Annotated in this window: 44 protein-coding genes and 4 pseudogenes (2 of these 48 cut by a window edge); 24 read left to right on the top strand and 24 right to left on the bottom strand. The window is 71.0% G+C overall.

The window, feature by feature from the left end; all coding sequences use genetic code 11:
• Positions 1-759, bottom strand: the 5' portion of a protein-coding gene (locus tag ABFY03_RS01375) for an NADP-dependent oxidoreductase (RefSeq protein WP_346168879.1). The gene continues 168 nt to the left of window position 1, outside the view; 759 of the gene's 927 nt are visible here — the first part of the coding sequence; the start codon lies at positions 757-759; the stop codon falls past the left edge of the window.
• 365 nt (positions 760-1124) lie between these two features.
• On the opposite strand from ABFY03_RS01375, the gene ABFY03_RS01370 reads away from it, so the two are divergent.
• The gene (locus ABFY03_RS01370; protein ID WP_346168878.1) at positions 1125-1919 is read left to right on the top strand and encodes an ABC transporter ATP-binding protein; all 795 of its coding nucleotides are present in this window, start codon (positions 1125-1127) and stop codon (positions 1917-1919) included.
• Positions 1919-4342: an ABC transporter permease gene (locus ABFY03_RS01365; protein ID WP_346168877.1), complete on the top strand. Its 2424-nt coding sequence runs from the start codon at positions 1919-1921 to the stop codon at positions 4340-4342. Before ABFY03_RS01370 ends, ABFY03_RS01365 begins: the two co-directional genes overlap by 1 nt.
• A gap of 278 nt (positions 4343-4620) precedes the next feature.
• On the opposite strand, the gene ABFY03_RS01360 is transcribed toward ABFY03_RS01365, so the two are convergent.
• Positions 4621-5118, bottom strand: coding sequence for an allene oxide cyclase barrel-like domain-containing protein (locus ABFY03_RS01360; RefSeq protein ID WP_319007513.1), 498 nt, complete (start codon positions 5116-5118; stop codon positions 4621-4623).
• A gap of 295 nt (positions 5119-5413) precedes the next feature.
• On the opposite strand from ABFY03_RS01360, the gene ABFY03_RS01355 reads away from it, so the two are divergent.
• Positions 5414-5947, top strand: a complete 534-nt coding sequence (locus ABFY03_RS01355) for a GNAT family N-acetyltransferase (RefSeq protein WP_346168876.1) — start codon at positions 5414-5416, stop codon at positions 5945-5947.
• A gap of 45 nt (positions 5948-5992) precedes the next feature.
• On the opposite strand, the gene ABFY03_RS01350 is transcribed toward ABFY03_RS01355, so the two are convergent.
• The gene (locus tag ABFY03_RS01350; RefSeq protein ID WP_346168875.1) at positions 5993-6958 is read right to left on the bottom strand and encodes a LysR family transcriptional regulator; all 966 of its coding nucleotides are present in this window, start codon (positions 6956-6958) and stop codon (positions 5993-5995) included.
• A gap of 132 nt (positions 6959-7090) precedes the next feature.
• Here ABFY03_RS01350 and rarD point away from each other — a divergent pair, with 132 nt between their 5' ends.
• Both rarD and ABFY03_RS01340 read left to right on the top strand, forming a co-directional pair.
• A complete protein-coding gene (rarD, locus tag ABFY03_RS01345; protein ID WP_346168874.1) occupies positions 7091-8047 on the top strand; it encodes an EamA family transporter RarD in 957 nt (318 codons plus the stop codon).
• A gap of 175 nt (positions 8048-8222) precedes the next feature.
• Entirely contained in the window at positions 8223-10565 is a 2343-nt protein-coding gene (locus ABFY03_RS01340) for an Orn/Lys/Arg family decarboxylase (RefSeq protein ID WP_346168873.1), read from the top strand.
• A gap of 178 nt (positions 10566-10743) precedes the next feature.
• On the opposite strand, the gene ABFY03_RS01335 is transcribed toward ABFY03_RS01340, so the two are convergent.
• Both ABFY03_RS01335 and ABFY03_RS01330 read right to left on the bottom strand, forming a co-directional pair.
• Positions 10744-11070: a hypothetical protein gene (locus tag ABFY03_RS01335; protein WP_346168872.1), complete on the bottom strand. Its 327-nt coding sequence runs from the start codon at positions 11068-11070 to the stop codon at positions 10744-10746.
• A gap of 126 nt (positions 11071-11196) precedes the next feature.
• Positions 11197-11622 (bottom strand): contact-dependent growth inhibition system immunity protein, encoded by a 426-nt coding sequence (locus tag ABFY03_RS01330; RefSeq protein ID WP_346168871.1) that lies wholly within the window; start codon positions 11620-11622, stop codon positions 11197-11199.
• Positions 11623-11896: 274 nt separating this feature from the next.
• On the opposite strand from ABFY03_RS01330, the gene ABFY03_RS01325 reads away from it, so the two are divergent.
• Positions 11897-12484 carry a hypothetical protein gene (locus ABFY03_RS01325; RefSeq protein WP_346168870.1) on the top strand — a complete coding sequence of 196 codons (588 nt, stop codon included), beginning with the start codon at positions 11897-11899 and terminating at the stop codon, positions 12482-12484.
• Between the two features lie 18 nt (positions 12485-12502).
• Positions 12503-13069 (top strand): WD40 repeat domain-containing protein, encoded by a 567-nt coding sequence (locus ABFY03_RS01320; protein ID WP_346168869.1) that lies wholly within the window; start codon positions 12503-12505, stop codon positions 13067-13069.
• Between the two features lie 115 nt (positions 13070-13184).
• Here the strand turns inward: ABFY03_RS01320 and ABFY03_RS01315 are convergent, their stop codons facing one another.
• The gene (locus ABFY03_RS01315) at positions 13185-13349 is read right to left on the bottom strand and encodes a hypothetical protein (protein ID WP_346168868.1); all 165 of its coding nucleotides are present in this window, start codon (positions 13347-13349) and stop codon (positions 13185-13187) included.
• A gap of 26 nt (positions 13350-13375) precedes the next feature.
• Positions 13376-13546 (bottom strand): hypothetical protein, encoded by a 171-nt coding sequence (locus ABFY03_RS01310; RefSeq protein ID WP_346168867.1) that lies wholly within the window; start codon positions 13544-13546, stop codon positions 13376-13378.
• Between the two features lie 367 nt (positions 13547-13913).
• Here ABFY03_RS01310 and ABFY03_RS01305 point away from each other — a divergent pair, with 367 nt between their 5' ends.
• Complete coding sequence (locus tag ABFY03_RS01305) at positions 13914-15026, top strand: glutamate--cysteine ligase (protein ID WP_319007503.1); 1113 nt, start codon at positions 13914-13916, stop codon at positions 15024-15026.
• Between the two features lie 265 nt (positions 15027-15291).
• On the top strand, positions 15292-15747 hold the full coding sequence (locus ABFY03_RS01300) for a hypothetical protein (protein ID WP_346168866.1): 456 nt from the start codon (positions 15292-15294) through the stop codon (positions 15745-15747).
• 582 nt (positions 15748-16329) lie between these two features.
• Here ABFY03_RS01300 and ABFY03_RS01295 read toward each other — a convergent pair.
• Both ABFY03_RS01295 and ABFY03_RS01290 read right to left on the bottom strand, forming a co-directional pair.
• Positions 16330-16746 carry an STAS domain-containing protein gene (locus ABFY03_RS01295; protein WP_346168865.1) on the bottom strand — a complete coding sequence of 139 codons (417 nt, stop codon included), beginning with the start codon at positions 16744-16746 and terminating at the stop codon, positions 16330-16332.
• Positions 16747-16860: 114 nt separating this feature from the next.
• On the bottom strand, positions 16861-17244 hold the full coding sequence (locus ABFY03_RS01290) for a hypothetical protein (protein ID WP_346168864.1): 384 nt from the start codon (positions 17242-17244) through the stop codon (positions 16861-16863).
• Between the two features lie 247 nt (positions 17245-17491).
• Here ABFY03_RS01290 and ABFY03_RS01285 point away from each other — a divergent pair, with 247 nt between their 5' ends.
• From ABFY03_RS01285 to trxA, 3 genes are all read left to right on the top strand, one after another.
• On the top strand, positions 17492-18700 hold the full coding sequence (locus ABFY03_RS01285; RefSeq protein ID WP_319007498.1) for a M20 family metallopeptidase: 1209 nt from the start codon (positions 17492-17494) through the stop codon (positions 18698-18700).
• A 542-nt stretch (positions 18701-19242) separates the two neighbouring features.
• Positions 19243-19635 carry a MerR family transcriptional regulator gene (locus ABFY03_RS01280; protein ID WP_319007497.1) on the top strand — a complete coding sequence of 131 codons (393 nt, stop codon included), beginning with the start codon at positions 19243-19245 and terminating at the stop codon, positions 19633-19635.
• 3 nt (positions 19636-19638) lie between these two features.
• Positions 19639-19980 (top strand): thioredoxin, encoded by a 342-nt coding sequence (trxA, locus tag ABFY03_RS01275; protein WP_319007496.1) that lies wholly within the window; start codon positions 19639-19641, stop codon positions 19978-19980.
• A 350-nt stretch (positions 19981-20330) separates the two neighbouring features.
• On the opposite strand, the gene ABFY03_RS01270 is transcribed toward trxA, so the two are convergent.
• On the bottom strand, positions 20331-22016 hold the full coding sequence (locus ABFY03_RS01270) for an ATP-binding protein (RefSeq protein ID WP_346168863.1): 1686 nt from the start codon (positions 22014-22016) through the stop codon (positions 20331-20333).
• 655 nt (positions 22017-22671) lie between these two features.
• Between ABFY03_RS01270 and ABFY03_RS01265 the strand changes: the two genes are divergently transcribed.
• The 4 genes and pseudogenes from ABFY03_RS01265 to ABFY03_RS37860 form a co-directional block, all read left to right on the top strand.
• The gene (locus ABFY03_RS01265) at positions 22672-26871 is read left to right on the top strand and encodes a LamG-like jellyroll fold domain-containing protein (RefSeq protein ID WP_346168862.1); all 4200 of its coding nucleotides are present in this window, start codon (positions 22672-22674) and stop codon (positions 26869-26871) included.
• A 220-nt stretch (positions 26872-27091) separates the two neighbouring features.
• Positions 27092-33958 carry a polymorphic toxin-type HINT domain-containing protein gene (locus tag ABFY03_RS01260; protein WP_346168861.1) on the top strand — a complete coding sequence of 2289 codons (6867 nt, stop codon included), beginning with the start codon at positions 27092-27094 and terminating at the stop codon, positions 33956-33958.
• A 5-nt stretch (positions 33959-33963) separates the two neighbouring features.
• Positions 33964-34386 (top strand): hypothetical protein, encoded by a 423-nt coding sequence (locus ABFY03_RS01255; RefSeq protein ID WP_346168860.1) that lies wholly within the window; start codon positions 33964-33966, stop codon positions 34384-34386.
• Positions 34387-34563: 177 nt separating this feature from the next.
• Positions 34564-34830, top strand: a pseudogene (locus ABFY03_RS37860) (IS5/IS1182 family transposase); the annotation flags it as partial.
• A 90-nt stretch (positions 34831-34920) separates the two neighbouring features.
• On the opposite strand, the gene ABFY03_RS01245 reads toward ABFY03_RS37860, so the two are convergent.
• A complete protein-coding gene (locus tag ABFY03_RS01245) occupies positions 34921-35466 on the bottom strand; it encodes a ferredoxin (RefSeq protein ID WP_346168859.1) in 546 nt (181 codons plus the stop codon).
• 451 nt (positions 35467-35917) lie between these two features.
• Here ABFY03_RS01245 and ABFY03_RS37855 point away from each other — a divergent pair, with 451 nt between their 5' ends.
• On the top strand, positions 35918-36229 hold the full coding sequence (locus ABFY03_RS37855; RefSeq protein ID WP_386723756.1) for a GNAT family N-acetyltransferase: 312 nt from the start codon (positions 35918-35920) through the stop codon (positions 36227-36229).
• A 368-nt stretch (positions 36230-36597) separates the two neighbouring features.
• Here the strand turns inward: ABFY03_RS37855 and ABFY03_RS01240 are convergent, their stop codons facing one another.
• Positions 36598-37377 (bottom strand): MmyB family transcriptional regulator, encoded by a 780-nt coding sequence (locus ABFY03_RS01240; RefSeq protein ID WP_346168858.1) that lies wholly within the window; start codon positions 37375-37377, stop codon positions 36598-36600.
• 85 nt (positions 37378-37462) lie between these two features.
• On the opposite strand from ABFY03_RS01240, the gene ABFY03_RS01235 reads away from it, so the two are divergent.
• The 3 genes from ABFY03_RS01235 to ABFY03_RS01220 all read left to right on the top strand — a co-directional run bounded on the left by ABFY03_RS01235 (position 37463) and on the right by ABFY03_RS01220 (position 41114).
• Positions 37463-38473 (top strand): LLM class flavin-dependent oxidoreductase, encoded by a 1011-nt coding sequence (locus ABFY03_RS01235; RefSeq protein WP_346168857.1) that lies wholly within the window; start codon positions 37463-37465, stop codon positions 38471-38473.
• 2057 nt (positions 38474-40530) lie between these two features.
• On the top strand, positions 40531-40815 hold the full coding sequence (locus ABFY03_RS01225; RefSeq protein WP_346168856.1) for a S1 RNA-binding domain-containing protein: 285 nt from the start codon (positions 40531-40533) through the stop codon (positions 40813-40815).
• A complete protein-coding gene (locus tag ABFY03_RS01220; protein ID WP_346168855.1) occupies positions 40812-41114 on the top strand; it encodes a S1 RNA-binding domain-containing protein in 303 nt (100 codons plus the stop codon). Before ABFY03_RS01225 ends, ABFY03_RS01220 begins: the two co-directional genes overlap by 4 nt.
• A gap of 928 nt (positions 41115-42042) precedes the next feature.
• Here ABFY03_RS01220 and ABFY03_RS01215 read toward each other — a convergent pair.
• The 7 genes and pseudogenes from ABFY03_RS01215 to ABFY03_RS01185 all read right to left on the bottom strand — a co-directional run bounded on the left by ABFY03_RS01215 (position 42043) and on the right by ABFY03_RS01185 (position 49546).
• Positions 42043-43187, bottom strand: a pseudogene (locus ABFY03_RS01215) (erythromycin esterase family protein).
• Positions 43188-44107: 920 nt separating this feature from the next.
• Positions 44108-44704, bottom strand: coding sequence for an RICIN domain-containing protein (locus ABFY03_RS01210; protein WP_346168854.1), 597 nt, complete (start codon positions 44702-44704; stop codon positions 44108-44110).
• A gap of 1227 nt (positions 44705-45931) precedes the next feature.
• Positions 45932-46603: a DUF2238 domain-containing protein gene (locus ABFY03_RS01205; protein WP_346168853.1), complete on the bottom strand. Its 672-nt coding sequence runs from the start codon at positions 46601-46603 to the stop codon at positions 45932-45934.
• A gap of 287 nt (positions 46604-46890) precedes the next feature.
• Positions 46891-47241, bottom strand: a pseudogene (locus tag ABFY03_RS37850) (MarR family winged helix-turn-helix transcriptional regulator); the annotation flags it as partial.
• A 49-nt stretch (positions 47242-47290) separates the two neighbouring features.
• Positions 47291-47710 (bottom strand): SRPBCC family protein, encoded by a 420-nt coding sequence (locus ABFY03_RS01195; RefSeq protein ID WP_319007482.1) that lies wholly within the window; start codon positions 47708-47710, stop codon positions 47291-47293.
• A gap of 34 nt (positions 47711-47744) precedes the next feature.
• Entirely contained in the window at positions 47745-48755 is a 1011-nt protein-coding gene (locus ABFY03_RS01190; RefSeq protein WP_346168852.1) for an aldo/keto reductase, read from the bottom strand.
• Positions 48756-49405: 650 nt separating this feature from the next.
• Positions 49406-49546, bottom strand: a complete 141-nt coding sequence (locus ABFY03_RS01185; RefSeq protein WP_346168851.1) for a hypothetical protein — start codon at positions 49544-49546, stop codon at positions 49406-49408.
• 397 nt (positions 49547-49943) lie between these two features.
• Here ABFY03_RS01185 and ABFY03_RS01180 point away from each other — a divergent pair, with 397 nt between their 5' ends.
• Entirely contained in the window at positions 49944-50336 is a 393-nt protein-coding gene (locus ABFY03_RS01180) for a hypothetical protein (protein WP_346168850.1), read from the top strand.
• A 747-nt stretch (positions 50337-51083) separates the two neighbouring features.
• On the opposite strand, the gene ABFY03_RS01175 is transcribed toward ABFY03_RS01180, so the two are convergent.
• The 4 genes and pseudogenes from ABFY03_RS01175 to ABFY03_RS01160 all read right to left on the bottom strand — a co-directional run bounded on the left by ABFY03_RS01175 (position 51084) and on the right by ABFY03_RS01160 (position 53922).
• On the bottom strand, positions 51084-51467 hold the full coding sequence (locus ABFY03_RS01175) for a barstar family protein (RefSeq protein ID WP_319007478.1): 384 nt from the start codon (positions 51465-51467) through the stop codon (positions 51084-51086).
• 130 nt (positions 51468-51597) lie between these two features.
• Positions 51598-52155, bottom strand: coding sequence for a GNAT family N-acetyltransferase (locus tag ABFY03_RS01170; RefSeq protein WP_346172180.1), 558 nt, complete (start codon positions 52153-52155; stop codon positions 51598-51600).
• Positions 52156-52223: 68 nt separating this feature from the next.
• Positions 52224-53375, bottom strand: a pseudogene (locus ABFY03_RS01165) (IS256 family transposase).
• Between the two features lie 238 nt (positions 53376-53613).
• Positions 53614-53922, bottom strand: coding sequence for a hypothetical protein (locus ABFY03_RS01160; RefSeq protein WP_346168849.1), 309 nt, complete (start codon positions 53920-53922; stop codon positions 53614-53616).
• Positions 53923-53996: 74 nt separating this feature from the next.
• Here ABFY03_RS01160 and ABFY03_RS37845 point away from each other — a divergent pair, with 74 nt between their 5' ends.
• Positions 53997-54254, top strand: a complete 258-nt coding sequence (locus ABFY03_RS37845; protein ID WP_386723755.1) for a LexA family protein — start codon at positions 53997-53999, stop codon at positions 54252-54254.
• A gap of 29 nt (positions 54255-54283) precedes the next feature.
• Here ABFY03_RS37845 and ABFY03_RS01150 read toward each other — a convergent pair whose 3' ends face one another.
• A complete protein-coding gene (locus ABFY03_RS01150; RefSeq protein ID WP_346168848.1) occupies positions 54284-54736 on the bottom strand; it encodes a hypothetical protein in 453 nt (150 codons plus the stop codon).
• 898 nt (positions 54737-55634) lie between these two features.
• On the opposite strand from ABFY03_RS01150, the gene ABFY03_RS01145 reads away from it, so the two are divergent.
• Both ABFY03_RS01145 and ABFY03_RS01140 read left to right on the top strand, forming a co-directional pair.
• On the top strand, positions 55635-56138 hold the full coding sequence (locus tag ABFY03_RS01145) for a hypothetical protein (RefSeq protein ID WP_346168847.1): 504 nt from the start codon (positions 55635-55637) through the stop codon (positions 56136-56138).
• Between the two features lie 629 nt (positions 56139-56767).
• A protein-coding gene (locus ABFY03_RS01140) for a poly-gamma-glutamate hydrolase family protein (RefSeq protein WP_346168846.1) crosses the window boundary here: on the top strand, positions 56768-57671 show its 5' portion. 14 nt of this gene lie beyond the right edge of the window; the window shows 904 of its 918 coding nt (coding positions 1-904); the start codon lies at positions 56768-56770; the stop codon falls past the right edge of the window.

Here is a 57671-nt window from a genome sequence, read left to right as displayed (position 1 = left end):
GATTCCGGCGAAGCGGCGGCCCTCGTTCTCGATGCGGGCGGCCAGCTCGGTGTTCCAGTGCTCCATGATGCTGACCAGGGTGCCGCCGGGCTTCAGGACGTGCAGCGCGCGCTCGCCCTCGGAGCTGGAGTCGAAGACGACGTCGACGTCCGTGACCGCTTCGGTGTAGTCGGTGGTGCGGTAGTCGATGACCTCGTCCGCGCCGAGCGCGGTGACGAACTCGTGGTTGGCGGCGCTCGTCAGGGCGGTGACGTGCGCGCCGTGTGCCTTGGCCACCTGGACCGCGAAGTGGCCGACGCCGCCGGCCGCGCGGTGGATCAGGACCCGCTGGCCTTCGGTGACCCGGGCCGCGTCGACCAGGCCCTGCCAGGCGGTGAGGGCGGCGAGCGGCACGGCGGCGGCCCGCACGTGGTCGAGTGAGGCGGGCTTGCGGGCCACCTGCCGCGAGGGCACCGCGATGTAGTCGGCGTAGCCGGTGGCGGCGCGCGGGAAGAAGGGCATGCCGAAGACCTCGTCGCCGGGCTTGAAGCGGGCGCCGGGGCCGGCTTCCTCGACGACACCGGAGATGTCCCAGCCGACACCGAACGGCGGCTCGCCCAGGAGCGGGTAGGCGCCGGAGCGCACGGCCACGTCGACCGGGTTGACGCCGCTGGCGTGCACGCGGACCAGGACCTCGCCGCCGAGCGGGGCCGGCTTGTCCCTCTCGGCGAGCTCGAGGACCTCGGGACCGCCGAAGGACTTCTGGATGACAGCACGCACGATGAACTCCCTTTAGCCGTAGTCGTCTTGGGGCGCCTGCCCCGTTGACCTCCACACTAGGAAGATCGAACGAGATGCTGAATATCCTTCGATCTTCGAAAGATGTCCGAGCGTCTACATGTCGCTGATGAGAGCGGCGCGCGGTGCCGTGATCGCACGGGCGGAGGAGGAGGGGGAGGCAAGAGACCGCGGGGGTGGGACCGCGGGGGCGGACGACGGGGGCGGGACGACCGCGGCCGCACGACGGGGGCGCGACCGCGGGGGTGGGGACAACCCCACCCATGATCCACCGGCGGCCGTCATGGTCCCTGACCTGCTCCGTTCCGTACGTTCGACAGGACGAAACCGAACGTACGGAGGAACCCATGGCACGGGAAGCCGCCCCCTTCACGGCAGCCGTCGAACTCGCCGGAGTGCGGCGCCAGTACGGCAAGGGAGACCGCGCCGTGCACGCCCTGCGCGGCATCGACCTGAGCCTTCCGCACGGCAGCTTCACCGCCGTCATGGGACCGTCCGGATCCGGCAAGTCGACCTTCCTGCAGTGCGCCGCCGGACTCGACCGGCCCACCGCCGGGTCGGTCCGCCTCGGCGGCACCGAGATCACCCGCCTCGGCGAGAACAAGCTCACCGAGCTGCGCCGCAGCCGCCTCGGCTTCGTCTTCCAGGCATTCAACCTGCTGCCCTCGCTCACCGTCGAGCAGAACGTGCTGCTCCCGCTGCGGCTCGCCGGCCGCCGCCCCGACCGGGACCGCGCCGCCGAGGTCCTCGGGCAGGTCGGTCTCGCCGACAAGGGCGCCCGGCGGCCGTCCGAGCTGTCCGGCGGACAGCAGCAGCGGGTCGCCATCGCCCGCGCCCTCGTCACCCGGCCGGACGTGATCTTCGGCGACGAGCCCACCGGCGCCCTCGACACCACCACCGCCGCCGAGATCCTCACCCTCCTCCGCGACGCCGTGGACCGGCTCGGAGCGACCGTCGTCATGGTCACCCACGACCCGGTCGCCGCCGCCTACGCCGACCACGTGCTCTTCCTCGCGGACGGCTCCCTCGCCGACCGCCTTCCCCGGTCCACCCCGGCCCGGATCGCCGCCCTGATGACGGACCTCACCCCCACCGCGACGGCCGCGGCCGCGTTCTCCGCCCGGGCCGGGGCGGTCGCCTGATGCCGCTCCGACCCAACGGCCTCGCCCGGGCCGCCGTCCGCTTCAAGCCCTCCTCCTTCGCCGGCACCTTCATCGCGCTGCTGCTCGCCGCCGCCGTCGTCTCCGGATGCGGGCTGCTGCTCCAGACCGGCCTCACCGCGTCCGTGCCGCCCACCCGTTACGCCGCTGCCCCCGTCGTCGCCGCGGCTGACCAGCAGGTGCACACCACCGTCGGACGGGGCCCGGAACGCCAGACCTTCTCCGCCACCCTGCCCGACCGCGCGCGCCTCGACGCCTCCCTCGTCCACGCCGCAGCCCACGCCCAGGGCGCCGCCCGAGCCATCGGCGACGTCACCTACCCCGTACGCGGCGTCGCCGGCAACCCGCTCACCGCCTCCGGCTGGGGCTCCACCGCCTTCACCGGCACCCGGCTCGCCTCCGGCACCGCGCCGGAACCCGGGGGAGTCGTGCTCGGCGGCGGCCACGCGCGCGTGGGGGAGCGCGTCACCCTCGACACCCCGATCGGCCGACAGAGCTTCACCGTCTCCGGAACGACCCACACGCCCGGCGTCTGGTTCACCGACGCCCAGGCCCTCGCGCTCTCCGGCCATCCCCGCACCGTCGACGCCATCGCCGTGCTCCCGACTCCCGGTACCGACCCCGGCACGCTCGCCGCCGAGGTCGACCGAGCCCTGCACGGCAAGGCGGAGGTGCGCACCGGCGACGACCGCAGCCTCGCCGAGGGTGCCGCGCTTCCGGCCGCCAAGGAGCTCCTGGTCGCGCTCGGCGGCTCGTTCGGCGGCATCGCCACCCTGGTCGCCGTGTTCACCGCGGCCGGAACCGTCGCGCTCGGCGTCGGCCAGCGCTCCCGCGAGTTCGCGCTGCTGCGGGCCATCGGCGCCACCCCCCGCCAGCTGCGCCGCTCCATCGCGACCGAGGCCCTGCTGCTCGCCCCGCTCGCCGGCGCTCTCGGCTGCCTGCCCGGACTCGCCCTCGCGAGCTGGTGGTTCGGACAGCTCCAGGACAAGGGCGCGGTTCCGCAGGGCGTACGACTCGACACCGGGCCCCTGCCGTACGCCGCCGCCGTCCTCGTCGTCGTCCTGGCCGCCCTGGGCGCCGGACACGCCGCCGCCCGCCGCCCCTCCCGCGTCGCGCCCGGCCTCGCCCTCGCCGAGGCGCAGACCGAACGACGCGCGATCGGCCGGGTCCGCACCGTCCTCGGAGTGACCGCCGCCGCGGGCGGCGCCGCGCTCGCCGGAGTCGCCGCCGCCGGTTCCGGTGAGGACGCCGCCAACGCAGCCCTCGGCGTCGTCATGCTCTTCATGCTGGCCGTGGCGCTGCTGGGCCCGCTGCTCGCCCGGCTCAGCGCCACCGTCCTCAGCCTGCCGCTCCACGCCGCCGGCGCCCCGGGACACCTCGCCGCCGCCAACTCCCGTACCAACGCCCGCCGGCTCGCCTCCGCGCTCACGCCCATCGTGCTCGCGACGTCCTTCGCCTCCACCCTCGTCCTGCTGCACGCCAGCACCGACCGCGCCACCGAGCACCAGCAGCGCGCCGGCGTCGTCGCCGACCACGTCGTGACCGCACCGGGTGGGCTGCCCGTCGACGCCGCCGCCCGCGCCGCCCGCCTCCCGGGCGTCACCGCCGCGGTGGCCGTCCAGCACACCGGCGTCCTGCTCCCCGACCGCGACACGGGTTTCCGCAGCGCCACCGCGCTGGCCGTCTCCGCCGACCCCCGCCCCGTGCTCGACCCCGACGTACGCACCGGCTCCCTCGCCGACCTGCGCCCCGGTACCGTCGCCGTCGACGCCAACCTCGCCGACGCCATGGACGTCCGCCCCGGCGAACGCCTCCCTCTGCGGCTCCCCGACGGCCGCACCGCCTCGCCCCGCGTCGTCGCCACCTACGGGCGCGGCCTCGGCCTCGCCGAGGTCACCCTCCCCGCCGCCGACCTGGCCGGCCACCGCAGCGTCCCCTACGCCGACGAACTCCTGGTCCGCGGCGGCACGCCGGACCGCCTCGCGGCGCTCGGCACGGTCACCGACGCCGAGGGCCGGGCCGCCGCGCGCAGCCGTGACCGCGAGGTCAACGCCTGGGCCAACACCACCATGGCCGCCGTCCTGGGCGCCTTCGCGTCCGTCGCCGCCGCCAACACCCTGGTCATGACCGTCCTCGCCCGCCGCCGCGAGCTGCGCACCCTCCGCCTCGTCGGCACGACCCGCCGCCAGGTCCTGCGCATGATCCGCTGGGAAAGCCTGGTGGTCGGCGTCGCCGGAACCGTCCTGGGCGGAGCGATCGCACTGGCCACCCTCGTGCCCATGACACACGGCCTCACGGGCGAAGGCCCCTACCTGCCCCCGCTTCTCGTCGCCTCCTTCGCCGCCGCGGCGCTGCTGCTCGCTCTCCTCTCGACGACCCTCCCGGCCCGGGCGCTGCTGCGCTGAGCCAGTACGCCACGACGGACGGCCACCCCCGGCAGCCCGCGGCCCGCCCGACACCGGCAGCGGCCGCCGGGGCCCCAGCCCATTCCGCGTCCGTCCTGTCCGAGCGGGAACTCCCGTTCAAAGCCCGCCCCCGAGATTTACACGACAGCAGCCACTGAAGGGTGAGACGCCCCGGACGTCCCCTGACCCGCGGCTCCTCTCGCACGACCTGCGTCTCCCATGGTGCGACGCGAGAGGGAGACGGCCGGGTGCCGGGGCCAGGTGGACGTCGGGGTCCGTCAGGCGAGGTGGATCGTCAAGCGCCGTACGACCTTCGGGTCCGTGTCGATCGTCTCGGAGTGGACCGAGCCGCGCGCCTTCTCGTACTTGCCGGTGCCGCCGTTGATCGCGGCGTCGAAGGGACCCTGGTCGACGTAGTTGAAGTACACCCCCTGGGTGGTGAGCTGGCCGTCCGGGAGGACGTAGGTCACGAGGCACTGCTCCGCTTCATCGGCGCCGCCCCGGGTGGTGGTGCAGGTGCCGTGGGTCTCGCCGACCTTGTTGTGCGCCTCGTCGAAGAGGTCCGAGCGGACGACGACCCGATCACCCTGCGACACCGCGCCGGGGGTGACGGGGAAGCGGGTCAGCTGCTGCGCCTCGGCCAGATAGACAAGGGTCCGGGTCTTACCCGTGGCCTGGGCGGAGCCCGGGTCCGTCGCGCCGGCCGTGACGGGGGTGAGGGCGAGGAGGGTGACCAGCGTGGCCGTGCCGAGGCCGGCCGCTCTGATGGGGCGCATCGTGCGACTCCTGAGGTTGATGTGCGGGAATGACCGGATGGCGAACTTCCATCCGATTCCGTTCGATTCCCTTCATAACCTCGACTCCGCCGCCGTGCGGAGCACCCAGGCGCGAACCACCGGCACATCCAGCCGGTCGGACGACAGCCGGAGGTGACGTGGCGCTCACTCAGACGCGCCTCGGGAGACGGGGCCCGCCGGCTGTCGGTCCAGGTGCGGGGGACGAGTGTCCAGACGCAGGAGAAGCGTCGGATCCCCCAGCCCCAGCTCGTTCGACCATGAGAGGGTTGCTGCCATGACTGTGGACGCGCCGGGCAGCGAGGTTCTCCTCGAGACGAGTCGGCTACTGCTCAGACCGTGGCGGGTGGACGAGGCTGCCGTCCAGCGCGAACTCTGGACCGAACGCGATCCACGAGTGCCGCCGCACCGCCGCATCGACGCGGACGGACACCCCACGGTCGAGGAGCTCGAGGCTGCGATCCGTACCCACAAGGTGTGGTCGACCGGCCTGCTGGCGGTCGAACGGAAGGCAGTCGGTGACGTCATCGGCTATTGCGGGCTGGTCGACAGCGGGCGAGGAGCGGCGGGAGAGCCGGAACTGGCCTTCGAACTGCTACGCCGAGTGTGGTGCCAGGGATACGCGACCGAGGCCTCGCGGGCGGTTCTGGAATGGGCGCGCTCGTCTGGGTACGAACGCCTGTGGGCCACCGTCTGGGACTGGAACACCGCCTCTCGCAGAGTGCTGGCCAAGGTCGGGTTCACCGAGACCGACCGGAAGGAAGTGGACGCGGTACACGGGACCACCTTGTTCACCACGAAACGGCTCTGACGCACGCGACGTTCGACCGCGGGGACGGCCACGCGCAACGCCACCTCACGACCGCGAGCGGAAGCGGAGGGGCCCCAGTGACCCGGGCTCAGGAGCAGAGGCAGGGTCGGCGTGCCGGTGCAGGGCCTCGACGTAGGCGTGGAGCGCCGGTGAGGCGAGGGCCTGGTGGCGGGTCACGGCGTACAGCTGTCGGGTGAGGCTGGTGCCGGCGATGTCGCGGACGGCCAGGCGCGGGTCCGCGGCCGGCAGGGTCAGGTCGGGCAGCAGGGTGACCGCGCCTGCGCTGCGCACGAGTTCGAGCTGGACGTCGGCATCGTTGGACCGGTGCCGCAGGTCGGGGTCGAATCCTCCGTGTGCCCGGCAGGTGCCGATGATCATTGCGTGATGGCCGGTACCGCTGCTCGATGAGGTCCACACCTCGTGGCGCAGCGAGGAAAGGGCAACGGGCCCGGGGTGGGCGGCGAGTGGGTGCCCTGCCGGCAGAACGAGGCGTGTCCCTTCGCGCAGGAGCAGGTGATGGTCCACGCCGTCGGGACGCGGGCGGGGATGGCCTGCGTACTCGTCGCTGATGACGAGGTCGACGGTGCCCAGGCGCAGCTCGGGCAGGGCCACTTCGAGTTCGAGCTCGGTGATCTCGACCTCGACGAGCGGGTGCAGGCGTGCCACGTCGACCAGCGCGGGGATGAGGAGCCGGCGGGCTGCCGATTGCAGGCCCACGGCTCGGATCCTGCCGCGGACCTCGTGGGTCAGGTTCGCCAGTTCGGTCTCGGCGGTTGCGGCGGCGTTCAGCAGCACGACGGCGTGACGGGCGAGCACCTTCCCGGCGTCGGTGAGCCGCACCCCCCGTCCGGCCGGCTCGACCAGGCGGGCCCCCGCCTCTCTCTCCAGCACCGCCAGCTGCTGGGAGACCGCGGAGGGGCTGTAGCCGATCGCGGCGGCCACGGCGGCGAGGGTCCCTCGCTCGGCGAGTTCGCGCAGCATCCTCAGACGGTGGAGGTCAGACAGGGCCATCCATGAATTCTAATGAATCAGCTCCACGATTCGTCGCTGGTCCTTACCGGTGAAGTGGGGGACGCTGGAGGCCGCCGCAGGCCGGTGCCGCGGCCCCTCCCTCTCCCGCCTCCCGGAAGGCACTCACGCCCCATGAACGCGCGCACCCCCTCCGTCCCCACGTCCGGGATCGCGTCCTCGGTCGGAGCGTCGGTCATCTTCGGCACCATCTTCATGATCCCGCCGCACCTGCTGCCGCTGGATCCGGAGCAGATCCTGGGATACCGCATCGTCGCGATGGTCGTCCTGCTGGCCGCCTTCTTCTGCGTGGGGCGGATGTGGGACCAGGCGGCGGCGCTGGCCGGCCGCCTCCGCGCGACACCGCACCTGGCCGGCGCTCTGGTCCTGAACGCCGCTCTGCTGGGTCTGCAACTGTGGCTGTTCGGGTGGGCGCCCCAGAGCGGGCACGGCCTCGATCTCTCGCTGGGCTATCTCATCCTGCCGCTGGTCATGGTGGTGGTCGGTGTGGTGGTCTACCGCGAAAGGCTCTCCCGTCGGCGGATCGCGGCCGTACTCTGCGCTGCCGCGGGAGTCACGGCGGCCGTGGTCTTCGCCGGAGGGCTGCGCTGGCCCACCCTGCTGGTGGCCGTGGGGCTTCCGCTCTACTTCGTCAGCCGACGCGCCTTCGCCCTCGACTCCGCCGCGGCCCAGCTCTTCGAGCTCAGCGCGATGCTCCCCTTCTCGGTCCTCGTCCTGGCGGCCAAGCCCTCGCTGGGAACGGTCATCCACCGCCCCCGGCTGGTCGCCGGACTCGTCCTCCTGGGCCTTCTCAGCGCCGCCGGGTTCGCGCTGTACCTGACCGCCAGCCGCGTCCTGCCGTTCTCTCTGTTCGGGGTGCTCAGTTACGTCGAGCCGGTCCTGATGGTGCTGGTCTCCCTGACGTTCCTGGGCGAACCGTGGCAGCCGGCCGACACCTTCGTCCACCTCCCGATCTGCGCCGGACTCGTCCTCCTCGCGGTCGAGTCGGCGGCAAGGGAACCCGCCGCGCCGCAGCGGCCCGCCGCCAGGTCGACGGCGCATGCCCGTACCCCCGCCGACCGGCCCGTGTAGGGGCGGGTCGTGGGGTGCCGGCATGCGCGCCAGGCGCAGCCAGTCGCGGACGGGTCCCGAACCGGAGCGGTACCCCTTCAGGTGAATGTCATCCGATCGCCGGTGTCGCCGGACTCCTCGAACCGTTTATCCGCGCGGCATATGTCCTTGCTCGGGAAGGAGTGGGAAGCCAGTCATGAGTACGGGAACGGTTCTGTTGGCGACGCGGGAGCTGGGTGCGCGCGTCGGAGCGGTCGGCGAGCAACTGCGGCGCATCGGCAAGGAGCTGGAAGGCCAGGGCTTACAGGTACGGAGCGCCGGCGAGGCCCGGGACGCGCAGGCCGTGCTGCGGACGGAGGCCGGTCTCGTCGGGGCGGTCGTGGCCTGGGACCTGGACCCGCAGGCCGACCCCGGCGGTGCGGCGGGCGGTGGGGCGGAGGTCCTCGCGGCGATCGGGCAGCGGTTCAAGGACCTGCCCGTGTTCCTGATGATGCCGCAGGACTCGGAAGGCGAGTTCGAGCAGCTCCCGCTCTGGGTCGCCGAAGTGGTGACCGGCTACGTCTGGGCTCTGGAGGACACGCCCGTCTTCATCGCGGGGCGCGTGGCCGCCGCGGCACGCGCGTACCGGGACGGGGTGCTGCCCCCGTTCTTCAAGGCGCTGCGCCGTTTCGAGGACGCGCACCAGTACTCGTGGCACACCCCGGCGCACGCCGGTGGCGTGGCGTTCCTGAAGTCGGCGGCGGGGCGGGCCTTCTTCGACTACTACGGCGAGCGGCTGTTCCGTACGGACCTGTCGATCTCGGTCGGCGAACTGGGCTCGCTGTTCGAGCACAGCGGCCCGATCGGCGAGGCCGAGCGCAACGCCGCCCGCGTCTTCGGGGCCGACCGCACGTACTTCGTGCTGCACGGGGACTCGACGGCCGACCGCATGGTCGGCCACTTCAGCGTGATGCGCGACGAGATCGCGCTGGTGGACCGCAACTGCCACAAGTCCGTGCTGCACGGACTGGTGATCTCCGGCGCCCGCCCCGTCTACCTGGTCCCCACCCGCAACGGATACGGACTCGCGGGCCCCTTGCCCCCCGCCCGCATCGACGCGGACGCGGTGCGGGCGCGCATCGCCGACCACCCGCTCGCGGCGGACGCCCTCCCTCCGCGCGCGCAGTACGCCGTGCTCACCAACTCCACCTACGACGGGCTGTGTTACGACACCGTCCAGGTCGCGCGGACGCTGGCGCCCAGCACGCCACGGGTGCACTTCGACGAGGCGTGGTTCGCGTACGCCCGGTTCCACCCCCTGTACGAGGGCCGGTACGGGATGGCGGTCGGCGCCGACACCTTCGACGACCCGATGCGACCGACCGTCTTCGCCACCCAGTCGACGCACAAGCTGCTCGCGGCCCTGTCGCAGACCGCGATGGTGCACGTGAAGCCCTCGCCCCGCGCCCCGGTCCAGCACGAGCGGTTCAACGAGGCGTTCATGATGCACGGCACGACCTCGCCGCTGTATCCCGCGATCGCCTCGCTGGACGTGGCCACGGCCATGATGGACGGACCGCAGGGGACGTCCCTCATCGGCGAGGCCGTCACCGAGGCGGTGCGTTTCCGCAAGGCCGTCGTCCGCACAGGGCGGCGCATCGAGGCCGCGGGCGACCGTCCCGGCTGGTTCTTCGGCGTATGGCAGCCCGACACCGTGACCGATCCCGCCACCGGCGAGCGCGTGGACTTCGTCGACGCGCCGCCCGCTCTGCTCGCGGCGGATCCGCGCTGCTGGCAGCTGGAGCCCGGTGCCGAGTGGCACGGCTTCGAGGGACTGACCGAGGGCTACTGCCTGCTCGACCCGGTGAAGGTGACCCTGACCTGCCCCGGCGTCACCGCCACCGGAAACAGGGGGGAGTGGGGCATCCCGGCCCGAGTCCTGACCGCCTACCTCGCCACCCGCGGCATCGTCGTGGAGAAGACCGACAGCTACAGCACGCTGATCCTCTTCTCCATGGGCATCACCAAGGGCAAGTGGGGCACCCTCATGGACGCCCTGATGGACTTCAAGGCGCTCTACGACGGCGCCGCTCCGCTCGAACGGGTGCTGCCCGCCCTGGTGGACGCACACCCGCACCGCTACACCGGCCTCACCCTGAAGCGGTTGTGCCAGGACATGCACGAGCACCTCACCGAGGCCGAGTTGATCGACGCCCTCGACACGGCCTTCCGCGACCTTCCCGAGCCCGTCGCACCGCCGCAGCACTGCTACCAGCGGCTGATCCGCGGCGGAACCGAGCGCCTGCCCCTGGCCGAGGCAGCCGGCCGCATCTCCGCGGCGATGGTCACCGTCACCCCGCCCGGCATCCCCGTCCTGATGCCGGGCGAGGCCGTCGGTACCCCGGACGGCCCGCTGCTGCGCTACCTCGGCGCCCTGGAAGCCTTCGACCGTGCCTTCCCCGGCTTTCACAGCGAGACCCACGGAGTCACCATGGACCCCGCCACCGGCGCCTATCTCATCGAATGCGTACGCCCGGAGCCGGAGGACGTCCCCAGCTGAGCACGTGACGTCCCCGTCCGCCGCCGCGGGCTCCAGCCTTCTGTTGCCGGAAGCCCGCGGCGGAACGCCGCGCCCGCCCGCCCGGCGATCCGCACCGGCGCTGCCGGAACCACCTGACCGTCGGAGACACGCGGGCGGCGGGGTGGCGAAGGCGGTCTCCTGCCCTTGCGAGCTGCCCTCAGGTGAGGTCGAAGGTGACGTTCGCGGAGCCGTCCCAGTCCGGTGCCTCCGTGAGGGTGAGGGTTCCGTCCTCCGCCTCGACGACCCGCACCATGAACCCTCCGCGTTCCTCGCCGGGAAACGTCACGGAGAAGTGGGGATCCATCTCCATGAGGAAGTCCCAGCCCTCGCGCTGCATCGAGTCGAGGGCGGGGGCATGCCGACCGGTTGCCCGCCACCGGCCGATCGGGTCGACAGCCACAGTGATGTCGATGTCGTACATCTCAAGGCACATCGAGTGATTGGCCCACCATGCGAGGCGGCCCTGACCCGCGAATCGATCCATGGGCACACTATGCCCGGTGCCCAGGCCGGCCGGGGCACCCACAGGGCTGCCCCGCGTGCGGGCGTGGCAGGCGCCACCCGCTGCCGACGATTCCCCGTGGTGGATCGCCGGCTTGCTGGGGGTCGGTCAGCGACGTGGTCCCGTCGGGGCGGTGAAGCGGGTGAGTTCTTCGGTGGCGCCGCGCGGCAGGCCGGCAAGTGCCGTGTCCGGCAGGGTCGTGATCACGGTGCGCAAGCGTGTTCCGAGGTCGGGGAAGGTGTCCCAGGCCGAAGCCGGGAGGTTCACTGTGGCGAGCAACAGGTCGCCCTCGTGGAAAGAGGCGTCGAGCATCGGTTCATCGAGCAGCAAGCGCACGGCGAGCGGCAGCACGTAGGGCAGTGCCACCTGCTGGGAGACGAGGGTGCGGAGATCCGCCGGCCCGAGTTCGCCCAGCGGAACCCGCCGCAGAGCATGCACCTTGCGTACCAAAGAGGTCGCGTCGGAGCCGGGAGGCGGCCAGCGAGGCGGGTCCAGCTCATCGAGCGTGCGAGCGAGGTGCAGCAGACGGTCCATGGCGCTCATTGTCGCGGGAACAGCAAGGGAGGCTCCGGCTCAGGTCGCAGAAACCGCCTGTCCGCTCCCTGCGTGCGCGGGGACGGTTCCGGCTTTCCCGCACAGCGGGCTCCGGGCTGCGTCAGTCTCGGTGGGGCGTGTTCGGGCGGCGTGAAACCGTCTTGTCTGCGGGGGCTGGTGCCGGTTGAGTGCGTGATCGGCGGGTTGACCGACGGGTGGACCGGCGGGTAAGTGGCCCGCCGGGCCGGATCCGTACGACGAGCGGGACGGGCCGTTGCTCCTGAACCTGCCGCTGTCCCCGCAGGACAAGCCGTACAACGTACGGATCGACACCGCCGCCGGTGTCATCCGCTATCTGGGCATGGGCGGACGCGCCGTCCGCTCCGTGAACGCACGCGACATCCTCGCCGCGCACTGGAACGACAGGAAGGGCCCCGCTGCCGCACCCAGCCCCACCGGACACGTCACGGCCTTGCCGAGGATCAAGGAGGGCGCGCTCTCCTACGAGCTCCGGCACACGACAGCCGGCCGGCTCCTGGGCACGACTCCCGGAGCACGCCACCTCCCCGGCCGGACTCCCCATCCCCTGGCGTCATTCAGCCCGGACGGCAGGTTCTTCGCCTTCACCCCTGCCTCCGCTCTCGCGGACGTCCGCCCCAGCCCGCTCACGTACACCCGGCACATCGTGGTCTGGGACGTGGAGGCCCGCCGCCCGGCGGCGGACGTCACCATGCGCCGGGGCAGTGAGCCGCCGGCATCCCTCGCCGTGGCGAACGCGGGCGGTGAACCCGTCGTGTACGGCATCGTCTCCGGACAGGTCTGGGACCTCTCGCACTCCAAGCCGCTGACAGAGTTCCGGTAAGGGATCTCCCCGACCCGGATGGCGCTCCACCCCCGTGCGTCGCGGATGACCCTCAACGACGGAACGGTCCTGGAACTTCCCACGGGCCGGCTGCTGCACGACCGTACGGAGCGCGACGTCGGGGACGCCATGGCGTACAACGGCGACGGCGACCTGCTCGCCGTCGCCGACGGCTCCGGCCGCATCCTGCTGTACGACGGCACCATGAGGTCCCCGCGGGGTGTCCTCGCCGGCGGCGAACCGGAAGGCGCGGACGGCACTCCCGCTCCCGTCACGGCTCTCACGTTCTCCCCGGACGGCCGTACGCTCGCCGCCGGAACCCAGGCGGGCGGCATCCGCCTCTGGGACATTCCCTCCCGCACCATGATCGGCGCACCGCTGCCCACCAGCGGGGACAGAGTGAGAACCCTCGCGTTCTCCGCGGACGGCGACTCCCTCCACATCCAGGGCTCCCACACCCGCCCGCGCACCCGATCACTCGCCCCCGAGCAGCTGGTCGCCGAGCTGTGCACCCGCGTCGGTCCCCTCACCCCCGGCGAATGGGCGGCCTACATCCCGGACGAGGACCACCGCGCCACCTGCTGAGCCCCAGCTCACGAGACAGGCCGCAGACTCCTTCGGACGCGCGTTCCGCGAGAGGGCGGAGCACCCCCCCCGTGAAGGTGCTCCGCCCGATGCGCCCGTCAGCCGTCCGCGCCCGTCAGCCGTCTCTGTCGTGGCTGCCCGCCCGGACCTGGGACGTCCCGGCCGCCGCGGACGCGGGCACCGAGCCGCACCACGTGACGGCCAGGACGGCCGCCCCCGCGACGATCAGCCGCGCCAGACTCCCCACCGGCACGGCGAGACGCCTCCGCCCCGTCGTCACGAGCCCTCCTTCCGCAGAGCCCGCCGCTACCACGTGGGCCCCGAGTGCGGGCGCTCCTCCGCCCGCCGCCGGGCCTCCTCCTCGGCGTACCTCGCCTGCCGCTCCGCCTCCTGCCGGGCCAGGAACTCCGCGTGCTCCCGCTCGCTGCGCCGGCGGTTCTCTTCGATGTCCCGCACCTCGTCGTCGCTCAAAGGCATGATGTGGTCCTCTCGTCCAGGGCCCCGTCGGCCCTCTCACCTCAAGAATTCGCACGTGAGGGTTGTTGCGCAGCCCCGTGCGGACGATGAATCAATCGCCCGCCCATGCGTGCCGCGCCCTGCGCCAGGCAGGAGGTAACCGGACCGGGACATCGCGGCCGCCGGCCGTCTGCCGCCCCCGCGCCCGTGGGAATGGCCCCTCGGTCCGGTGATACCGGGATCGCCTGCCCTCGTGCGCGGCCTGCTGCCCGCTCTTCGAAGGACGAGAGGCGTCATTCTCGATCTGCCGGGCATACGCATGACCTGCGGACTCGCCACTCGGGTCCGGGTAGGTCGGGCGTCGCCCGTGTCGGAACAGGAGCCATGCATGCGCACCGTAGGAGTCGAGGAAGAGCTGCTGCTCATCAGCGCCACGACGGGCGAGCCGCTCGCGGTGTCGCCGGCGGTGCTGGCGGCCCAGGCGGTCAGCGGGGGCGGGGACGGGGAGGAACACGGTGCGTTCGAGAAGGAGCTCCATCAAGAGCAGCTGGAGTTCGCCACCCGCCCCCTGAGCGACATGCGCGTCCTGCGCGACGAGATCGTGCAGCTGCGCGGGGAGGCGGCGCGTCACGCCGCCAAGGCGGGCGCCCGGGTGGCGGCCCTGGCGACCTCGCCGTTGCCGGTGGAACCGTCACGCAACCTCGGCCCCCGCTACCGGTGGATGGCGGAGCAGTTCGCCCTCACCACGCAGGAGCAGCTCACCTGCGGGTGCCACGTCCACGTCTCGGTGGAGTCCGACGAGGAGGGCGTCGCCGTCCTGGACCGGATCAGGCCCTGGCTGTACCTCCTGAACGCGATCAGCGGCAATTCGCCCTTCTGGGACGGACAGGACAGCGGGTACAGCAGCTACCGCAGCCGAGTCTGGAACCGGTGGCCGTCCGCCGGTCCGTACGAGCCGTTCGGCAGCGCCGAGGGCTACCACCAGCGGGTGAGCGACATGCTGGCGACCGGCGTCCTCCGCGACACAGGCATGATCTACTTCGACGCCCGGCTCTCCCACAGCTACCCGACCGTGGAGATCCGCGTCGCCGACGTCTGCCTGGAGGCGGACACCACCGTGCTGGTGGCGACCCTCGCCCGAGGGCTCGTGGAGACCGCAGCCCGCGCCTGGCGCGACGGCGAGCCGCCCGCCCGCGTCCCGGCCGCACTGCTGCGCCTGGCGTCCTGGCGGGCCGCCCGCTCCGGCCTCCAGGGCCCGCTCCTGGACCCCCGCACGCTGCGCGAGACGCCCGCCGAAGCGGCCCTGGACGCCCTGCTGGAGCACACCGACGCGGCCCTGCGCGACAGCGGGGACCGCGACGACGCGCACCGAGCCCTTACGGCCCTGCTCGCCCACGGAGGCGGGGCCCAGCGTCAGCGCGAGCTCCACCAGGGAGGATGCGACCTGGGAGAGGTCGTACGGGAGTGCGCACGGATCACGGTCGGCGAAACCACCACCTGAACGCCACACGGCATCCTGCATGCCAGCACCCACCGTCCAGGGAGCCGTGCGAGGACATCGCAGGAGGGATCACAGATAGTCGAAGAACCGGGTCCACCACGTCGGGCGGTGCTCGGGCGGGGAGGAGGAGACGAGGTCGCTGACGCCGTCGTATCTCGACCCCAGCGGGTGCTCTGAGATGCCGTCGTTGCCGAGGGCTTCCAGCTTTTCCTCGCCGCCGAGCCGGCCGGCGGCGTGAAACAGGGCTCGCCGGTAGCCTGCCCGCGTGGCTGAGATCTGGGAAGAAGAGCAGTTGATCGCGGACGGTTTCGAGCGTGTCTACGCCGAGTTGGAGTGGTACGACGGACTGCGCGCCGGCCTGGCCGACATCGACGGGAAGCCGCACTACTTCCAGAACGACGACTACGTGAACGTCGGCCAAGCCGATGAGTACCGGGTCTGGCCCGCGAGCGAGGCAGCGGTGGAGCTGGAGCGCGAGCAGTGGGCGATCTTCGCCCGATGGAACGATCGCCGTGAGGCCGGCGAGGTCGGACCGGAGAGCCATCCGGACGGCGGCGGGGTCGACGTCCGCTATGACGAGCTGCAGTTGCTCTTGGCGCCACACCGCCTGGTACCCGAGGACGCCCCCCGCCGACTCGTGGCCGAGTTGCGGTTCGTGGCCGGCGCTCGCTACCGAGCCGACGGGCTCGGCTACCGGTTGCGGTGGACGCGGAGCAGGTGAGGTCGCCGCTGATCCGCGCGCTGAACGAAAGGCCGAGCCATGCTGTCCACGGGTGAGGCAAGCGTTCCCGCTCCGCCGAACGGCAACGTATGCCCCCGGGCCGTGCTGAGTGGGTCCAGGGTGCGGAGGTGCCTCGTTCCCCGACACGCGTCACCTGTTGGTCTTCCCATGCCTCGGTTCCTCCCCGGAGCGCACGGACGTGTCGGACGCAGCGGTCGTGGCCGGCCCGGTCATGACACCTCACCCACCTCCAGCTGTCCCTCACACCCCTGGCCTGCGTCCCCGATCCGCCACCAGAGGACGACACCGCTGCCCGCTGGCGGTGGATCACCGTCCACGTCGACGGGTGACCGCGCCGCCGGCGACAGAGCCGGCGGGGACGCGCAAGCCACAGCAGGCGTGAGCCAGACGACTGGACGGCATCCGGTTCCGGGGGTGAGTCGGGCGATGGTGTGTCCGCTCGTGGGCGCGCGGTGGCCCTGACCGCCGCGCAGGCCCTCGCGGCAACCCGCCGTGGTGGCTCGGAGCGCGGCTCGGTCACGGAAACGGCGGAGAGTGAGCGGAACGAGGGCGCCGGCTCTGTCAGGTGATGCCGACGCTGTCGCGATCCTCTGCGACCTCCAGGACGCGGTCGGCGCCGGTGAGTTCGAACAGCCTGCGGATCTGACCCGTGAACGGGCCGACGACGACGAGGCGAGCGGCGCGCCGGTGGGTTACGAGGAGTTCGTTGAGGAACGTCGAGTCGCCGAACGTCACGCCCGACAGGTCGAGCAGGACGCGTTCCGGCTGCTCCTTGTCGACGTCGTTGAGAGCGTCCCGCAGGCAGGGCAGCGTGTCCCGGTCGAATTCGCCCGTCACGTCGAGTATCAGCGTCCCGGCGGGCGCGGAGTCGTCGCGTGTCACGTGGGCGACGCCGGTCGGGGACCTGTAGGTGTGAGGGCCGACGGCCAGGAACCCCTGAGGGATGCCCTCTTCCGCGAACCCCTGGCTCTCGCTCATACGAAAAGCGCCTGATCTCCGCCGGTCGGTGAGGCGGCATGCCCTGTCCCCCCAGTCTGCGCTCGCCGGGGACGCCTGTCACGGCAGGGCCCTTTCACGGACCGCCCGACGCCGTCAGCAACCCGGCCCGGCATCGGCGACCTGAACACGGACGGTGGTGACACCGGCAACGGTGTGTGTCCGCACGGTCATGTCCCGCGCGAGGAGCCGCAGCAGACCCCACCACGCGAGGTGCTCGCGCCCGCCGGGCGCGGCCTGCCATGTGCTGCTGACGACGCGGATGTCCATGCCCCCGGCAGTGAGAGCGAGCTCCAGCGCGCAGTCGCCGTCGGTGTGGGCGACGAGCTCGCTGGCGACCAGAGCGGCGTCGCCCTCCACGACCTCGCTGACCGGCAGGCCGGCGAGCAGGGCTTCGTCGGCCAGCCGGTGCACCTCGGCCCGCGCCCTGGCCGCGGCACCCGGCCCCGTCAGCTCGCACCGCCGCACCGGCCCTGTCACACCCTGTCGCCTCCCTCCCGCGACCTGCTGCCGTACCCCGCGTGACTCAGGCGGGTTCCCCGGTGAGCCGATCCGATGCCTACGGAAGAGGAGGGCTTCGACTACGGCATCGTCCTCCACGTCGAAACGGCGGTGATTCCGCTCCGTCACGGGCGGAAGGCGTGCGCGGCGCCGCGGCCGCCGGGCACGATACGAGACGTACGGGAGCCGCCCGCGCGGCGCGGAGGGGGAGCGGGGTGGGAAGGGCATGAGCGGTGACCCTCGGTGGGCCGGGCGGGACGAGACGATCCGGTCGGTGGTGGAGCTCGCGCAGGAGCTCGTGCGTCGGCCGAGCCGTGGCGGGATCGATGACTACGGTCCGGTCCTGGACGTCCTGGAGGAGTGGCTGACCGCTCGCGCGGTGCCGCACCGGCGTCTGCACGACGATGCGGGGGCCCTGGTGGGTCTGCTGGTCGAGGTCGCGGGTGACCGGCCGGGTCCGTGGTGGACGCTGGACGCGTGCGTGGACACGGCCCCGTACGGTGATTCCGCCCGTTGGTCCTTCCCGCCGGCCTGCGGCGAGGTCCGGGACGGCTGGCTCCTGGGCCGGGGGGCGGCCGACTCCAAGCTTGCCGCGGCGATGTACTGCCACATCGCCGCCGGCCTCGCTGCGGGACCGCGGGACTTCGCCGGCGGCCTCGCGGTACTTCTGGACGTGGACGAGCACACCGGAGGCTTCGGTGGCGCCCGTGCCTACCTCGCCGACCCTCGTGCCGCCCGGCCGGCCGGCGTGATCATCGGCTACCCCGGCCTGGACGAAGTCGTCGTCGGTGGCCGTGGCCTCTGGCGTGCCACGCTCACCGTGCACGCCCCGTCCGGTCACTCCGGCTCGAGCCGCACGGTCACCGGTGCCATCACCCGCGCAGCGCGTCTGGTGGGACTGCTCGACGCCGCCGATCTGCCCGGCGCGGACGGCGCCTCCGGCTTCCCGCTCGGGCCGAAGCTGACCGTCACGGCTTTCCACGGCGGTGAGGGGTTCTCCGTCACCCCGGACCGGGTCGACATCAACGTCGACATCCGCACCACCCCTGGCTTCGACGCGGACGACGCCGAGACCCTGGTCCGCAAGGCTGCCGCCGGCCTTGACGCCGAGTTGCCCGCTCCGCTGCCGACCGAAGTGGCCCCGGTCGCGTCCTGGCCCGCGTACCGGCTGGCGGAGGACGAGCAGCCGGCCGCCGCGCTGCTGTCCGCGGCCCGGAAGGCGGGGCTCGACGTGCGGGCGAAGACGGCAGGTCCGTCGAACATCGGCAACCTCCTCTCCGGCAAGGGCATCCCCGCCACGGCCGGTTTCGGTGTCCCCTACGAGGGACTGCACGGCGTAGACGAGCGGGCGTCGCTCGCCGAGCTCCCGGACGTCTACGCCATCCACCAGCGGGCCGTGGAAGAACTGCTGGGCAGGGCCTCCGATGGCCCATGACCACCCCCGCGGCCCGCGCCCGGACCCCTAGGGCGCCCTAGGGGGGGCGAAACGAACCCGCCACGGGCCGCTTCGAGGAACGTCAGGAGTACGCGGACTGGCCGGGGCCCGAGCACGCTGACTGCCGAGACCGAGGTGGAATTCCGGCGAACCGGCGCTATGAGTGGCCGTGACGATGGTGGCATGAGCGAATCGGACGCAGGCCCGGGGGAGTGGCCTGTGGTGGTGCGGGTGCCGGTGCGACCAGAGGGGGCACACGGCGCCGGCTACCGCATCGCCGCCGCCCGCCGCCCGCCGCCCGCCGCCCGCTGCCCGCTGCCCGCCACCCGCCGCCCGCGGCGCTGGGGCCGCGACGGCCCGAAGGCCCATGCCTCTCCGAGACCAGCACCCACACCCCCACCGTGCTCCCCCCGCCTAGACGAGAGCACGCGCGCGGAGGAACCGGAGCGGTTGGGGGTGCCTCAGGGCGCTGCCGCCAAGGCGGGTCCGGTCGCGGGGGAGTGCTTGCGTTGACGTCGGCGTCAAGGCGTACGTTCGTACGCATGCGCATCGGCGAGCTGGCCGAACGGGCCGGAACCACCACGCGGGCTCTGCGGTACTACGAGTCCCGGGGTCTCCTGCCCGCCCGGCGGACACAGAACGGGTACCGCGAGTACGACGAGGACGACCTCAGGCTGCTCCGGGAGATCCGGGCCCTGCAGGAGGTCGGGTTCGAGCTGGAGGAGACACGGCCGTTCGTGGAGTGCCTGCAGGCAGGGCATCCCGCGGGGGACTCCTGTCCGGCCTCCTTGGAGGTGTACCGCCGCAAACTGTCCGAACTGGACGGGATGATCGGCCGGCTTCGCGCGGTACGGGAGCAGGTCGCGGCGCAACTGCTGCGGGCCGAGGCGGAGCTGCCCGGCGGCCCGGAGCCCACGTGTGAACTGGGAGGCTGAGGGATGACGACGGGAACGTACGGCGTGGCCGAGGTGACGGGCGCGGACTTCGCGACGGAGGTGCTGGGCGCGGAGCTGCCGGTCCTGGTGAAGTTCACGGCGGACTGGTGCCCGCCGTGCCGGCAGATCGCGCCGGTGCTCGGCGCGGTCGCGCAGGAGTCGGCGGACCGGCTGAAGGTCGTCGAGCTGAACGTGGACCGGAACCCGGAGCTGGCGATGGAGTACGGGGTGATGGCCATGCCGACCCTGATCGTCTTCACCGGCGGGGAGCCGGTGCGCTCCATGGTCGGCGCCCGCCCGAAGCGCAAGCTCCTGGAGGAGCTGGAGGACGTGCTGACACGGTAGCGGCGCGGGGTCCCTGGTGGACCGCATCGCCCGGATCGGCCTGGACGCCAGCGCCGTCCTTTCCAGCTGCATCGCGAACAAGGCGATGGGCAACGGCAGATGGGGCTGATCCGCCACTTCGCCAGCGTACTCACGGACGCCCCCACCGAGGTCCGCCGGACGTGAGGCAGCCGTCGCGACCTCGGCGAGGTGGTGGTGTGCGCGTACTCAAGGCTGCTGGCCGTACCAGCGGGCGTGGGTCGGCGTCGAGCGCCCGGCATGACGGGCTCGGCCGTCGTCCTGAGGGGCAGCGACTCTCGGAGCCGGTGAGGTGGAGATCGCGGTCGGCAACTGCCTCTCGTCCAGCGCGATCACGAGCCCGGCAACCTATCCGTCCCCGGCGGCGGCCACATGTCGCGCGGGGCGGCCACCGGGTCGAAGCACGCTTGGGTCACGGCCAGGGCGGCCTGGCTGACAGCCGGCGAGGGGCCACCGGACGCCTCGGCCGGGATGATGTCCGCGGCCTCCTGGAAGTGTGCGGCGGCGGCTTGGGCGTCGCGTTCGTGCAGGGCGACGACGCCCTGCACGTGGGCGATCCGGCCGATGGCGGCGTCGTCGCCGGCGAGTACGGCCGCCGGCCACGCCCGGTCCAGGAGGGCGCGGGCGGTGGCGGTGTCGCTGTAGGCGGTCAGCCACGCGGCCAGCCAGTGCCCGCGCACGGCCAGGGGGTGGTCCTCGGGGCAGAGGGGCAGCAGACGAAGCAGGTGGTCCCTGCCTTCCTCGACCCGGTGGTACGCCACCCACAGGAACCACAGGCTGACGACCGCTTCCAGCGCCGTCTCCACGTGGTCCGGTTCGTCGACCGCGTGCCGCACGGCGGAGGCGAAGGTGTCGAGCTCGCCCGTGAGGAGACCGACGGCCTGCTCCTGGGATCCGGTGTCCCACAGGTACGCGGCGACAGCGGCCGTGTTGCGGCAGTGTGCCAGCCGCCGGTCGGCGGCCGTCGAGAACTCCCCGGCCTCCCGGAGCCGTTCGAGGCCGAACTCACGGGCGACCCGCGTCATCCGGTGGCGGACGGGGCGCGGCCCGCCCGGGGCGTGTGACGGCTCCAGCACACCCGCGGCGGCCAACCGGGCCAGGTACGCGGGCACGAGCTGTGGCTCGATGGCTCCGCCCGCGCAGACCAGCGCCGCCGTCGCCTCGGTGAACCAGCCTTCCAGGACGCTGGCTCTTCCCCAGACCACGCGCAGCTCCCGTTCGCACAGCACGTAGCTGGCGCCGACGGCCTCCCGCAGGGAACGGTGGCGGCGCGGGATCGGATGCGGGCTGTGCAACCAGCCCTGGTGGCGCCCGAGCCGCTCGGCCAGATCGTCCAGGGGCCGGTGGGCCGTCTGCTCGGCGGCCAGTTCGATGGCGAGGGGATTGCCCTCCACCAGTCGGCAGATCCGCGTCGCGTGTTCCAAGGCCGCGCCTTCCGCGCGGAAGTCCGTCGCGGTGGCGCGTACTCGCGCGAGGAACAGTTCCACGGCCGGCGAGGGGCGGTTGGTGCCCTCACCGCGTGCCTCGACGCTCAGCGGCGCCAGGCGCAGCACGTGTTCGTCGCCCAGTCCCAGGACCCGCCGCGATGTCACCAGGACGCGGAGGCGCGGGTGCGCGATCAGCAGGCGCTGCACCAGCCCCATGGCCTCCGTGTGCACCGGATCGACATCGTCCAGGAACAGAAGGACCGGAGCCGGGGGAAAGCCGCGCACCACGTGGCCGAAGTCGGCGGCCTTCCACGGGGTGGGCCAGCCCGTCACGGTCTTGGCGAGTTCGGCCAGCAGGGCGTCACGACCGCCTGCCGCGGCGCCCTGCCACCGTACCTGGATCACACATTCCCACGGCCCGCTCGGCATCGCGGCGACGACGGTGGCGGCCAGACGGCTCTTCCCCACCGCCGGCCCGCCCGTCACGGTGACCAGGCGGTGCTCCGCCAGCAGCCGCCGTAGTTCCGCCGACTCGTGCTCCCGGCCGATCAGACCGCCAGATCCCCGACCCGTCGATGCGTGCTGCCTCACGCGGCAGCCGGCGCGTGTCCACACCTGCGTACTCCGAAACGTTTCTTCGAGCGTGATATCGAAAGCCGACGTCGCGGGCGGCACCGTCATCCCGGTGCAGAACCGTTCTTTCCGCGACGTCACGGCAACCCCAACGCTCCGGAGGCCGCTCGGTGGCGTGCGTGTACGACAGTCCACCCGACCCGCTGTACGAACGCACCGGTGTACGAAACCCGGCAGCCGTGACGGTCGGCCGCGTCCACCCGCTCCCGCCGCCGCCTCGGCCCCTCGGTCCTCGGTGAGCCCGCTGCTTGCGGCCCCGCCGACGACGTGACTGCGGTCGGCGCCTCCTCTTCCCGTCCACTGAAACCGCCGTGAGGTTCACGGGGAATTCTCCCGTCCTTAATGAGGGTGATCGAAATCATATTTCACAACTGAGTGGTGTGGTCATTTTCGGTAGGGTTAACCACCAATTGGCCACCATGGTGTTCCAGGTCGGCTCTCTCTAATTTCCTTTGGTGATCATGCGTTGATCGCTGAAGTGCCACGAGGGGGCGGGATGGATCGGCTGGAAGTCGGACGAGAGCGCAGACGGAGCCGACGAAGAAACGTATGGAGAGCGCTGGCCGTCGTGATGGCCGGGTTGACAGCCGCAGGTACGGCGGCATCGCAGGCCATGGCGCTGGACACAGGATTACCGGCCGCCGACGCGGCAACGGCACCTTTGTCCGCCGCGGTTCCGCTCACCGAGGAAGCGGCCCTGGAACGAGCACGCCGCACCGGCGAGAAGGTGGAGGTGCTCTCCCTGCGCGGCGAGAGCCGCGAGGTCTTCGCCACGCCCGACGGAAGCCTGGAAGCGCGTGAACACCTGCGCCCCGTCAGGACCCGGACCGGCGGACAGTGGCAGGACGTCGACACCACCTTGACAGCAGCCGGCGCCAACCCGGTCACCCCGCGGGCCACGACAGTGGGCCTCGAGTTCTCAGCGGGCGGCGAAGGGCCCCTGGTCCGCCTGGAACGCTCAGGCAGGACACTCCAGCTGTCCTGGCCCGGTCAGCTGCCGGCCCCCGAACTGCACGGCGACACCGCCACATACGTGAACCTGCTGCCGGACGTCGACCTCCGGCTGACGGCACAACCCGAAGGCTTCACCCAACTCCTGGTCGTGAAGTCGGCGGAGGGAGCCCGGAACCCGGCACTGCAGACCCTGCGGATGGGGCTCGCCACCGAGGGCATGACGGTGCAGGAGACCGAACAGGGCGGCCTGCGCGCCCTCGACACAGGGTCGGGCGGCGTGGTCTTCGACGCGCCCACGCCCCTGATGTGGGATTCCAGCGCCGGCCCCACTCAGCCGGACGCGACGACAACTGCACGCACCACCCTGGAGGGCGAAACGCCGGCTGACGCCGAGCGGACGGACGCCGAGCCCGGAGCGGCGGAGTCCGGCCGCCTCGCCCCACTGGACGTCCGGTTGGCGGCCGGAGGCGACGAACTCCTTCTCACCACGGACCCCGAGGTCCTCGCCGGTCCCGACACCGAGTACCCGGTCTTCATCGACCCCCAGTGGTCCTCGCCGAAGGCCACCGCATGGACGATGGCCTCGAAGTACTGGGCCTCCTCGCCCCAGTGGAAATTCAACGGCGAAGCCGACGCGGGCATGGGCTACTGCGGCTGGTCGTACTGCATGCCGCACGACACCAAGCGTCTCTTCTACCAGCTGCCGACCTCGACGTTCGCCGGCAAGACGGTTCTCTCCGCGGAGTTCGTCGTCCGCAACACATGGTCGGCGTCCTGCTCACCGCGGACAGTCGAACTCTGGAAGACGAAGGGGATCTCCACGTCCACGACCTGGAACTCCCAGGACAACGACGACTTCTGGATCGAGAAGCTGGCCAACCCCTCCTTCGCGTACGGATACGAGGGCTGCGGCGACAAGGACGCCGAGTTCGGCGTGAAGAACGCGGTGCAGCAGGCCGCGAACAGCAGCGCGCCGAACATCACCTTCGGGCTGAAAGCGGCGAGCGAGAGCGATCCCTACGCCTGGAAGAGATTCTCCGACGACGCCTATCTCCGCGTGCAGTACAACCGCCCGCCCGCCCAGATCAAGACGTCCCAGCTGACCCAGGATCCCGGCGGTGCCTGCGGATCGCCCAGCGCGCCCAAGCGGGTCCGCTCCGTCCCGAAACTGACCGCGAACGGTGTCACCGACCCCGACAAGGATCCGGTGTCCGCACAGTTCAACGCGGCCTGGGACTCCGGCGACGGCAAGGGATTCATCACCCGATGGACCTCGGCCAGGACCACTGCCAAGGCGTCCGGCTCCTCCTTCACCGTCACGATGCCGTCGAACATCCCGCAGAACAGGACGATCGGCTGGTCGGCGAGGTCGTGGGACGGCGCGCAGTGGTCGCCCTGGTCCTCGGCCGGCTCGGCCACCACCTGCTCGATGCTCTACGACGCGACCGTCCCCGCCGGACCCGGCATCACCTCGCCCCATTACCCGGAGTCGAACCCGGAGGATCCGAACGACCCCTGGGTGGACGGAGTCGGCCGATACGGCTCCTTCACCATGGACTCCCCGTCGGGCGACGTCGTCCGGTACTGGTACGGGATCAACGGCGACCCCTCCGCCAGACTCAGCGTGTCCACGTCCGGTGGCGCCGCCCGGACAGTGAAGACGATGCCGACCAAGCCCGGCGTCAACTTCATCACCGCTCAGGCATTCGACTCCGCCGGCAACGGCAGCGAGATCCGCACCTTCCAGTTCCGCGTACGGTCCGGCCAGCCCGACCGGCTCTCCTGGCCCCTCGACGAATCCTCCGGAGCCACCAGAGCCGCGGGCCGAGGTGGCGACTGGCCCGCCGCGCTGTACGGGGGCGCCAAGCCCGGCGCTCCGGGAGCCTCGGGCACCGCCCTGGAGCTGGACGGCACCGACGACTACGCGGCCAGTGACGCACCCGTACTGAACACGGCGAAGAGCTTCTCCGTCTCCGTGTGGGCGAAACCGACCTCGGTGCGCCCGGAATCCGGCTCGGTCGCCGTGGCTCAGACCGGCCTGAACCGGTCCGCGTTCGAGCTGTACTTCTCACCGTCCCGCCACGGCTGGGTCTTCGTCCGGCACGAGACCGACACTCCGTACCCCGCCGCGGCCCAGGCGCTGCAGCCGGCCTGCGCCGCCACCGACACGCAGTGTGCCGCTGCCCGCATGAACACCTGGACCCATGTGACGGGTGTCTTCGAGAACACGCCCAAGACCATCAAGCTGTACGTGGACGGGAAACTGGTGGGAACGGCACCCTTCGACGGTCCTTGGGACGCCCGCGGCCGTACCCTCATAGGCGCCACCGCCGTCGCGGGTTCCCCCCACAGCTTCTTCGCGGGCGCCCTCGACGACGTCCAACTCTTCGACTACCCGCTGAGCGACGCCCAGGTCGGCCGCCTCGCCGCCAAGCAGCCCGTGGACACGGGGCGCCCGGCCAAGCTGGTGTGGCCGCTGGACGAGGCCACCGATGCCACCGAGGCCATCGGCGCGGCCCAGCAGGTCGACGCCGACCTCAAGAACGGTGCGACGGCGGGGGAGCCGGGCATCGCGGGCCGGGCCCTGAAGCTGGACGGCACCGACGACCACGCCACCACCGGCCGGCCGGTGCTCGACACCTTCCAGAGCTTCGCCGTGTCCGCCTGGGTCAAGCTGCCCAAGGACAAGGAGGACCGCACCATGGTCGCCGTCGCCCAGAGCGGCCAGACGGGACGCGGATTCGAGCTCTACCACTCCTCCGCCTGGGGAGGCTGGGTCTTCAGCCGACACCACAGCGATCAGGTCGGCGCCTCCGTCACCAGGGCCACCCAGTCGGGCTGCCCGGACACCGCCGGCTGCATCGGATCCTGGACCCATCTCGTCGCCGTCAACGACTACGACACCTCCGAGATGCGGCTCTACATCAACGGGGCCCTGGCCGACACCCAGCCCTTCACCACACCCTGGGCAGCCACCGGCCCGGTGACCCTGGGGGCCCTCCCCACGCCGACGGGGACCCTCAACCACCTCAGGGGCGAACTTGACACCGTCCGCCTGTACGACCGGGCCGTGTCGGGCGACGAGGTACGCCAGCTCTTCAAACAGCACCCGACCGTCACCGGCCGGTGGAAGTTCGAGGAGGGCCAGGGCACCACCACATCCACGCCGAACGCCCTCGGAGCCGCCAACCCGCTCGCCCTGAAGAACGGGGCGAAGACCACGGCCGGCTGGGTGGACGGAGGACTGGCCCTCGACGGGGTCGACGACTACGCGATCTCGGCCACCACCCCCGTGGACTCCAGCTTCAGCTTCGGCGCAGCGGGCTGGTTCCAGGCCACAGCCACCCCGACCGCGCCGACGACCGTGCTCAGCGTTCCCGGCAGCCGGCGCGACGCCGTCACCGTGCGCTACCTCCCCGCACCAGACGGGGGAGGCACCCCTGGCTGGCAGATCGTCACCGCGAACTCGGACGGGACCACCGCCGAACAGACGGTCGTCGCCAACCGGCAGTTCTTCGGCACGGACTGGACCCACCTGGCCGTCGTCTACGACGGATTCGCACGCCGTCTCTCCCTCTACGTCAACGGCGAACTGGAGCAGACGACCTGCGCGGACGACGACGCCGACGGAACACCCGACGACCCACACTGCACGGTGAGCGTCTCCTGGGCGGAGAACACCCTCACCTACAAGGCCGTCGAACCCCTGTGGGTCGGACGGGCCAAGACCGGCACGGACCGTCCCTGGTCCGGCCTCGTCTCCGACCTGTGGACCTTCCAGGGCAGCCTCAGCGACACCCAGGTCGCGTACCTCGCGCTCGGCCAGCCGGGAATGCCCACGACCGCCCCCCTGGGCTGAACGAAAGGGCCGCCGGGAACCCACGCTCCCGGCGGCCCGCACCCCTCGATCACGTCTTCCCCAGAACCGCAGCGGCACCCTCGTGTGCCCGCGGCCGCGAACGAAGGATGAGATGAACGGCAGACCGCACCGGCGCAGTCGCCCATGGTGGCAACGGACCGCTCTGACCACAGCCCTGATCACCGTGGCGTCGCTCCTCACCGGCACCGGCGGAGTCGCGATGGCCCTTGACGACGGCCGGGGCCGCCCCGCGCTCCCGGCATCGGAACGGCCACACACCGGCACCACGGCCCAGGTGAAACCCCGCCCCCGCCCCACTCTGCCTCGCACGCCCCAGCAGGCGCCCCGCGCCACATGGCCCCGGCCCGGCACCGCCGTGGTGACCCTGCCGGACGCCGCCCCGCACGCCGCACGATCCACCCAGCGGCCGGCCGGCCCGCCGGAGATCGAAGCCGCCGGCCTTCCCCTGACCCTGACGGGGACCGGCGCCGAGATCACCGCACGCGTCCTGGACCGCACCGAGTCCCGGGCAGCCGGCGTGGACGGCCTCGTCATCACCCTCGAACACACCGACAGCCCCGCGGCCACGGCCGACCGGACCATCGGAACCCGGATCGACTATGCGGGCTTCGCCGGCGCCTACGGCGGCGGCTACGCATCCCGCCTCACCCTCGTCGAACTTCCCGCCTGCGCGCTCACCACCCCCCACAAGGCGGAGTGCCGCACCCAAAAGCCCGTCGAGACGGTCAACGACACCGAGACGTCGACCCTCACCGCGCCGGCGCTGACCATCGGACGGACCCAGACGACGGTCCTGGCCGCCGTGGCCGACGACAACGCCATGAGCGGCAGCTACCAGGCATCCAGCCTCACCCCCTCCGCAACCTGGCAGACCAACCTCAACACCGGCGACTTCACCTGGTCCTACGCCATCCCCGTCCCCGACGTACCCGGCGGCCTCAAGCCCTCCCTCGGCCTCGGATACTCCTCCGCCGCCATGGACGGCCGCACCGGCGAGACCAACAACCAGAGCTCCTGGGCCGGCGCCGGCTTCGACCTGTGGCCCGGCTACATCGAACGCCGCTACAAGCCCTGCGCCGACGACGGCGTCGAGAACGCCGACGGAAACAAGCCCGGCGACCTCTGCTGGGCCTACGACAACGCGTTCATCAGCTTCAACGGCAAGGGCGGCGAACTCGTCCCCGTCAGCAAGGACGAGTTCCGGCTCCGCACCGACGACGGAACCCGCGTCAAGCGCCTGACCTCGACGGCCCGCGCCAACGGCGACAACGACAACGAGTACTGGGAGCTCACCGACCCCGACGGGGTCCGCTACTACTTCGGCTACCACCGCCTCGACGGCTGGGCCACCGGCCAGCGCGCCACCCACTCCACCTGGACCGTCCCCGTCTACGGCGACGACCCGGACGAGCCCTGCCACGCCTCCACCCACGCGGCCTCCTGGTGCGACCAGGCATGGCGCTGGAACCTCGACTACGTCATCGATCCCCGCGACAGCGCCATCGCCTACTACTACACCCAGGAGAAGAACTCCTACGGCCGCAACCTGAAGGCCACCGACGACACCCGCTACACCCGCGGCGGCCACCTCAGCGACATCGAATACGGCCTGCCGGCCGGCACCCCCTACACGGCCAAGGCCCTCGCCAAGGTCACCTTCGCCTCGGACGAGCGCTGCCTGCGGGACTCCCAGACCACCTGCCCGTCGATCTCCACCGACGCGGCCCACTGGTACGACACCCCGTGGGACCTCAACTGCGACGAGGGAACCGACTGCGACCAAGGCCGCCTGGCCCCTTCCTTCTGGACGCGCAAGCGACTCACCGGCATCACCACCCAGGTCTTCAACGGCACCGGCTACACCGACGTCGACTCCTGGAAGCTGAAACACCGCTGGGGCACGGCGGACGTCAACTACCAACTGCTCCTCGACTCCATCCAGCACACCGGCCACACCGGCCCCGTCACCACGCCCACCCTCACCCTGCCGAGCACCACCTTCGGCTACACGCAACTGCCGAACCGGCTCGACAGAACCGGTGACGGCTACGCCCCCTTCATCAAGGAGCGGCTGTCCACCATCGCCGACGAATACGGCGGCCAGACGGACGTGAACTACTCGGCCGCCGCCTGCGACGCGGCGAGCCTGCCGGTCCCGCAGACCAACACGACCCGCTGCTTCCCCCAGTACCTCGGCGGCGGCCCCACCGAAGACCCCGAACTGCACTGGTTCAACAAGTACGTGGTCGACGCCGTCACCACCACCGACCGCACCGGCGGCGCCCCCGACCAGGTGACCCGCTACACCTACCTCGGCCCCGCGGCCTGGCACTACGACGACGACGACGGCCTGACCAAGGAGAAGCACAAGACCTGGGGCCAGTGGCGCGGCTACGGTCAGGTCCGGGTGAAGACGGGCGGTCAGGACGGCGACGCCGCCATGAAGTCACAGTCCGACTCGTACTTCCTGCGCGGCATGGACGGAGACCGAGCAGCCCCCTCCGGCGGCACCAAGAGCGTCACCATCGCCCTGGAGACGGGCGAAGGCGCGGCCATCCCCGACCACGAAGCCTTCGCCGGCACCCTCTACAAGACGGTCACCTACTCCGGCAACAACGGCAAGGCACTCGCCAAGTCCGTCAGCAGGCCCTGGCGCCACGAGACCGCGAAGAAGGTCCGCACCTGGGGCACGATCTCGGCGAACTTCACCGGCATCGCCCACCGCAAGTCCTGGACGTCCCTCGACGACGGCGCCGGAACGAGCTGGCGCACCACCTCCTCCGCCACCACGTACGACACCGTGGCCGGCCGTGTCACCCAGGTCGACGACGCCGGTGACGACTCCACTCCGGCCGACGACCAGTGCACCGTCACCACCTACGCCACCAACACCGCCAAGAACATCCTCAAGCTCCCCTCCCGCGTCGAGACCGTCGCCAAGGGCTGCGGCGAGCCCGTCGACCGCTCGAAGGACGTCATCTCCGACATCCGGACCGCATACGACGCAGGCACCTACGGTGCCGCCCCGACCAAGGGCGACGTCACCGCGACCGCGCTGCTGAAATCCCACGACGGCACCACGGCCCGGTATCTCGAATCCGGCGCCACCTACGACGGCTACGGCCGGGCAGTGACCTCGACCGACCTCACGGCGGACGTCACCGTGACCGGCACCGGCAACCCGGTCCGCACACCGCGGACGGACGGCCGCACGACCACCACCAGCCGCACACCGGCCACCGGGTTCGTCACCAGGACCGTGGCCACCACACCCCCGGCCAAAGCCGGCGACGCCACCACGGCCCTCGTCAACACCACCACCCACGACCCCCTCCGCGGCCTGCCGCTGACCCAGACCGACGCGAACGGGAAGGTCACCACCTTCACCCACGACGCCCTCGGCCGCTCGTCCAAGGTCTGGCTCCCCGATCGCGCCACCACCCTCGCACCCAGCTACGAATTCACCTACCTCATCGAGGAGAACAAGCCGGTCGCCGTCATCACCAAGGGCATCGGCCCGGGCGGCGGACAGATCGCCACGTACGCGCTCTACGACGGATACCTGCGCAAGCGCCAGACACAGGAGCCCGGCCCGCAGGGCGGACGGCTGATCACCGACGTCTTCTACGACGAGCGCGGACTGCCCACCAGGACCTTCGACACCTACTACACCGAAGGCGCGCCCGAGCCGCAGGTGTTCGAGCCGACCGACGCCCTGTCCGTCGAGACCCAGTCACGCACCACGTACGACGGCCTCGGCCGGCCGGTCAGTACCGAGCACATCGCCGGCAACGGAGACGGCGGCACCCCGATCGGCACGACACGGACCCAGTACGGCGGCGACCGCACCACGATCATCCCGCCCGAGGGCGGCACCGCGACCACCACCCTCACCGACGCCCGCGGCCGGACCACCCAGCTGTGGCAGCACCACGCCCGCTCGGCCACCGCCCCGCACGACACCACGCGCTACGCGTACACCCCGCGCGGGGAGCTCGCCAGGATCACCGACGAGGCCGGCAACGCCTGGACCTACACCTACGACCTGCTCGGCAGGCTCACCGCCACCACCGACCCCGACAAGGGCAGCGGAACCAGGCACTACGACGACAGAGGACAGCTCGTCACCGCCACGGACGCGGGCCCGACCGACCTGTACCACGTCTACGACGGGCTCGGACGCCGCACCGAACTCCGCGAGAACAGCGCCACAGGCACCCTGCGTGCCAAGTGGACCTACGACACCGTCAGCGGCGCCAAGGGCCACCTCGCGGAATCCACCCGCTACGTCGGAACCGACGCCTACACCCGCAAGATCGTCGCTTACGACCGGCTGTACCGGGTGACCCGGTCCTCCGTGACCGTCCCCGCCAGTGAGGACGACGCCCTCGACGGCACCTACACGTCGACGACCAGCTACAACGGCGACGGCACCCTCAGCGCCGTCGGATTCCCGGCGGCCGGCAGCCAGCCCGCCATGGCCCTCGCCTTCACCTACGAGGCCCAGACCCTCCGTCCCCTCGCCGTCAACGGCAGCCAGGGCCTCGCCGCCACCACCGCCTACAGCCTCACCGGCAAGCCGCTCCAGCACGAGTTCTCCCACAACGGCGGCAAGAAGATCTGGGCGACCAACACCTACGAGTGGGGCACCCAGCGCCTGGCCACCGCCCGGGTCGACCGCCAGGACGTGCCGGGCGTCGACCGCCACGACACCTACCGCTACGACCAGGCGGGCAACATCCTGGGCGTCTCGGACGTCTCACGCTCCGGCACCGACAACCAGTGCTTCGCCTACGACCACCTGCGCCGCCTCACCACGGCATGGACGCAGCCCGTCGCCACCTGCGCCAGGGAGCCCAGCGGCACGATCGTCGGGGGACCGGCGCCCTACTGGCACTCGTACACCTACGACGTGACCGGCAACCGGACCGGCGAGACCATCCACGACCTCACCGGCGACGCCACGAAGGACACGAAACGCACCTACACCTACCCCGCTCCGGGCGCGCCCCGTCCCCACGCCGTCACCGCCGTCGACCAGACCGGCCCCGGAGGGACGGCCCAGGACACCTACGGCTACGACGCGCTCGGCAACACCGAGCGCCGGACCGTCGCCGGCACCACTCAACGACTGACCTGGGACCCCGAAGGCCGGCTCGCCAAGGTCACCAAGCCCGTCGAGGGCGCGCCGGACGACGTCACCGAGTACCTGTACGACGCCGAGGGCAACCGGCTGATCGCACGGACCGCCAAGGAGACCACGCTCTACCTCGGCGCCTCCCGCGTGACGCTGCCCAAGGGCGCCACGACAGCCAAGGTCACCCGCGTCGCCGACCTCGGCGGAGGCCACCAGGCCGTGATCGAGGACGACGGATCGGTCTCCTTCACCCTCGCCGACCACCTCGGCACCGGGGAACTCTCGATCAAGGCCACCAGCCAGCAGCTCACCCAGCGACGTTCCCTCCCCTTCGGCGGAGTCCGCGGCACCGCCCCTGCCACCTGGCCCGGCGCACAGGGCTTCGTCGGTGGCGAGGACGACTCCGCCTCCACAGGGCTCCACCACCTCGGCGCCCGCGAGTACGACCCGGCACTCGGCCGCTTCCTCTCGGTCGACCCGCTCCTGGCCCCCACCGACCCGCAATCCCTCAACGGCTACGCCTACGCCAACAACAGCCCGCTCACCTTCAGCGACCCCGACGGCCTCAGGTGCATCCACGGATCCCCCGGGGGCGGAGCCGACGGCATCTGCGCCGGAGTCCCGGGGGACACGGACGGCGTCATCAACGGCACGTCCAACAACTGCCCCACGTCCGCCACGAGCTGCAACGAGACGGCCTCGGCCATGGCCGAGGAAGCGAAGAAGTCGGGCACCTACGGTCAGAAGCCGATCGTGATCGTCGCCAAGAACGACTCGATCACCATCCAGGGCGTCTACATCCCGACGCAGACGGAACTGGTCGAGGTCTTCCCGTACTACTCCGAACGGATCTCGTACGAGGGCAACCTGCAGAACTGGGCACGTGCCATGCACTGCACCGGCGGGGAGAAGGCGGGCTCCGACTTCTGCCAGGCCATCGCGAAACTGGGCTGGTTCGGACCCACCGACGGCCCCGGGATCCTCGAGATCCTCGGCGTGGACGACTACGTCGGCTGCTACCGGGGCAACGCCGGCGCCTGCAAGGCAGCGGCCATCGACGCGGCCATCAGCGTCGGCACCGGCCTGCTCGGCAAGGGCGTGAAGGTCGTCGGCAAGGCCATCAAGGCCGGGCTGAAGAAGGGGGACATGGCCCCCATCGAGTGCCTGGTCGCACAGGCGAGCCACAGCTTCACCCCGGACACCCGGGTGCTGATGGCCGACGGCTCGACGAAGGCGATCGAGGACGTGGAGGTCGGCGACCTGATCGTGGTCACCGACCCCGAGACCGGCCGAACGAGCCACAGCAGGGTCGTGGCCACGATCCTCACCGAGGACGACAAGCACTTCGTCGACCTCACGATCTCCACCGGTGACGCCCGCGCCGACGAGGTCCTGACCACCACGACGACCCACCCCTTCTGGGCATCCGCGCAGCAGCGCTGGATCGACGCCGGCTCGCTGACCGTCGGCATGACCTTGAGGACGCCGGACGGTGGCACGGCCACGGTCGAGAGGACGAGGAGCTACGAGAAGCGACAGCGGACGATCGACCTCACGGTCGAACAGGTCCACACCTACTATGTGCTGGCGGGCGGGACCCCGGTCCTTGTTCACAACACCAACTGCCCGAAACCCGTCAACCTTCCGGGATGGCGCAAGGTGGACGTGGACATGGACCACGTCCTGGACCGTCACACATCGGCAGGCAAGACGTACAAGCAGAGCGGCATCAAGACCAAGTTCCCGGACTACATGTCCCCGGGCGAGATCGAGTCCACCATCCGGCAGGCGTACAAGTCCTCTTCGGTCGCCGGGCGTTCTCAAGGGAACCGGGTGTTCCTGCGGGGATCGGCGAATGGGCTCGATGTCGAGATGTGGGTGAACAAGGAGACGCGCATGATCGAGACCGCCTACCCGGTGTGGAGGTGAAGCAGATGGAATTCAAGCTGGTCTGCGACACGGAATCTCTCGATCTCGCCAGGTCGGGTTCCGTGTGGGGCAACATCTGGGTCGAGATCTCGGGACTCGCGTTCCCGGAACCCCACTGGAACGACATGCCGGTCGCCTTCCTGGCGGAACTGCTCGACGCGGTAGCCCATGTCCGCAGCGGAGACGGCGACCGCAGGAGGGTTCGCTTCTTCGACGGCCCCTTCTGGTTGGATCTGGTCGGCCGCGAGAACGGCGGCACCCTGGAGGTCACGGTCAATGCCTCCGGCACCTCCGGTGCCAGGGTGGTCGCGGTCGACGCCCAGGAGGCAGCCCGCTCCTTGGCGGCGGTCCGTGACGAGCTTGTCCGCGCGTGTCTGCAGCGCGGGTGGGGCGACCAGATGGACGTCCGCCGCTTGCAGGTCCGGTAGCCTGCGCCCGGCGGACTCGCCACGATCCGGCCGCCCACCGAAGCCCCGTCGGCCCCGGCGAGCCGCTGGGCTGTCAGGTGTGGTGCTTTCAGGGGGCAGCCGGTGGGCTGCCCCCTGAAAGGCCGGTTGTGCGCCGACCGCCGTCTCGCTCGGCACGTCGGCCCGCCGCACGATCATGCCCTCGGACGGTCCCGCGGCGGGCTGACCACGAAGAACCACCTCGCCGCTGCCGGCCGCTCGCCTTCGTTCTCGCGCCCGGCCAGGCGGGTGATGCATGGGAGTTCGCCCAGGTCAAGGCACGCTGAAGCGCCCTGGCGCATCGGCCGTACCTGGGTCGCCCCGAAGGCGGTCCTGGCCGACAGGACGTGCTCGTCCCGGGCGATCCGCCGTGATCTGCGGCGACGCGGAATTCGAGCGGCGGATCAACGGGCTCGGCAGTGGCGGGGGCCTGGCCACTCGCTACGACAAGACGGCACCATGTACCTCGCCGCGATCTTCATCGGGTCGGCGAGGAGGTGCTCCCAAGCGAAGGCCCTAGAGTTCGGGGAGTCGGTCGGCCGGGGTTGGAGAGCGGCGTTCCTGCAGCCAGTAGAGGTAGATCCGCAGGTCCGTCTCCAGGCTTCCGGAGTCGGTGCCGCCGGCGATGTAGGCCGCGAAGTCCAGGGCGCCCTCCACCGCGCGCTGGTCCGGGATCCACCGGTCGTACCGCTCCCACTCCCGCATTTGGTCTCTCAGGTACTCCAGGATCCGCTTCCGGTCCCGCCACCACTCCCGGACCGACTCCGGTGTCCACCACTGGTCTCCGTCCCAGGCGTAGCCGTCCATGGGGTCCGCCTCGATGGCATCGAGCACGTCTCTCACCTCGTCCGGTGTGCGCGGCTGGCGGTACACGTACTCGGTGAGGTACTGACCGCCGTAGTGGATGTGACGCGGAGCTTCGAGTCGACCCGTCGCGCAGTTGTCCGTCTCGGCGCCGTACACGGGCCCCGGGACGTTGAGCCACAGGCGGTCCTCCCAGAGACCGTTACAGCTCGGGTAGACCTGGAACAGCGCCGCCGCCGCGTCGAAGTAGAGCGTCATGAGGGCATCGTACGTTTGTCCGATGAGCCGAGAGCCGCAGTCCGAGCTCCGGCGCCGAAGTCGCGGACGTGTCCGGCGGCTGTGCCCAGCTCGTGCGGCTGGCCAGGACGGGTGCGCTCACAACAGCCGCCGGCCGCAGATCAACGCGACATCGGCAGCCTCGCCGACGCCGACCTGCGTCGGATCACCCGGACTGTGAGCACAGGCTCGACGAGATCCAGTACCGCCCGGCCCTGGCCGACGGCAGTCTCTCCGGCACCCGCCCCGGCTGCACGCCCGACCACCACCCCCTCGTTTCACGCCACCAGGAATGCCATGGCAGGGGCCGGCCCTTCGTCGTAGGGTCAGCCGACATGGCCGTCCGTCACCACGACAAGCACGTCTTTCCCGCACTTGAAACCAGCGTCTCCCAACTGACGTTGTGCGCCCTCACTGCTGAGCGAGCCGCCGAATATCACGCCTTCACGGCACCCTCATCGGCCGCGTTGACCTCGTAGCCGTCGACCCACCCAAGTACGGTCTCGGATACTGGCTCGACCACGAGGCAACAGGACAGGGGTACGCCACCGCAGCCTGCCGGGCGCTGATCGGGTACGGAGCCGCTGTCCTGGGTGCCACCGACGTGTTCGCGGGCGTCACCCACGGAAACGGCAAGAGCAGCACCGTGCTGCACCGACTCGGCTTCCAGGTCGCCGAGGTCTTCGAGACCTACACCCGATACCACCGAGCCCTCGGTTCCTCACCCCGCGCATGTCCTGCGTGACGACATGCCCGGACCGAGTCCCACCCAGGGCCTCCCAAGCGAACAGCGCCCGCCCGTAGCCCCACACACCACCGACAACTCCTCGGCGCAGAGCGCGCTGCGGCCCGAGGCTGCGGCCGACACCCGCTCGCGCCCCTCGGCGACGGCGTCGCCCACGCTCCCCGGCACTCTGACGGACGGCACGGGCCCACCGACACGCCCGCCGAAGCCTCTCAGCCGGCCATCCCCGGCGCCGGCGCCGGCATCGACGCCGACGGACTCCGTGCATCCGCCCAGGACGCCGTCGCCAGTACGACGCACCCCATGACCGCGGCGACCGCCGTCCTCCGCATCACCCCCGCTCACCCGGTGCTCTCCGGCCCAGAAGGTCACTTCCGCCGCCCCGGATCCCCGTCCGCCCGCGCCTCAGCCACCGCTGCCGCTGTCAGGAGCGCGTCGGCCGTCGCCTGATCGGCCGGCAGGAACGCTTCGAGCTTCAGCTCGGAGAGGGTCACGTCGACGGCGGTGGCGAAGCTCGTGACGGTCGTCATGAGGCGGAGTTCGCCGTACGGAGAGCGCAGGCGCAGCGGCACCGCGAACCCGAGGGCCGTCCCGGACGGGTCCGGGGCGGGGACGTATCCGGCGAGCTCGTCGCGGAGCTCCGCCAGGTGGCCGAGGCGGGCCAGGACGTGGCGCGCCCATTCGGCGAGGTTCAGGACACGGGGCGCGATGCCCCGGGGATGCAGGGCAAGCCGGTAGACGTTCGTGCCCGGCCCGAGGAGTTCAGGGGCGGCGCCCTCGGCGAGCAGGTCGAAAGCGGCGTTGGCGGCGATGAGGCCGCCTCCGCCCTCGACGACCAGCGCCGGGTAGGGAAGGTGTCCGCGAAGGATGTGATCGAGGGCCGTGCGCACGGGCGCCAGGGCCGGTCCGTCGAGCGGGGTCTCCGGGTGGGCAGGGGCGTAGCCGGCCCGCAGCAGCAGATCGTTGCGCTCCCGGAGGGGCAGGTCCATCGAGTCGGCCAGGCGCACGACCATGTTCCGGCCGGGAGCGGACCTCCCGGACTCGATGAAACTGAGGTGGCGCTGGGTGGTGCCCGCCCGCAGCGCGAGGTCGAGCTGGCTCAGGCGGCGGCGGGCGCGGTGCTCGCGAAGAGCACGGGGGAAATCCACGGTCCTGTTGTAACCGCAGGCGGGCTTCCAGACCATTCCCCCAAGGGAATTGAGCCGACCGTCACCGCCGTCGACGATCCCCGGCATGGACATCGGAGTACTGCTGCCTACCGGATCCGCCCAGTGGGGACCGGCCGACAACCCTCGGGACCTCGTCGCCTTCGGACGCCGGGCCGAACGGGCCGGCTTCTCCTCCCTCTTCGTCAACGACACCCTCATCGGCCCCCGCGTCGAGGCGCTGACCATGCTGGCCGCACTCGCCCCCGCGACGGAAGCCGTGACGCTGGGGACGGCAGCGCTGCTGCCGCACCTGCGCCGCCCGGTACAGGCCGCGCAATCCCTCGCCTCGGTCGACCTGCTGTCCGAAGGCCGGCTCGTCGTGACAGTCGGCGCCGGTTTCCCCGGCCGCTTCGGCCGCCCCCTCTACGCACTGTCCGAGCTGCCATGGGCGGGGCGCTTCGCACGCCTGGACGAGACCGTCGCCCTGTGGCGGGCGGTCTGGGACGGCGCGGCCTCCTTCCACGGCACGTTCCTGCGATTCGACGGCATCCCGGCCATGACGAGGCCCCACCAGGCGGGTGGGCCACCCGTCTGGCTCGGCGGAGCCACTCCCACGGCCCTGGCCCGAACCGGCCACTCGTACGACGGCTGGCTGCCCTACCCGCCCGACCCCGGCGACTACGCATCCGGCCTCCGCGCGGCCCGGGCCGCGGCGGCCGAAGCCGGACGCGCCACCGAAGACGTCACGCCCGGGCTGTTCGTCTCGGTGCGCGTCGACGACGACGCCGAGCGCGGCCGGCGCGCACTGGACGCCTACGCGCGAGCCACCTACGGCATGCCGCTGAAGGACCTGGAGAAGATCCAGGCCGTCGTCACGGGCTCCGCGGACCAGGTGCTCGAGCGGCTGGAACAGTACGCCGCCGCCGGCGCCCAGCACGTCGTCGTCCGCCTCGGCGCCCCGGACCTGCACGCCCAGCACGAACAGCTCGACCGGGTCGCCGCCCTCCTCCCCGCCCTCCGGGCCGAACCTCCGGGCCAGCGCCGGCCCGCGTGGCTGCGCCCCACACGGGAGCAGCCGCCGAGACACTGCGCGTAGCCCTGGGACCGTCGCGTCCAGGGCCTCGCGCGGTTCGGCTCAACGGCCGGACGCCGGCATCAGCCTGCCCAGTCCACCCCCAGCTTCGGAGCGAGGCGAGCTGGTCGGCGGTGAGTCTGCCGCGCCGGCTTCTGGTGTGGGAGATCCATATGCCCAGCTGCACAACCACCGGCTCCGGCTCGACGGCGACGGTGATCTCCTCGCCATGTGCGCGGGGCACCGGGCGGTTTGCGCCTTCCCGCTCCACCCACTGCTCGGCTGGCCCGGCTGGAATGTCTGCTGGCCCTTGCTCGGCCCCCTTGGTCGCGCGCGCGGCCTTCGGGGTGGGAGCCGGCGTCTCAGCGCGCTTGATGCCCAGTGCGGTCAGCAGTGCGCGCTGCTCGGGCAGCAGCTGCGTCAAGGTCCCCGGGTTCTGCTGCCCGCTGCAGCCAGGTGCCGACGTCGTCGCCGTCGAAGACGACACCGGGTGCGCTGTGGGGCAGGTGGCCGTCGGCGTCGACGAGGTCGGCAAGGACGCGGTAGCGCAGCGGCCAGGGGCAGTCCCAGGCCGGGGCGATCGCCGCCGGCTGCGCCGCGCCCTCCCCGCTTCGGATCGCCCGGGCCGCCCTCCCGCACAGGTTGGCCATGTGCTGCCCGATGGCACCATCACCTCGCCCTCGTCCCACACGGCGTCCTGCCGCGGGGCGAGGTGCCCGGTCGCCCGCCGGAACGACCGCAGCGCGGTGAGACTGGCCTCCCACGCTCCTCGCCCGCCTCCCAGGCCACCCCGGCTTCCGGCGCGTCCAGCAGCGTCTTGCGCCGGTCCTGCAGCTCGCCAGCCCGCAGGGCGTTGCACTGCTGGTGCACCCACCGCCCGTAGGCGAAGCCCTTGGTGACGCCGACCCTTGACCGCGACGTCATACGGGACGGCGGCGTAGCCCCCCCAGCCACACCAGCGATTTCAGCCGGTAGACCCGGGTGCGCAGGAAGGCGGCGATCGTGGCGGCCTCGCGGGGGCTGAAGAGGTGCAGCAGGGCGGATTCGGCGGCGCCCTGGGTGTCGTCCTCCTGGTCCTCGCCGCCGGCCCCGACGATCGCCTGCCCTCGTCGCGCTGCCGGTGGACCGTGCGCTGGCCGCTGGTGAGCGCCCGGGAAGCGAGCTGCTCGACCACGCGCTCGTCATGCGAGCGGAGGCCCTGGAGGACGGCGACGAGGGCTGGACGCTTGCGGAGGCGACCATGTCCTCGGGGTCCTCGTTCGACCCACCCACCCCCGGAACGCCCTCCGCTGGTCCACCTGGTCCTCACGGAGCTGGATCAGCGAGATTGAACCTCGGATTCGTCTGCTCGCAGCCTCACATACGGGCAGCTCAAGCGGCAGTGCGACCAGTGTTGTCAAGCCCCTTTGAGGAATGCGGAGTTGACTCTTATGGACTGGTCGCGACGGCTCAAGTGCAGGAAAATGGGAGGCATGGCCGAAGATTTCTGTGAAGTGATGCTCCTGCCCAGCTCCCAGTGCGACCACTGCCGAACAGCGCAGTCGGCACTTCCCCGGCGGGTATACGTCACTAGCGGCGGGAGCGTCTACCACAGGATTCCTGACTGTGAAGGAATCCAGGACGGTCAGCGGTACGCCCGTTGGAGGGGAGATGAGATTCACGATGTTCAGTCCGTCCCGCGCAGCGATGTGCAAGTAGAACGGGGCGCCTGTGAAATATGCCGTCCGGACGTGATTCACGAACGCTCTAGGTAGTCCTCTTCTGCTGCCGTGATGATCTGCGGGTTGCGTCAGGGGTGGTTCGGCATCGTGATGGCAGCGAGTAGCGGCCTCTGTGCTGTCCGACGGGTTGACGTAGGCGACTCGGCTTTCCGGCCAGACGGCAGAGAGTTTCCGCCGTTCTCAGCCACAGTCAGCGCAGACGGGCTGTCAGGGCCGGGTCTTCGGCGGAGGCGGCGGTGATGCAGGCTTGAGGTCTTGTTCGGGCCGATATGGTCCCCGCCATGGAAGCATGGCGGGGCTGCGCCACGGCAGCTCGTCGAAGGCAGGGTCGACCATGTGGTCGTGTGCCAGGTGGGCGGTATGGACTGGCAGTCTGAGAGCCCGGAACTCTGGGCGTTCCTCGAGTCCCTGCACGGCGGCGACATCCTGTCCGGCACCGTCGCGGCGATCGAGCGGTTCGAGGTCTTCGTGGCCCTGGACGACGGACCTGCCCATCCGACCCTGTCTGGTGTCGGGTTCATCGTCATCCCCGAACTGTCCTGGCGTCACATCGACGCTCCCACCGATGTCGTCAGGTGGGGCAGCGCGTCACGTGTGAGTTCCTCCAGTTCGACACCTACAACCTGGAGGCGCGGCTCTCGTTGAAGCCGCTGGAGCCCGACCCCCTGCAGACCTTCGCCGACCGCACGTCGGTGGGCCGGGAGATCCGCGGGACGGTGGAGAAGACGGTTCCCCTCGGCGTCCTCGTCGACCTCGGCGACGGGATCCTCGGACTGATTCCTTCCCAAGAGGTCTACGGTCGGCCCGCGGTGAGTCCGGTGGAAGACTTCGACGCTGGAGAGGAGATCGCCGTCATCGTCACGGAGATCGAAGTGCCGGCCCGCCGGGTCATTCTTTCCAGGCCTGAGGACGCCCGGCGCGAAGGTGTCGTGCCGGCCATGTGACGGCCAGCCGTGCCCCAGCCGTTGATGTGAGCATGGGGCGGGGCGAGGTCGGGCTGCGTACCCAGCGCGGGTAGCCGCGCCTGCTCCCAGCGCGCGGGGACGATCCCGCCGTCACGCCGAACGCGCCGCAGATGGACGGACTGGCGGTGTGCGGGGCCAGCATCCGCCGGAGCCGGCCGTTGGCAACCAGGCGCTGCTGGTGGAGCACAGGCAGCTGCTGCCCGAGGCGGGCAGGCCGGCGGGGCGGGGGACAGGGCAGGAACGGTCATCTGCCGATCTGGCGTCCGCTGGTCAGGGTCGGGGTGGCTGCGGGCCTGGCACGGGCACTGGCTCCGGCACCGGCACCGGCACCGGCACCGGAGACAGTACCCGTGCCCGTGCCGGAGCCTGAGGGGCGGGGCTTGGGGCGGAGAGCTCGGCGAGGCTTCGTTCGTCCAGGCCGGGGAGGTTCCCGCGATCCAGGGCGCCACCCCACACTGCTGTACGGCCGCCGCACGGTCCGCCACGGCGCCCACCAGGCCGCCCACCAGTTGTCTCCCCGCCAGGCGTCCATCACAGCCATCACCTGATGCAGCAACGTCAGGGGCCGCGCCGGATGCCGCGCCTCGACACGGATCAGCACCTGCACGGCGGAGACCTGCGTGGTTGTCGACGACATGAACTTGCCCACCCGCCCGGCAGATTCGTCTGCCGCGGCGAGTATGCCCTCCTCGCCCGGAACGCGCTCCCGCGACGAATGCCGCCGGTCAGCCCGCGCCGCCACCCGCCCGAGCGCCGACCGTGTGTCGGCCTTGCCGCGCAGCGGCATGGCGCTTGGACCAGCTGGGGGCGGCAGGCTTCGCCGGCGGGGTGGAACCGGTCCGAGGGGAGGCACGCCTCGCGCCGCCCGGTCGCGGACGTTCCGGCGGGGCCGTCCAGCCGCCCGGTGTCAGTTGAGCATGTGGGCGGCCTCGACCTGCTCGAGGTGCATGAGGACATCGTGGGTCTGGGCGAGGCGGATACGGGGAGCGTCGGCGATGCCCGGGTAGGTGGCGCCGATGTTCTTGATCGTGTGGGGTTCGGCGAGCCACGTGCGGGCCACGGTGGGAGCGTTGCGCAGGTCGACGACGAAGTCGCGGTAGCGGACCTTGTCGAGGGTGTGCTCGGCGGTGCCCGGGGCGGCGGGGAGGGCGGTGAACCGCTCCGGAACGCCGTCGTGGTTGAAGGCGTTGAACGAGCCCTGGTTGAAGGTGAGGCCGACACTCAGATAGCCGGCGCCCAGTCGCTCCCGCAGGAACTCGCCCTGGACGTGGGGGTGGCTGGCAGGGGCGTAGGTCTTGAGGGCGACGTGGGTGTTGTGGGCGGAGAGCATGATCTTGCCGCCGGTGCGCTGCTGCCACCAGGCGACGTTGTCCGCCATCACGCGGTCTCGGTAGGCCATGGCGGCCGGGATGTCCTGCGGGTTGTCCCAGTCGAAGGCGTACAAGGTGGTCATCTGGTGGATCGCGGTGGCGTGCTGGAGGGCCCAGGCGTGGGCGTCGGCATCGGCACCCGGGTGCTGCATGAGCAGGTCCACCGCCCGCCCGGTCCGTGCGGCGAGCTCCTTGCGCTCGGCGAGCGGCTTCGAGAAGTAGTCGTTGACGTAGGCCTCGGCGCCGGTGGCGGGTCGTAGTCCTCGGTACAGCTCGGCGATCTGTGCGGCGAGTCCGGGCTGGAGGCGGCCGCGAAGGTGCTCACCTTGTCGTACAGCCCGGGGCCGGCGAAGCCGTTGTCGTCGCCGACGAAACGAACCGGGTCGCCGGGGTGCTTGACGTTGTAGGCGCGCATCCACTGGAGCAGGTCGCGGTTCTCCGCGTTGTTCCACCACCGGTAGGTGCCCTGGAACTCCTCGTCCATGATCTGCTTCAGGTCCCCCTCACCGCGGGTGAGATAGGCGTCGATCCGCACCCCGCTGCTCCACGCGGCTTCGAAGGCGAAGGTGCGAAAACCTTTCTCCTCCACCAGATAGCGGAAGAGCCGGTGCTTGACGGTGACGAACTCGTGCGAGCTGTGGGTGGCCTCGCCCACGCCGACCACCCTCGCGTCGCCCACCATCGCGCCGAACGGGCGCAGATCGGCCACGCCACCCCGGGGTTCGGTGGTGCGCAGCGGGTGCGCGACCCGGTCGAGAGCCGCCTCTGGCGAGTGGAACGCGAGGGCGTCGGCGGCCACCGACGAGGTGGCGGGAGCGGACGGGGTGGCGGCGGAAGAGGTGGGGGCGACGACCAGCGTGGCGCCGAGAGGGACGAGCAGCGTGGTCAGCAGGAACTTACGCGTGTTGATCATGTAGCCAACTCTGGCTGTCCGCCGGCACCCCCCGCCATCGCGTACACCCCCCGACCGACCCGGGGGTTACCTACACCTGCCATCCGGCGGTCCACGACCACCACCATCCGCACGCCCGACGCCCGACGCCCGACGCCCGGAGCCCGGCGCCCGGCGCCCGGCGCGGCAGCCCCCGCGCTGCCGGCACCGGCGACAGCCGTGCCGCACGCCGCCCGATCTCCTCGCCGACGATCGCCCGGCTCGCCCAGCGCTACCACGGCAGGCATCCGTCCCGCTGACAGGCTGACTGGACTGGCAGGCGGCAGCGGCAGAAGGCGGCAGGGCAGGCGGGGGCGTTCGGTGCGGACCGTGCCCGGAGTGCCCCCAGCCGCCGACGGAACACCTCCCTGATCGAGTGCTCTCGGCGCACTCCAGCACGATCCGTAACCGCTGAGCCCGAACCGGAGCCATAACCGGAGCCGTCGTTCGGCGACACACCCAGTGCTCCAGCACCACCCGCTGGACGTCAGTGACCCGGCAACGGCGGAGGCTTCGCACCTGGACGGCTCATGCCCGGCCAGACGATGAATCGCTGACTCAGGTCACCAGCGGCACCGGCTCTGGCGTGCCGTCCTGCTTCCCATGCCGCGCTGGGAGAGCCCCCTCGGACACTCGTAGCCGCCGCGGGACGCCGGCTCGCCGGCCAACTCCTAGTACGAGTCGAGGCGGAACTTCTGGAAGTGTCCGAAGTCGCCGTCGGGGAAGTGGCAGGGCCAGGTGCGCAGGTTCCCCCCGTGACTGTCGTCCAGGCACTTTCCGGTGGCCCAGTTCTTGAAGCGGTACGTGCCGTCGCTGTTCTTCCAGCGGGTCCATCGCTGGAAGTCGGCGTACTCGCCGGACGGGTTGTGGCAGACGAAGTGTCGGAGGCCGGCGCTGCTGTCGTCCATGCACAGCCCGGTGGCGCGGTTCTTGATGGAGTAGGTGTCCCCGATGTACTGGATCAGATCGAACTTCTGGAAGTCGGCGTACTTGCCATACCGGTCCTGGCACGTCCAGTGACGGAGTCCGATGGTGCTGTCGTCCACGCACTGCCCGGTGGCCACGCTCTTGAGGCGGCGGGTGCTGATACTTCCGAAACCGAAGGCCGTGGCGGGGGCGGCGGTGGCCGACGTCGCCTGCACCGTCGCCGTGACAGCGTCACGGGCGGGCAGGGCCGTGGAGGGGCCGTTCTGGGCGACGATGAGAACGGCCGCTGTCAGGGCGGAGCCGGTCAGGCGTGCGCCCCATCCGCGAAGCTTGGTCTGCATGATGATCCGACCTCCGTAGAGCCGGCGCGAAGCGCGGCGACGAGTGATGCCTTGGTGCCCGACCTCTCGGCACGTCACCCAGCCTGCGTCGCCGTGGTGTTGTTGCGCGGCCCCCTTCGGACCGTGAAACAAACGTGGTCCACGAGCCGGACGGCCGCCGCTGCCCGCCCGGCAGCAGGTTGCGCTCAGCCGGACAGGCGGCGCCAGGATGTCACTGACGACATCACGCCCTACTTCCCCACGATGATCGGCACAGGAGTTCCTTGATCCGCTCGTCCTCGGGAACCACCTGGAAAGGCGGCAGCCTGGGCCCGCTGACGGTCGACCTGTGGCCCGGCGGGAGTGATCTGGCCCCTGACCGCCCGCCGACGCCCGCCGCGGCATCCGGCGCGAACGACACCGGGCTGCCCGGCGCGGAGAGATCGACACACAGCGCTTGGCCGACACGTGGGCGGCCAAGCACGCCGAAGCGCGGCGGGTTCGTACCCTGCTGGAGACGACCGGCCGGGCGGTGTACGGGCCGGCCGACGACGAGACGGCCCCCTGCGGGAGCGTGAGCGTGGGCAGCACGGCGAGGGGCGTCTCGCGGCCGCCGCCGCGCACCGCGCGAGCAGACCGAGCAGGAGCGCCTGGCCGTGGCGGTCCGGCTGAGCCTGCCCTCCCCGTACGGGCCGCCCTGCTCCAGCAGGCAGCGGCGCGTACCGGGCTCACGCCGGAACATGCCATCGCGCCGCTCGCCGCCCGCGCCGAGACCACCCTCGACACGGAACCCTGCCCGTATCCCCGTCCCGGCCACCCCTGACCCGCCCTGCCCGGCCCGGAGAGCCAAGGGCCCGGGAACGTGACTCAGCTGCCCGAAGCATGAGACGGGCCCGCCTGGCCGCGATCCGGTCCCGGCTTGGCCGGCCGGCATCGGGACCGGTCCCCGCGGGCAGCGGGAGCCCTGTCCTTGGGGAGGTGGCAAGCAGGACTCACCAAGGTGAGCGAGTGCCTTGAACCTGACAGACCAGACCCCTGTTTCCCCGGATGAACGGCCTGCTGCCAGGGGAACCTGATGCGCGTGCGGCTGCGCTTACTGCCTGCCTGGGGCGTTACGCCTCCAGAACCATCGGCGCCCGCAGCACCCCCCCCACGGCGCCCGCAACACCCCCACTGCGGCCGCTGTTCCACCGCGACGTCAGCGCTTCCCCGCATCCGCGCAGCGCTCCACGGCCTCACGAGCCCGGTTCAGCCCCCGAAAGAAGGTGCCAGACGGCTGAGGCTGCGGTCGTGCAGGCGGCTGAGGAGCATCAGGGAGCACAGGGCGCCGATCAGCGCGCAGAACATGTCCCACTGGGTGTCCCACACGTCGCCCTGAGTGCCCAGGAACGCGTCGGCGGCTTCTCCGCCGATGACAGCCGCCATCCACTCCAGCATCTCGAACACGGCGCTGAAAGCCAGGCAGGCGCAGACGGCGAGCGGGGCGAGCCAGCGGCTGCCTCGCAGCGGTGACGTACGGACCAGGAGTTCGCGGACGAGGACGGCCGGGACGAAGCCCTGCATGAGGTGGCCGAAGCGGTCGTAGGGGTTGCGCTCCAGGCCGAGCCAGTCGCGCACCCAGTCACCGGCCGGGACCTCCGCGTACGTGTAGTGCCCGCCCACGATCAGGACGAGCGCGTGCGCGGCCAGCAGACCGCACAGCAGGCCGCTCAGCGGAAACCGCCGACGCAGCAGGATCGCCAGCGGCAGACCCACCATCACCCACACCGTCTCCAGCAGCCAGGTGGCCGGGTCCTCGGCACCCCACGCGGACACCGCGAGCGCCGCGGCGACGCAGAACGCGAGAACGGCCGGCAGTCGACGCCGGGAAGCCGGACGTGCGTCCTGTGCCGGGCTGGCGGTCGGGTGGATGGCGGACATCGCGGTCTCCTCGTGTCGGGGGTGTGCCCATCCTTGGGCCTGCTGCTAACTCCCGCCATGAGCGCATGTACTCAAGCACCCTGCCCGCGTACCCAGTTGCCGCACATCGTGGCGGCCGACTGTTCGGCGACGGGAACCGGCGGTCACACCGGCGACCACGCGCCGACCCCCACCGGGCCCCAGTCGCAGCAGCCGGCGGAGCTGCGCCCCGGCTCGCCGGTGCGGTGCCCTCGTGAATGTGCCGGCTCGTCGCTTTCGTCCCGCGGGAACGGTCCTTCAGGTCACCGCTACCGAACGCCCCAGCGCATCAAGGCGGTACGGGGCGGCCGCGGTAGTGGCGATAGCAGCGGCATCTGGACCGGCGGCGAGCGCCGACGAGTGGCGGGATCGGCCGGGGACCCCCGTACGTCTCCGACCTGCCCGACACCGAGTCGTGGCGCGCTGCACCGGTCGCGCGGGGCTGGGACATGGCGCACGAGTGTCTGACGAACCGCGTCGTGCGTCGGCCGGGCCTCCGTCAGGAGCGCGAGACCGACGGCCGTGACGTCGGTGTAGATGCCGCGGCGGTCCGTCGGGCAGAGGTACCGGGCCAGCAGGCCGCGCTCCTCCAGCCGGCTGACCAGGCGCGTGGTGGCGCTGTGGTGGCACGCGGGGGCGTGTCCGGGCCGAGCGGAGGGGCCGTCCGGGTCAGGCGGCGAGGGTCTTGTGCAGGGCGTCGAGGCCGTCGGCGTAGATGCCGGTGAACAGGTCGATGACTTCCTGCTCGGTGGCGCCCTTGGGGTTGAATCGGCCGGACCACTGGACCTCGGCGACATCGTCGCGGCCGGGGACCGTGTGGACGCGGAGGGTGGAGACGTACCCGTCGACGGGGAACGGTGCCTCCAGGATGGCGTAGCTGTAGTGGCGCTCCGCCTCGTCGAAGTCGACCAGGCGCTCGATGATGACGTCGCCGTCGGGGTTGGCCAGACGGCGGACCCGGCCGCCTTCGAGAGCGGTGCTCTCGGGGATGTACGGAAGCCAGTCCGGGAGGGCGTCGAAGCCGCCGATCAGGTCCCAGACCTGCTGGGGAGAGGCGGGGACGACCCGGGAGACGGAGGTGGAAGCCATGGTGGTGCTCCTGATGCTGGGGGCGGGGGGAAAGTCAGGCGTTGTGCGGGAGCGGGGCGGACGGGCTGACCAGTCCGGCGGCGCGCAGATCGCTCCAGAACGCGGCCGGGATCGTCTCGTTCAGAGCGGCGGTGTCCTCGGCGATCCGGCTGGGCCGGGTGGCGCCGGGGATGACGGCGGCGGAGGCGGGGTGGGCGAGGGAGAACTGCAGGGCGGCGGCCTTGACGGAGATGCCGTGCCGCTTGGCCAGGGCCTTGAGCCTGCCGACGCGCTCGATGATCTCGGCGGGGGCCTGCTGGTACTCGAAGTGGGTGCCGCCGGCGAGGATGCCGGAGCTGTAGGGGCCGCCGACGACCATGTCGACGTTCTGCTCCTGGGCCATGGGGAGCAGGCGGGTGAGGGCGTGCTCGTGGTCGAGGAGGGTGTAGCGGCCGGCGAGGAGGAAGCCGTCGGGCTGCGGCTCGTCGAGGGCTAGGGTCAGCTCGATGGGCTCGGTCTTGTTGACGCCGAGGCCCCACGCCTTGATGACGCCCTCGTCGCGGAGGCGGGACAGGACGCGGAAGGCGCCGGTGCGGGCCTCCTCGAACTTCCCGAGCCAGGCGTCGCCGTGGAAGTCCTGGGCGATGTCGTGCACCCAGACGATGTCCAGCCGGTCGGTGCCGAGCCGCTTGAGGCTGCCCTCGATGGAGCGCTCGGTGGCCTCGGCGGTCCACTCGTGGAGGATCTTGTTCGGGTTGCCGTGCTCGAACAGGCCGCCCTTCTCGCCGAAGTCCGGGACGTCGGTCTCGTGCTCGTCGAGGACGACCCGGCCGACCTTGGTGGACAGGACGTACGCGTCGCGAGGCTTGTCGGCGAGAACGTCGCCGAGCCGCTCCTCGGCGAGGCCGGCGCCGTAGAAGGGGGCAGTGTCGTAGAAGCGGATGCCGTGGTCCCAGGCGGCCTCGACGGTGGCGCGGGCCTCGTCGTCGGGGATCGCGCGGAACATGTTGCCGAGCGGGGCGGTGCCGAAGCCGAGACGGCCGGGAAGGATGTTCTTGAGCGACATGGGAAGTGCCTTAGCGATAGGTGGGGGGAGGGGCCGGGAGGCCCCGTGCGAGCACCCACATCTGGATGCAAGCGCGCCTTGCATGTAAAGACAATACTTGCGCACGCTGGCTAATGCAAGCGCGGGATATGCGCGTTCGCTAGGTAAGGGGTTCGTGCCCGTCCGTTCGTTCCCCGTCATGGCTCCGCGTGTCCGTCGGTGTCAGGTCAAGCGACGGAGTGCGGCCCCGGCGTCCTCCCAGAGCCGGTCGGCCGCTTCCCGGTCGAGCGCTTGGGCGGCCTGGCCCCGCTTGGGCGACCTGGCCCCCGGGGCGGCACTCCTCGTCGCCGCCCACGACCCGGGCCTCCTGGTTGTCCTCGAAACAGCGGCCCGGGGCGCCGTCCAGCAGCGGAGAGGTGGCCAGCAGGACGGACGCGGCTGCTCGCATCGTGTCGTCGTCCAGCTGCCTCTGCAGCCGGGTGAGGATGAAGCGGGGGAGCGCCGGCGTGTTGCTTGCGGTCGGCGCGCGGCGGTGGGCGGGCGACGGGATCATGGCGAGTGCCCTCGACTAGCAGGACGCGCTTGCGGAGGAGTTCGAAGCCGGCGCGGCCGAGCAGCTGGCGTTTGAGCATCTTGATCAGGTTTACATGGCGTTTGATGGCTCCGGTGTTTCACGGCTGCGAGAGTCCGGCAGTGACGGCGTCGAGGGTGCGCTCCGGGGACCGGGCGAAGCGCTGGAGGCTGGGCAGATCGGCGGCGGTTGCCGCTTCGATCCACGCCGGCAGTGGGTGGCCTTGCACCTGGGTCAGCATGGGGGCGAGTGAGCGCACATGCTCGGCGAGTGCGTCCAGTTCGGGACAGCAGGGCAGCGCCGCCTTGAGCTGCGGACAGTGTTGAGGCCCATGCCGAGCTGCCGGGCGATGGACCGCTTGCTGTGACCGGCGGCCAGTAGGGCATGCACGGTGGCGTGCTTGGCGCGCGTGCGTTCGGCGAACCGGTGGCCCGTTGGCCACGGCGAGGACACGGGCGACTCCGGAGCCTGGCTTGACTCCTCCGGTACTCAGGTGCAGGCCGCCGGCAGGCAGGCACGGTGCCAGCAGGCGCACTTCTCGGCGGCTTCGCCGAGGTGGTGTCAGAGGTGCCATCGGTCGGTCCGGTGGCAAGGTTCGACGTTCTAGGCTGGTGGCAGGGACGTCCGAGGAGGCTGGCATGGCAGGCCACCACCGCTACCACTTGGATCAGGACGGTCACTCGATCACTGTTGTGCATGACCTGAGGCGTCAGCGTGCCGAAGTCTGGGTCGACGGAAAGACGGTTGCTGTGGCCCGCACCCCGCGCCACGAGGTCACAGTCCTGGAAGGGGAACTGCCCACCGTCCCGTCCAGGCGGATGCTCGTCATGATCGATCATCCTTACGACCGGGACGACATCCCCCTGTGCGTGCTGGAGACGGACGGCAACCGTTACCTCATGCCCCACGTCGCCCTCACCCCGCAGGAACGACAGCCGGCGGAACGGACACCACCCGCCGCCACCCCTGGTCAGCTGTTCGCCCGATGGAGAGCACGGCACCGCCACCGACGTAGCGATCGCCGTGCGTAGTCGATCAGTAGCCTGCAGGCGTAGCACCTCGGCATCGCAGGAGAGGACTCGGCAAGCACTGGCTCGCAGCCGATGTCCCGATGAAGCGATCATTGATCGGTGTGGACCGGTGGTGGCGTCCCTTGCTGGGGGTGGACCCGTAGGCGGCGAAGATGCGCCGGGTGAAGTGGAAAAATCCGGGTCGCCAGGGTGTTGTCCGTGGCTTCCTGGGTCCGTTGGTCCCGTTCGTCGTGCGCGGCCGAGGTCAGCAGGGCTCTGCGAGGCCTCAAGCAACACGCGGAGTTCCATCCCCACGAGGTAGTCGTAGGGAAGCTCGCTGTGCTGCATGGCGCCTCCACCCCTCTGAGGCCCGCAATGCTGCGGGTCAACGACGTGGTGGACCAGCAGGCCCAAACGGTCCGGCTCGGCAGGCGGCCCCACCCTGTCCCGCTCGATCCCGCCTCGTGGACGGTGCTGCAACGCTGGGACCATCGCCAGGCATGGCGGACCGACACCCCACACGTCGTGGTCAGCAAGGGAACAAAGGCCGGGCGAAACCCGGCCTCCACCGCATACCTCTCCCACGTCCTTGACGACTGCGGCTTCCCGTCCCGGATGATCCGCAGCACCCGCCTTGTCGCGATGGTGCACACGAGGGACCCCAAGCTCGTCGCCGCCGCCTTCGGCATGGACCCACAGGCCACCCTGATCTGTCTCGCCGACCCCGTCGACGAGGGCCGTCTGCGGTTCCGAGACCCGTCAGCCTGCCTAACGAAGGAGCAGGCCGCCCGGCAGTTCTTCTTCAATGATCCCGACCAGCCAGTCGAAGGCGGTCGGGCCACGTCCGGCACGAGCTTCCGCCAGCCTGGCGGCCATGTGGTCCTTGTGCGTCGGGTGACAGCGGGCGAGCCACATCTCGATCTGACGGGCAGCCTCGTGGTGTCCAAGGTTCTGGCGCGAGACTTCGTGGTCGCGCCACTCGATCATGAAGTCGCCGTCGTCTGGAGTCCCGAAGCCGCCGCGGAGGCAGTCAGCGAAGGCATCGAGGTTCCGGCCGAAGTAGCTGCCGCATCCGATGCTCTCGCCGACGACCCGCCAGAAGTCCTCCAGCGTCTTGACCTGACTGCCGTCCAACACGTATCTCACCGTCACAGCCCGCAGGCTATGTCCCGCCGGGCAGCCCGCTGATTTGTTTTGAACCCGCGCTGTCCAGGCAGAACCTCGCATGGGTTCGCCGGAACGAGTAATTGTCAAGAGTTGTGGATTGGGCCGTTGATGTCTATCAAGGCTGCTCCCACTCGGTCCGGGTGAGTTCGTACTCGACTTCACCGTGCTCGGAGCCCTCGATCGCCTCCGGCCAGTCCCCGGTGAAGTTCCGGACGAAGGACAGGCCCGATTTCTCCATGACGCGACGGGAGCGGGCATTGACGACCATGGTGTTAGCGGTGACCCGCTCGACACCCAGTTCCGCGAACCCCTTGTGGACCAGAGCCCGGGACCCCTCGGTGGCATAGCCACGCCCCCACGCCACCTGGTTCAACCGGTAACCGAGTTCGACCACGGCGGGGCTGTGTTCCTCCAACGGCCGGAATTCGAACCAGCCCAGGAACGTGCCGGTGATCCTCTCCTGCGCGGCCCAGTAACCGCGGGTCTCCCAGCACGGGTAGTCGTGCAGGAGCCGCGGCAGGGTCCGCGTCTTGATCGACTCCCGACTTGTGGGGCGGCCACCGTTGATGAAGCGCATGACCTCGGGGTCGTTGTCCAGGGCGAGCAGGTGGTCGATGTCGGCCGCCGTGAACGCGCGCAGGACGAGCCGGTCGGTCTCCAGGAAGTTGGGCATGCCGCGATCTTCACCACGGGCAGGCCGGGCCTGCCACTGATTTTCCGAACGGCGGCAGGCGGTGGTGTTCATGCCGCGCGGGCCTCGGATGGCTCGACCAGGACGCCCCGCTCGAAGCGGGCGCCGGCCCGGACCAGTGCGACGAGGTGGGGTGCGTTCACGGCCCGCCAGCGTTGCTGGGCTGACTCGATGAGCTTGAAGACCATGGCCAGGGCGGCGGCCCGGCTGCGAAGAACGCCAACAGTTCTTCCTCGTCGTCGGTGATCCGCTTGACGACCTTGGGGTGTTTCGCCCCGTAGTGCTTGGTGAACGCGGCGACGGCCTTGGCCGCACGCTCCTTGTCCTCGGCGTTGCAGATCTCCTGGATCGCACGCTTGGCCGCGGGCTGGGCCGACTTCGGCAGCGCGTCGAGGACGTTGGCCGTCTTGTGCACCCAGCACCGCTGGTGGCGGGTCTCGGGGAACACCTCGTTGAACGCGTTCCAGAAGCCGAGCGCCCCGTCGCCGACGGCCAGGACGGGGGCCCGCATGCCCCGGCGGGCACAGTCCCGCAGTAGTCCCGCCCATGCCTCGGACGACTCGCGGTAGCCGTCGGTCATCGCGATCAGTTCTTTGGTGCCGTCGGCCCGCACGCCGACCATGACCAGCACAGCGGCCTTCACCTCTTCCAGGCGTATGCGCAAGTGAATACCATCGGCCCAGACGTAGACGTAGTCCGTGGCGGACAGATCGCAGTCCAAACGCCTTGTGGTCGGCCTGCCACTGTGCGGTCAGCCTCGTGATCGTCGCGGGCGACAGGCCGGCGGAGGAACCGAGGAACTGCTCCAGCGCGGGCACGAAGTCACCGGACGACAGGCCGTGCAAGTAGAGCAGTGGCAGCACCTCACTGATCTTCGGGGATTTACGGGCCCAGGGCGGCAGGATCGCCGAGGAGAACCGCTTGCGTTCGCCGGTGGCCTCGTCGACGCGCTTGTCGTTGACCCGGGGTGCCTTCACCTCGACCGCCCCGGCCGCGGTCGTCACCTCCCGCGGCTGGTGGAAGCCGTTGCGCACGACCAGGCGCCGGCCGCAATCGTCTCGCTGATCGGCCAACTCGGCCATGTAGAAGTTGACTTCTGCTTCCAGGACAGCGGCCGGCATCCGCTTCGCGCCCTCGCGGACGATCTCATCAATCAGGGAGCCGTACGGCGTCGTTCCGTCATCGTTGACTACCGTGAGCACGGGCGTGCCTTCCCGACCGACGCAACGGACGTCGGCCTACTCAATGACCATCACAGGATCATTCGGGGGAAGGTACGCCCTTCGCGTGCCAACCCGAGGCCGATCCAGAGGACTTGAGCATTACTCCGCCGGACCATGTGCGCTTGGGAGAAGGACTCGTTAGAGGCGGTCGCGGCGCTGTTCTTCTCCTCGTGTTCGGTCAACCCGAGTCCCGCTGGTCGATCCCGTCCGTCAGTGGTCAGTGGTCGGTGAGGTCGACGACCGTGTCGCAGTGCGGGTCGTCGGAAGGCTGGCGCAGGTGCTCGTTCGCCAGGAAGGCTGGAGAGACCAGGGCTCCGAGCAGGCCCGGACCCGTACGGCTGGTCAGCACGTCCACCCCGTAGGTGCGGTCGCGCTCGGGGGAACGGAAGTAGAGACGCATGTGGTCGTCCCCGGTGATGACCGCCCCGATGCACAGCGGTTTCCACGGCGCGTGCGTGGTGACAAGGGCACGTACGAGAGAGAGCAGCCGATCGGAGGCCGCCTGCTCGTCGTGGGACTCAGACATGGTCACATCGTGGCCTGTGCCAGGCACTTGTTGCCCGGCTGGTTGTGGCAGTGCACGGCGACATCGTCGCCGTGATGCTCGACGGCGAAGCCACCGTCAAGCGCCTGCGCCGCGAGGACGGCCACGTCTGGCTCATGCCCCACAACCGAGCCGACGTGCCGATACCGGGCGACGACGCCGTCATCCTCGGCCGGGACCGTGCCGAGATCCACAGCGTCGGCGAACGTGTCAGGCGGTCCTGTAGAGCTGGCGGGCCCTTCGAAGCTCTGGTGCAGCAGCACCTGGATCACCGACGTCGTCAGAGCCGTCGGCACCTTGACCTCGCCCTCTGATCGGTAGGGAGAGCGTTCAATCGGTGGGGTCAGGTCACCGAGATTTGCCACTTGCCGTGTTCGGACAGGGTGACGTATCCGTGGTGCGGAAGACGGAGGGTGCCCTTCTGGGTGGCAGCGGAGGTGAAACGGATCAGCTGCTTCCCGCCGTTCGCCGGTGTGTAGATGATGGTGCCGGGGGAGTCGATGAAGTCGTAGTGCACGACCGGGGCGTATTCGAAGTACGGCTTGGGGCTGAAATAGCCGAAGGTCCGAGTTCCCTTTCCCCGGACTGTTCTGGTCGGAAGCTGAGGCAGCGCGTCGCTGTCCACGATGCGCACCTTCCACCGGCCCAGGCCACTGGCGCCCTCGTTGCCCACCGTGATCCGCCATATGGCGAGGGCGTCGCAGTCGGCCGGCAGGACGATGTGCGACGGCCCGGTCCGGCCGATGGTGACGAGCGTGTCATGGGCCCGCTGACGACGAGAGTGACCCTTGCGCACGGTCGACAGGCTGACCTCGTGGTGAAGCCCGCGCGGAACTCCAAGAGGACCGGCTTTCCCTCCCCTGCGCCCGGTACCTCGACGATCCGGCTGCGCCAGCCGGACCATTCAGCGGACGTGGTGCTGCCCACGTTCCCTCCCCTGGGTCTGCCGCGAAACGCTCGGGAGTCATGGTGGCACGCGGCCCTGGCTCCGGGGCCGCTCTAGTCCGACGGGGGCGGGCTGTCGCGCAGGAGAAGAGCCTGGCACCGTCGACGCCGGTGCGGACGACGCCTTCGGAAGACCGGCTTCCGTACACGGGGGGTGCCGACCGAGGAGGGTCGAGGGGCTTCGCGCCCACGTCCCTGCTGAACCACCCGTCAGTTCGGAAGAGGCCGCACACCTGCACCTACGCCGCCAACCCTCCCCCCCCATGAGACCGGCGGCCGCGGTAGCACTCTCGTCTACGGGGGCACCGACGGCATCCCCCGCCGCACCGACCCCATCGATCATGGCGGAGCCCTGGCCTCCCGTCAGGTGAGGGGCTGCACCTGCTTCCCGGCCGTCAGCCGCAGAGGGACCAGAGACGCTACCGGCGGCGGCAGGTCGAGGGCCCGCGCCCCAGGGGCGGACACATGAGGCGGCCGGGTGTCGCTCACGGTTCGAACGGGGCGGACCGCGCCATTCCACCCATGGCGGACGCCCTGATAGGGCGGTGCACCCCGGTCTGCCCGCAGGCAGGCCGGGGTACCGGGGGCGGCCGGAAGACAACGGGCCGCGTGGCAGGGGCCTTGCCGGGGGCCGGTGCCCCTGACAGTGTTCCGGCGCGCCCCGCACCCAGCGGGGCACGGGCCAGCCCCCGAATCGGCTTCCGTCTGCCGCTCTCGCCTGAAGAACGAACCGACCAGGAGTGCCCGCCATGCCGCGTACGACCTTCCGTGTGCCCCGCACGCTGCTCGCCGCCACGGCGACGGCCGCCCTCGCCGTCACCACGGCCTTCACCACGGCGACCGCCCCGGCCGTCGCCGTCCCGACCGCCGAAACCGTGACTGCCGGGGCCACTTCAGGCTTCTGGGCCTGCTCCGTCCCGTCCGGCTACACGTACACATCCTCCCGCAGCTCCTACACCTGCTCGGGAGGCAGCAGCTACCGGACCACCGAGTTCTACGTCCAGCCGCCCGCCGACGGCCTCTGGGCCTGCACCACCATGCCCGGCTACACCCACACCGGGGTCATGAGCAGCTATACGTGCTCCGCCGGCGGGAGCTACACGACCAGCCAGTTCCTGCTGAACAAGCCCGTGACGGGCATGTGGGCCTGCTCCGTACCGTCCGGCTTCACCTACACGGCCACCCAGCAGAACCACACCTGCTCCGGCAGCGCCAGTTACACCACCACCCAGTTCCTGCTGCACGCCCTGTAGGCGCCGAAAGCCCCGGGCCCGTTCGCACTGGCTGACGAGCGCCCGGGTGCCGGCACGGCGCGGAGCGCGCGGTGCCGGCACCGGGTCCGGGCAGGAGTGTGGTGAGGAACAGGGCTGGACGAGGCCGCCGCTGCACCGCCGGTCGGACGTGGCGAGGAGGGAACCTCGGGCGAGGTGCTACCGGTCAGCGACCGAGCGGGAGGGCGCTGGCGGCGCGGTCGATGACGCTGCCGTTGGAGCAGTTGTTCTGGGGTTGCCGGTCCTGTCGCTCAGGGCCGGGACGACGGCGAGTTCCTGGAGGCAGACGTCGGCGGTGGTGAAGTTCCAGTCGTTCACGGCGCTGGCGCCACTGCCGAAGTTGCTGTCGTGGTCGGCGTAGGCCGGTGGGTGGCGGAGAGTGCCGCGGCGGCCGGCGGCGGCTTGGGGAATCCGGGGCGGTCAGGCGGGCAGGCGTCGCGCTGGCCAGTGCGGGCGCTCGCCGCACGCCGGGGTCCCGGCGCCTGAGGCGACGCCGCGGCTCACGAGGGGGCCGGTGCCGCCGTACGCGGGACCCCGCCCGCGACCCGCCCCCGGTCGTCAGAAATCATCTGTCCATGTCTTTCACTAGCCGACGCACCCTTCTGACGTCCATGGCAGCCGCTGCCACTACCCTTCCCCTCCTCAACGACCTCGCCGGAAACGGCAGCACGGCGGCCGCCGCCGAAGCCACCACCACAACCACCGAGTTCGCCACGAACGCCGCGCTCTACTCCGACCCGACCTACGTCGAGGGCACCCATTGGATGCGCCGCTTCCGCACACACCCCGAGGCACTGCTCCAGGACAACCTGAGATACGGCAGCCAGATCCCGCGCAGCACGGCGGTCATCGCCCCGCACGGCGGCGGCATCGAACTGGGCACGAGCGAACTGTGCCTCGCCATCGCCGGCTACAAGCTCCTCGCCGAGGACGAGGCCGCGCTCCTCGACGACGAGCAGCGCAAGGAGGCGGGCACGGTCCAGCGCGACTACTGGATGTTCGAGGGACTCAGCTCGTCGGGGGCGCTGCACGTCACCTCCACCCACTGCGACGACCCGGCGGCGCTCGCCGTCTGCGGCCGCAACCTGTACGCGGTCTCCCTGCACGGCTTCAGCCCGGAACCGCTGAGCGACGAGTCGAAGATCTCGGACAAGCAGATCTTCATCGGCGGCCGGGACCAGCGCCTGATGCACAACCTCGCGGCGGCCTTCCACGCGTTCGGCCTCAACACCACGAGCGACCCGCTGCGAAAGGTGGTCGTCACGATCGCCGCGCCCGGCTCCCCGCTCAACGGCGACGACCCGGCGAACATCGTCAACCGCACCCGCACCGGCGGGGGCGCCCAGCTGGAGATCTCCACCGCGCTGCGCAAGGCCATGTTCTCCGACCACGACGGCGCCCCCGACCGGCGGCGCACCGCCGGCGACGGCGTCGAGCCGGCGCACTACTGGCACAACTTCGTCAAGGCCGTTCGCGAGGGCATCGACCGCCACGAGCGCGGCCTGGCCACCAAGG

The organism is Streptomyces roseofulvus (assembly GCF_039534915.1).
GTDB lineage: Bacteria > Actinomycetota > Actinomycetes > Streptomycetales > Streptomycetaceae > Streptomyces > Streptomyces roseofulvus.
Note: the sequence above shows the minus strand (reverse complement) of the source record. Positions and strands in the feature narration are given on the sequence as shown.

What these genes read in the sequence shown, in the direction of transcription:
- ABFY03_RS01305 (WP_319007503.1), top strand. Translation starts at nt 13,914, where the DNA reads ATGCGCACCGTAGGAGTCGAGGAAGAGCTGCTGCTCATCAGCGCCACG.
- rarD (WP_346168874.1), top strand. Translation starts at nt 7,091, where the DNA reads ATGAACGCGCGCACCCCCTCCGTCCCCACGTCCGGGATCGCGTCCTCG.
- ABFY03_RS01370 (WP_346168878.1), top strand. Translation starts at nt 1,125, where the DNA reads ATGGCACGGGAAGCCGCCCCCTTCACGGCAGCCGTCGAACTCGCCGGA.
- ABFY03_RS01335 (WP_346168872.1), bottom strand. Translation starts at nt 11,070, where the DNA reads ATGGATCGATTCGCGGGTCAGGGCCGCCTCGCATGGTGGGCCAATCAC.
- ABFY03_RS37845 (WP_386723755.1), top strand. Translation starts at nt 53,997, where the DNA reads ATGCTCGACGGCGAAGCCACCGTCAAGCGCCTGCGCCGCGAGGACGGC.
- ABFY03_RS01265 (WP_346168862.1), top strand. Translation starts at nt 22,672, where the DNA reads ATGGCGCTGGACACAGGATTACCGGCCGCCGACGCGGCAACGGCACCT.
- ABFY03_RS01245 (WP_346168859.1), bottom strand. Translation starts at nt 35,466, where the DNA reads ATGACGCTCTACTTCGACGCGGCGGCGGCGCTGTTCCAGGTCTACCCG.
- ABFY03_RS01185 (WP_346168851.1), bottom strand. Translation starts at nt 49,546, where the DNA reads ATGCTGACCCAGGTGCAAGGCCACCCACTGCCGGCGTGGATCGAAGCG.
- ABFY03_RS01180 (WP_346168850.1), top strand. Translation starts at nt 49,944, where the DNA reads ATGGCAGGCCACCACCGCTACCACTTGGATCAGGACGGTCACTCGATC.
- ABFY03_RS01360 (WP_319007513.1), bottom strand. Translation starts at nt 5,118, where the DNA reads ATGCGCCCCATCAGAGCGGCCGGCCTCGGCACGGCCACGCTGGTCACC.
- ABFY03_RS01330 (WP_346168871.1), bottom strand. Translation starts at nt 11,622, where the DNA reads ATGGACCGTCTGCTGCACCTCGCTCGCACGCTCGATGAGCTGGACCCG.
- ABFY03_RS01190 (WP_346168852.1), bottom strand. Translation starts at nt 48,755, where the DNA reads ATGTCGCTCAAGAACATCCTTCCCGGCCGTCTCGGCTTCGGCACCGCC.
- ABFY03_RS01160 (WP_346168849.1), bottom strand. Translation starts at nt 53,922, where the DNA reads ATGTCTGAGTCCCACGACGAGCAGGCGGCCTCCGATCGGCTGCTCTCT.
- trxA (WP_319007496.1), top strand. Translation starts at nt 19,639, where the DNA reads ATGACGACGGGAACGTACGGCGTGGCCGAGGTGACGGGCGCGGACTTC.
- ABFY03_RS01280 (WP_319007497.1), top strand. Translation starts at nt 19,243, where the DNA reads ATGCGCATCGGCGAGCTGGCCGAACGGGCCGGAACCACCACGCGGGCT.
- ABFY03_RS01285 (WP_319007498.1), top strand. Translation starts at nt 17,492, where the DNA reads ATGAGCGGTGACCCTCGGTGGGCCGGGCGGGACGAGACGATCCGGTCG.
- ABFY03_RS01365 (WP_346168877.1), top strand. Translation starts at nt 1,919, where the DNA reads ATGCCGCTCCGACCCAACGGCCTCGCCCGGGCCGCCGTCCGCTTCAAG.
- ABFY03_RS01235 (WP_346168857.1), top strand. Translation starts at nt 37,463, where the DNA reads ATGGACATCGGAGTACTGCTGCCTACCGGATCCGCCCAGTGGGGACCG.
- ABFY03_RS01225 (WP_346168856.1), top strand. Translation starts at nt 40,531, where the DNA reads ATGGACTGGCAGTCTGAGAGCCCGGAACTCTGGGCGTTCCTCGAGTCC.
- ABFY03_RS01350 (WP_346168875.1), bottom strand. Translation starts at nt 6,958, where the DNA reads ATGGCCCTGTCTGACCTCCACCGTCTGAGGATGCTGCGCGAACTCGCC.
- ABFY03_RS01260 (WP_346168861.1), top strand. Translation starts at nt 27,092, where the DNA reads ATGGCCCTTGACGACGGCCGGGGCCGCCCCGCGCTCCCGGCATCGGAA.
- ABFY03_RS01295 (WP_346168865.1), bottom strand. Translation starts at nt 16,746, where the DNA reads ATGAGCGAGAGCCAGGGGTTCGCGGAAGAGGGCATCCCTCAGGGGTTC.
- ABFY03_RS01340 (WP_346168873.1), top strand. Translation starts at nt 8,223, where the DNA reads ATGAGTACGGGAACGGTTCTGTTGGCGACGCGGGAGCTGGGTGCGCGC.
- ABFY03_RS01255 (WP_346168860.1), top strand. Translation starts at nt 33,964, where the DNA reads ATGGAATTCAAGCTGGTCTGCGACACGGAATCTCTCGATCTCGCCAGG.
- ABFY03_RS01310 (WP_346168867.1), bottom strand. Translation starts at nt 13,546, where the DNA reads ATGCCTTTGAGCGACGACGAGGTGCGGGACATCGAAGAGAACCGCCGG.
- ABFY03_RS01355 (WP_346168876.1), top strand. Translation starts at nt 5,414, where the DNA reads ATGACTGTGGACGCGCCGGGCAGCGAGGTTCTCCTCGAGACGAGTCGG.
- ABFY03_RS01195 (WP_319007482.1), bottom strand. Translation starts at nt 47,710, where the DNA reads ATGGCTTCCACCTCCGTCTCCCGGGTCGTCCCCGCCTCTCCCCAGCAG.
- ABFY03_RS01320 (WP_346168869.1), top strand. Translation starts at nt 12,503, where the DNA reads ATGGCGCTCCACCCCCGTGCGTCGCGGATGACCCTCAACGACGGAACG.
- ABFY03_RS01145 (WP_346168847.1), top strand. Translation starts at nt 55,635, where the DNA reads ATGCCGCGTACGACCTTCCGTGTGCCCCGCACGCTGCTCGCCGCCACG.
- ABFY03_RS01210 (WP_346168854.1), bottom strand. Translation starts at nt 44,704, where the DNA reads ATGCAGACCAAGCTTCGCGGATGGGGCGCACGCCTGACCGGCTCCGCC.
- ABFY03_RS01170 (WP_346172180.1), bottom strand. Translation starts at nt 52,155, where the DNA reads ATGCCCAACTTCCTGGAGACCGACCGGCTCGTCCTGCGCGCGTTCACG.
- ABFY03_RS01205 (WP_346168853.1), bottom strand. Translation starts at nt 46,603, where the DNA reads ATGTCCGCCATCCACCCGACCGCCAGCCCGGCACAGGACGCACGTCCG.